Origin of the sequence: Mycobacterium sherrisii, from assembly GCF_002102355.1 — a bacterium.
GTDB classification, from domain to species: Bacteria; Actinomycetota; Actinomycetes; order Mycobacteriales; family Mycobacteriaceae; genus Mycobacterium; species Mycobacterium sherrisii.
Genome location: NZ_LQPT01000108.1, coordinates 1 through 56,942, shown reverse-complemented (window position 1 = coordinate 56,942; position 56,942 = coordinate 1). Strand labels below are relative to the sequence as shown.

Annotated in this window: 55 protein-coding genes, 1 tRNA gene and 1 pseudogene (1 of these 57 running past the window's edge); 25 read left to right on the top strand and 32 right to left on the bottom strand. The window is 67.9% G+C overall.

Features of this window, described 5'->3' with window-relative positions; all coding sequences use genetic code 11:
• Nucleotides 1-513: the 5' portion of a redox-regulated ATPase YchF gene (ychF, locus tag AWC25_RS23505; protein WP_085167889.1), read on the bottom strand. The gene continues 561 nt to the left of window position 1, outside the view; the window shows 513 of its 1,074 coding nt (coding positions 1-513); its start codon is at nt 511-513; its stop codon lies off the left edge, out of view.
• A gap of 133 nt (nt 514-646) precedes the next feature.
• Between ychF and AWC25_RS23500 the strand changes: the two genes are divergently transcribed.
• Nucleotides 647-1,879 carry a DUF6542 domain-containing protein gene (locus AWC25_RS23500; RefSeq protein ID WP_085167887.1) on the top strand — a complete coding sequence of 411 codons (1,233 nt, stop codon included), beginning with the start codon at nt 647-649 and terminating at the stop codon, nt 1,877-1,879.
• A gap of 18 nt (nt 1,880-1,897) precedes the next feature.
• Here AWC25_RS23500 and AWC25_RS23495 read toward each other — a convergent pair whose 3' ends face one another.
• On the bottom strand, nt 1,898-2,896 hold the full coding sequence (locus AWC25_RS23495) for a 4-hydroxy-3-methylbut-2-enyl diphosphate reductase (protein WP_069402030.1): 999 nt from the start codon (nt 2,894-2,896) through the stop codon (nt 1,898-1,900).
• An 89-nt stretch (nt 2,897-2,985) separates the two neighbouring features.
• Here AWC25_RS23495 and AWC25_RS23490 point away from each other — a divergent pair, with 89 nt between their 5' ends.
• From AWC25_RS23490 to AWC25_RS23470, 5 genes are all read left to right on the top strand, one after another.
• Nucleotides 2,986-3,597, top strand: a complete 612-nt coding sequence (locus tag AWC25_RS23490) for a lipid droplet-associated protein (protein WP_069402031.1) — start codon at nt 2,986-2,988, stop codon at nt 3,595-3,597.
• Nucleotides 3,594-4,853: an exodeoxyribonuclease VII large subunit gene (gene xseA, locus AWC25_RS23485; RefSeq protein ID WP_069402032.1), complete on the top strand. Its 1,260-nt coding sequence runs from the start codon at nt 3,594-3,596 to the stop codon at nt 4,851-4,853. The genes AWC25_RS23490 and xseA overlap by 4 nt, the downstream gene beginning before the upstream one ends.
• A complete protein-coding gene (locus AWC25_RS23480) occupies nt 4,843-5,091 on the top strand; it encodes an exodeoxyribonuclease VII small subunit (RefSeq protein ID WP_085167885.1) in 249 nt (82 codons plus the stop codon). The genes xseA and AWC25_RS23480 overlap by 11 nt, the downstream gene beginning before the upstream one ends.
• Nucleotides 5,092-5,153: 62 nt before the next feature.
• Entirely contained in the window at nt 5,154-6,263 is a 1,110-nt protein-coding gene (locus tag AWC25_RS23475) for a 3-beta-hydroxysteroid dehydrogenase (protein ID WP_085167895.1), read from the top strand.
• 73 nt (nt 6,264-6,336) lie between these two features.
• Nucleotides 6,337-7,491 carry an AI-2E family transporter gene (locus tag AWC25_RS23470; protein WP_069402034.1) on the top strand — a complete coding sequence of 385 codons (1,155 nt, stop codon included), beginning with the start codon at nt 6,337-6,339 and terminating at the stop codon, nt 7,489-7,491.
• On the opposite strand, the gene AWC25_RS23465 is transcribed toward AWC25_RS23470, so the two are convergent.
• Entirely contained in the window at nt 7,472-8,269 is a 798-nt protein-coding gene (locus AWC25_RS23465) for a dienelactone hydrolase family protein (protein WP_069402035.1), read from the bottom strand. The genes AWC25_RS23470 and AWC25_RS23465 overlap by 20 nt on opposite strands.
• Nucleotides 8,270-8,292: 23 nt before the next feature.
• Complete coding sequence (locus AWC25_RS23460; protein WP_198166707.1) at nt 8,293-8,934, bottom strand: DUF4245 domain-containing protein; 642 nt, start codon at nt 8,932-8,934, stop codon at nt 8,293-8,295.
• 116 nt (nt 8,935-9,050) lie between these two features.
• Here AWC25_RS23460 and glpX point away from each other — a divergent pair, with 116 nt between their 5' ends.
• The 3 genes from glpX to AWC25_RS23445 are packed head-to-tail and all read left to right on the top strand — an operon-like array spanning nt 9,051 to nt 12,624.
• Nucleotides 9,051-10,136 (top strand): class II fructose-bisphosphatase, encoded by a 1,086-nt coding sequence (gene glpX, locus AWC25_RS23455; protein ID WP_069402037.1) that lies wholly within the window; start codon nt 9,051-9,053, stop codon nt 10,134-10,136.
• 35 nt (nt 10,137-10,171) lie between these two features.
• Nucleotides 10,172-11,575, top strand: coding sequence for a class II fumarate hydratase (locus AWC25_RS23450; RefSeq protein WP_085167883.1), 1,404 nt, complete (start codon nt 10,172-10,174; stop codon nt 11,573-11,575).
• Nucleotides 11,576-11,592: 17 nt separating this feature from the next.
• A complete protein-coding gene (locus AWC25_RS23445) occupies nt 11,593-12,624 on the top strand; it encodes a RodZ family helix-turn-helix domain-containing protein (protein ID WP_085167881.1) in 1,032 nt (343 codons plus the stop codon).
• A gap of 4 nt (nt 12,625-12,628) precedes the next feature.
• Here the strand turns inward: AWC25_RS23445 and AWC25_RS23440 are convergent, their stop codons facing one another.
• From AWC25_RS23440 to glyA, 5 genes are all read right to left on the bottom strand, one after another.
• On the bottom strand, nt 12,629-14,092 hold the full coding sequence (locus AWC25_RS23440; protein WP_085167893.1) for an adenylate/guanylate cyclase domain-containing protein: 1,464 nt from the start codon (nt 14,090-14,092) through the stop codon (nt 12,629-12,631).
• 120 nt (nt 14,093-14,212) lie between these two features.
• The gene (locus AWC25_RS23435; RefSeq protein ID WP_069402040.1) at nt 14,213-15,097 is read right to left on the bottom strand and encodes a polysaccharide deacetylase family protein; all 885 of its coding nucleotides are present in this window, start codon (nt 15,095-15,097) and stop codon (nt 14,213-14,215) included.
• Between the two features lie 92 nt (nt 15,098-15,189).
• On the bottom strand, nt 15,190-16,491 hold the full coding sequence (phoH2, locus tag AWC25_RS23430) for an RNA 5'-3' helicase PhoH2 (protein ID WP_069402041.1): 1,302 nt from the start codon (nt 16,489-16,491) through the stop codon (nt 15,190-15,192).
• Nucleotides 16,492-16,717: 226 nt separating this feature from the next.
• A complete protein-coding gene (locus AWC25_RS23425) occupies nt 16,718-17,545 on the bottom strand; it encodes an acyl-ACP desaturase (RefSeq protein WP_085167878.1) in 828 nt (275 codons plus the stop codon).
• A 69-nt stretch (nt 17,546-17,614) separates the two neighbouring features.
• Entirely contained in the window at nt 17,615-18,904 is a 1,290-nt protein-coding gene (glyA, locus tag AWC25_RS23420; protein WP_069402043.1) for a serine hydroxymethyltransferase, read from the bottom strand.
• Nucleotides 18,905-19,021: 117 nt separating this feature from the next.
• Here glyA and coaA point away from each other — a divergent pair, with 117 nt between their 5' ends.
• The gene (coaA, locus tag AWC25_RS23415; RefSeq protein WP_069402044.1) at nt 19,022-19,960 is read left to right on the top strand and encodes a type I pantothenate kinase; all 939 of its coding nucleotides are present in this window, start codon (nt 19,022-19,024) and stop codon (nt 19,958-19,960) included.
• Between the two features lie 120 nt (nt 19,961-20,080).
• On the opposite strand, the gene AWC25_RS23410 is transcribed toward coaA, so the two are convergent.
• From AWC25_RS23410 to AWC25_RS23395, 4 genes are all read right to left on the bottom strand, one after another.
• Complete coding sequence (locus AWC25_RS23410; protein WP_069402045.1) at nt 20,081-20,494, bottom strand: hypothetical protein; 414 nt, start codon at nt 20,492-20,494, stop codon at nt 20,081-20,083.
• Nucleotides 20,495-20,651: 157 nt separating this feature from the next.
• Entirely contained in the window at nt 20,652-21,755 is a 1,104-nt protein-coding gene (locus AWC25_RS23405; protein WP_232327243.1) for an acetylserotonin O-methyltransferase, read from the bottom strand.
• A 157-nt stretch (nt 21,756-21,912) separates the two neighbouring features.
• Nucleotides 21,913-23,304: a hypothetical protein gene (locus AWC25_RS23400; RefSeq protein ID WP_069402047.1), complete on the bottom strand. Its 1,392-nt coding sequence runs from the start codon at nt 23,302-23,304 to the stop codon at nt 21,913-21,915.
• A gap of 69 nt (nt 23,305-23,373) precedes the next feature.
• Complete coding sequence (locus tag AWC25_RS23395) at nt 23,374-24,162, bottom strand: (2Z,6E)-farnesyl diphosphate synthase (RefSeq protein WP_069402048.1); 789 nt, start codon at nt 24,160-24,162, stop codon at nt 23,374-23,376.
• 155 nt (nt 24,163-24,317) lie between these two features.
• Here AWC25_RS23395 and trhA point away from each other — a divergent pair, with 155 nt between their 5' ends.
• Entirely contained in the window at nt 24,318-25,043 is a 726-nt protein-coding gene (gene trhA / locus AWC25_RS23390) for a PAQR family membrane homeostasis protein TrhA (protein WP_085167876.1), read from the top strand.
• A gap of 76 nt (nt 25,044-25,119) precedes the next feature.
• Here the strand turns inward: trhA and AWC25_RS23385 are convergent, their stop codons facing one another.
• The 3 genes from AWC25_RS23385 to mca are packed head-to-tail and all read right to left on the bottom strand — an operon-like array spanning nt 25,120 to nt 28,299.
• Nucleotides 25,120-27,141, bottom strand: coding sequence for a thioredoxin domain-containing protein (locus tag AWC25_RS23385; RefSeq protein WP_069402050.1), 2,022 nt, complete (start codon nt 27,139-27,141; stop codon nt 25,120-25,122).
• Nucleotides 27,128-27,430: a hypothetical protein gene (locus tag AWC25_RS23380; RefSeq protein WP_069402051.1), complete on the bottom strand. Its 303-nt coding sequence runs from the start codon at nt 27,428-27,430 to the stop codon at nt 27,128-27,130. Before AWC25_RS23380 ends, AWC25_RS23385 begins: the two co-directional genes overlap by 14 nt.
• Complete coding sequence (mca, locus tag AWC25_RS23375; RefSeq protein WP_069402052.1) at nt 27,427-28,299, bottom strand: mycothiol conjugate amidase Mca; 873 nt, start codon at nt 28,297-28,299, stop codon at nt 27,427-27,429. The genes AWC25_RS23380 and mca overlap by 4 nt, the downstream gene beginning before the upstream one ends.
• A 123-nt stretch (nt 28,300-28,422) precedes the next feature.
• Between mca and AWC25_RS23370 the strand changes: the two genes are divergently transcribed.
• Together AWC25_RS23370 and greA are read left to right on the top strand one after the other, a co-directional pair.
• Nucleotides 28,423-28,857: a DUF4307 domain-containing protein gene (locus AWC25_RS23370; RefSeq protein ID WP_069402053.1), complete on the top strand. Its 435-nt coding sequence runs from the start codon at nt 28,423-28,425 to the stop codon at nt 28,855-28,857.
• Nucleotides 28,858-29,071: 214 nt separating this feature from the next.
• Nucleotides 29,072-29,566: a transcription elongation factor GreA gene (gene greA / locus AWC25_RS23365; protein ID WP_069402054.1), complete on the top strand. Its 495-nt coding sequence runs from the start codon at nt 29,072-29,074 to the stop codon at nt 29,564-29,566.
• Nucleotides 29,567-29,578: 12 nt separating this feature from the next.
• Here the strand turns inward: greA and AWC25_RS23360 are convergent, their stop codons facing one another.
• From AWC25_RS23360 to AWC25_RS23345, 4 genes are all read right to left on the bottom strand, one after another.
• Nucleotides 29,579-30,745 (bottom strand): cystathionine gamma-synthase, encoded by a 1,167-nt coding sequence (locus AWC25_RS23360; RefSeq protein WP_069402055.1) that lies wholly within the window; start codon nt 30,743-30,745, stop codon nt 29,579-29,581.
• Nucleotides 30,746-30,775: 30 nt separating this feature from the next.
• A complete protein-coding gene (locus tag AWC25_RS23355) occupies nt 30,776-31,471 on the bottom strand; it encodes an RDD family protein (protein ID WP_085167874.1) in 696 nt (231 codons plus the stop codon).
• A 79-nt stretch (nt 31,472-31,550) separates the two neighbouring features.
• Nucleotides 31,551-32,957, bottom strand: coding sequence for a cystathionine beta-synthase (locus tag AWC25_RS23350; protein ID WP_069402057.1), 1,407 nt, complete (start codon nt 32,955-32,957; stop codon nt 31,551-31,553).
• A 67-nt stretch (nt 32,958-33,024) separates the two neighbouring features.
• Nucleotides 33,025-34,092: an alpha/beta hydrolase gene (locus AWC25_RS23345; protein WP_069402058.1), complete on the bottom strand. Its 1,068-nt coding sequence runs from the start codon at nt 34,090-34,092 to the stop codon at nt 33,025-33,027.
• 245 nt (nt 34,093-34,337) lie between these two features.
• Between AWC25_RS23345 and AWC25_RS23340 the strand changes: the two genes are divergently transcribed.
• Together AWC25_RS23340 and AWC25_RS23335 are read left to right on the top strand one after the other, a co-directional pair.
• On the top strand, nt 34,338-35,285 hold the full coding sequence (locus AWC25_RS23340) for an SGNH/GDSL hydrolase family protein (protein ID WP_142279018.1): 948 nt from the start codon (nt 34,338-34,340) through the stop codon (nt 35,283-35,285).
• 90 nt (nt 35,286-35,375) lie between these two features.
• A complete protein-coding gene (locus AWC25_RS23335) occupies nt 35,376-36,593 on the top strand; it encodes an acetyl-CoA C-acetyltransferase (protein ID WP_069402078.1) in 1,218 nt (405 codons plus the stop codon).
• Between the two features lie 163 nt (nt 36,594-36,756).
• Here AWC25_RS23335 and AWC25_RS23330 read toward each other — a convergent pair whose 3' ends face one another.
• Complete coding sequence (locus tag AWC25_RS23330) at nt 36,757-37,620, bottom strand: Bax inhibitor-1/YccA family protein (protein WP_069402060.1); 864 nt, start codon at nt 37,618-37,620, stop codon at nt 36,757-36,759.
• 256 nt (nt 37,621-37,876) lie between these two features.
• Here AWC25_RS23330 and AWC25_RS23325 point away from each other — a divergent pair, with 256 nt between their 5' ends.
• From AWC25_RS23325 to AWC25_RS23315, 3 genes are read left to right on the top strand one after another with little or no spacing between them, the layout of a single operon-like run.
• On the top strand, nt 37,877-38,926 hold the full coding sequence (locus AWC25_RS23325; protein ID WP_069402079.1) for an enoyl-CoA hydratase/isomerase family protein: 1,050 nt from the start codon (nt 37,877-37,879) through the stop codon (nt 38,924-38,926).
• Nucleotides 38,927-38,938: 12 nt separating this feature from the next.
• Nucleotides 38,939-39,742, top strand: coding sequence for an enoyl-CoA hydratase (locus AWC25_RS23320; RefSeq protein WP_069402061.1), 804 nt, complete (start codon nt 38,939-38,941; stop codon nt 39,740-39,742).
• 9 nt (nt 39,743-39,751) lie between these two features.
• On the top strand, nt 39,752-41,509 hold the full coding sequence (locus AWC25_RS23315; RefSeq protein ID WP_069402062.1) for an alpha/beta hydrolase: 1,758 nt from the start codon (nt 39,752-39,754) through the stop codon (nt 41,507-41,509).
• Here the strand turns inward: AWC25_RS23315 and AWC25_RS23310 are convergent.
• Nucleotides 41,404-41,895 carry a rhodanese-like domain-containing protein gene (locus tag AWC25_RS23310; protein ID WP_142279016.1) on the bottom strand — a complete coding sequence of 164 codons (492 nt, stop codon included), beginning with the start codon at nt 41,893-41,895 and terminating at the stop codon, nt 41,404-41,406. The two genes, AWC25_RS23315 and AWC25_RS23310, sit on opposite strands and share 106 nt — an antisense overlap.
• Nucleotides 41,892-42,491, bottom strand: a complete 600-nt coding sequence (locus tag AWC25_RS23305) for a cysteine dioxygenase (protein ID WP_069402063.1) — start codon at nt 42,489-42,491, stop codon at nt 41,892-41,894. The genes AWC25_RS23310 and AWC25_RS23305 overlap by 4 nt, the downstream gene beginning before the upstream one ends.
• Before the next feature lie 159 nt (nt 42,492-42,650).
• Between AWC25_RS23305 and AWC25_RS23300 the strand changes: the two genes are divergently transcribed.
• Both AWC25_RS23300 and AWC25_RS23295 read left to right on the top strand, forming a co-directional pair.
• Nucleotides 42,651-43,061 (top strand): lipoprotein LpqV, encoded by a 411-nt coding sequence (locus tag AWC25_RS23300; RefSeq protein WP_085167870.1) that lies wholly within the window; start codon nt 42,651-42,653, stop codon nt 43,059-43,061.
• Nucleotides 43,062-43,201: 140 nt separating this feature from the next.
• On the top strand, nt 43,202-44,218 hold the full coding sequence (locus AWC25_RS23295; RefSeq protein ID WP_085167868.1) for a patatin-like phospholipase family protein: 1,017 nt from the start codon (nt 43,202-43,204) through the stop codon (nt 44,216-44,218).
• Here AWC25_RS23295 and AWC25_RS23290 read toward each other — a convergent pair whose 3' ends face one another.
• The 8 genes from AWC25_RS23290 to AWC25_RS23255 form a co-directional block, all read right to left on the bottom strand.
• Nucleotides 44,219-45,088, bottom strand: a complete 870-nt coding sequence (locus AWC25_RS23290; protein ID WP_142279015.1) for a patatin-like phospholipase family protein — start codon at nt 45,086-45,088, stop codon at nt 44,219-44,221. It lies immediately after the preceding gene.
• Between the two features lies 1 nt (nt 45,089).
• Entirely contained in the window at nt 45,090-45,971 is an 882-nt protein-coding gene (locus tag AWC25_RS23285) for a class II glutamine amidotransferase (RefSeq protein ID WP_069402067.1), read from the bottom strand.
• A 47-nt stretch (nt 45,972-46,018) separates the two neighbouring features.
• A complete protein-coding gene (locus AWC25_RS23280) occupies nt 46,019-47,650 on the bottom strand; it encodes a long-chain fatty acid--CoA ligase (RefSeq protein ID WP_069402068.1) in 1,632 nt (543 codons plus the stop codon).
• 124 nt (nt 47,651-47,774) lie between these two features.
• Nucleotides 47,775-48,875 carry a YncE family protein gene (locus AWC25_RS23275; protein WP_069402069.1) on the bottom strand — a complete coding sequence of 367 codons (1,101 nt, stop codon included), beginning with the start codon at nt 48,873-48,875 and terminating at the stop codon, nt 47,775-47,777.
• 382 nt (nt 48,876-49,257) lie between these two features.
• A complete protein-coding gene (locus AWC25_RS23270; protein WP_069402070.1) occupies nt 49,258-50,028 on the bottom strand; it encodes a DUF427 domain-containing protein in 771 nt (256 codons plus the stop codon).
• Between the two features lie 3 nt (nt 50,029-50,031).
• Nucleotides 50,032-50,298 carry a DUF6295 family protein gene (locus AWC25_RS23265; protein WP_232327248.1) on the bottom strand — a complete coding sequence of 89 codons (267 nt, stop codon included), beginning with the start codon at nt 50,296-50,298 and terminating at the stop codon, nt 50,032-50,034.
• A 24-nt stretch (nt 50,299-50,322) separates the two neighbouring features.
• The gene (locus AWC25_RS23260; protein ID WP_069402080.1) at nt 50,323-51,078 is read right to left on the bottom strand and encodes a dienelactone hydrolase family protein; all 756 of its coding nucleotides are present in this window, start codon (nt 51,076-51,078) and stop codon (nt 50,323-50,325) included.
• 289 nt (nt 51,079-51,367) lie between these two features.
• Nucleotides 51,368-52,162, bottom strand: coding sequence for a hypothetical protein (locus AWC25_RS23255; protein ID WP_069402072.1), 795 nt, complete (start codon nt 52,160-52,162; stop codon nt 51,368-51,370).
• 105 nt (nt 52,163-52,267) lie between these two features.
• On the opposite strand from AWC25_RS23255, the gene AWC25_RS23250 reads away from it, so the two are divergent.
• Together AWC25_RS23250 and AWC25_RS23245 are read left to right on the top strand one after the other, a co-directional pair.
• A complete protein-coding gene (locus AWC25_RS23250; RefSeq protein ID WP_069402073.1) occupies nt 52,268-53,491 on the top strand; it encodes a class I SAM-dependent methyltransferase in 1,224 nt (407 codons plus the stop codon).
• 97 nt (nt 53,492-53,588) lie between these two features.
• A complete protein-coding gene (locus AWC25_RS23245) occupies nt 53,589-53,930 on the top strand; it encodes a DUF732 domain-containing protein (protein WP_084229496.1) in 342 nt (113 codons plus the stop codon).
• Between the two features lie 162 nt (nt 53,931-54,092).
• Here the strand turns inward: AWC25_RS23245 and AWC25_RS23240 are convergent.
• Nucleotides 54,093-54,166: transfer RNA gene (locus tag AWC25_RS23240), tRNA-Leu, on the bottom strand.
• 361 nt (nt 54,167-54,527) lie between these two features.
• On the opposite strand from AWC25_RS23240, the gene AWC25_RS23235 reads away from it, so the two are divergent.
• From AWC25_RS23235 to AWC25_RS23225, 3 genes and pseudogenes are all read left to right on the top strand, one after another.
• The gene (locus AWC25_RS23235; RefSeq protein ID WP_069402074.1) at nt 54,528-55,448 is read left to right on the top strand and encodes a PPE family protein, SVP subgroup; all 921 of its coding nucleotides are present in this window, start codon (nt 54,528-54,530) and stop codon (nt 55,446-55,448) included.
• An 88-nt stretch (nt 55,449-55,536) separates the two neighbouring features.
• A complete protein-coding gene (locus AWC25_RS23230) occupies nt 55,537-56,688 on the top strand; it encodes a PPE family protein (protein ID WP_085167866.1) in 1,152 nt (383 codons plus the stop codon).
• 150 nt (nt 56,689-56,838) lie between these two features.
• Nucleotides 56,839-56,942 (top strand): annotated as a pseudogene (locus AWC25_RS23225) (WXG100 family type VII secretion target); the annotation flags it as partial.

Sequence of the window (56,942 nt, the reverse complement as noted above, 5' to 3'; positions counted from 1 at the left end):
CAGGACCGTCTGGGCGGCCACGGCCGCCTCGTGCACGGGTTTGCGTTCCTTGTTGTTGCGGGCTTCCTTCTCCAGCCGCGGGATCGCCTTCTCCAGGGTCTGCATGTCGGCGAGGATCAGCTCGGTCTCGATCACCTCGATGTCCGACCGCGGGTCGACCTTGCCGTCGACGTGCACCACGTCGTCGTCGGCGAACACCCGCACCACCTGGCAGATCGCGTCGCACTCGCGGATGTTGGCCAAGAATTTGTTGCCGAGCCCGGCCCCCTCGGAGGCGCCCTTCACGATTCCGGCGATGTCGACGAACGTCACCGGCGCCGGCACGATCCGCTCCGACCCGAACAGCTCTGCCAACTTGTCCAGGCGCGGGTCGGGCAGCGCGACGACCCCTTCGTTCGGTTCGATCGTGGCAAACGGATAGTTTGCCGCCACCACGTCGTTACGGGTCAGGGCGTTGAACAGAGTCGACTTGCCGACGTTGGGCAGGCCCACGATTCCCAGGCTCAGGCTCACGGGGAACCAAGTTTAGGGCTCCGCGCCGGGCCCGGGGCGCGGCGGACCGGTTCGTGCGCGCCGCCATGGCACGCCCGGCATACCTAACAAGCTATTTACGGGTGTTTGGGGTCATTCCCGGTACGGTCTACATGTGTCAGCGCAGCGGGGAACCTCGGCAGTAGAAGCTGCCCATCGCTCGGCCCATCCCAACATTCCAGGCGTGCCGTGGTGGATAGCCTTGCTCATCGCCGTGACCGGCACTGCCGTCGGCTATGGGATCGACTCGGGGGCGGGACACAAGGAGCTGACCGGTGTCTTCGCCTGCCTCTATATAGCGGGTTGCGTGGCGGCGGTGTTGGCCGTGCGTCAAGACGGCCTGTTCACCGCGGTCATTCAACCCCCCCTGATCCTCTTCTGCGCTGTCCCCGGCGCCTACTGGCTGTTCCACGGCGCCAAGATCGGCAGCCTCAAGGACCTGCTGATCAACTGCGGCTACCCCCTGATCGAGCGATTCCCGCTGATGCTGGGGACCGCGGGCGGAGTGCTGCTGATCGGCCTGATCCGGTGGTATTTCGCCGCGGCACAGCGGACGGCCGCCAAAAACCCCCTGGACACCACAAACACCGAGGGCACCGAGAAGGCGACCGAGCGCGCCACCGTGACCGGTTCGTCGCTCCTGCAGGCCATCAGCGCCAAATTGAACTCGCTGCTGGGGGTCGCGTCGCCCGAAGAAACGGACGACGACGCCGAGGACGGCGACTCCGGCCGCCGCCCTGCGCGTGGCGGCGCCAAATCCGGCCGCCCGGCACGCGGCAGCCGGTCCGGCACCGCCCGAAGCCGATCCCGCCACGTCCGCCCGTCACCGCAGGACGACCACGACCCCGCGGCTGAGCGGCCGCGCCGGCGGCGCCAGCCACCGCCACGCGACCTCGATCCGGCCGACCCGCCGCGCCGGTCGGCGCGGCGCCGTCCGAGACCACTGGACGAGCCGGACCCGCGCGGGCAATCGCCGCGGGACAGCCGGCGCGACCCTCGCGACCCTCGCGGTAGGCGCAGCCCCTACGACCGCCCCGCTCCCCGGACCAGCCGTTTCGACGACCCCGACCGGTATGAACCGCCCCTCTCGCGGGATTCCTACCGCCGCCACCAGTCCTACGACCCGTACGACTCCTACCAGCGCACCCCGGAACCCCGACGCCGGCCGGCCGCCAGCGGCACGAACGGCGCAGATTCGACGCATCACCCGATCTCGCAGGTTCGCTACCGCGCGGCCGGTGCGTCCGGCCCGCCTGAAGAGCACCGGGTCGAGCGTCGCGGTCGGCCGCGGGCCAACCCCCGGTCACCGGGACGCCCGCCCGCGGACTCCTGGGAGTATGACGTCTAACCCGGGCCGATCTGCCGCCTAGAGCAACGAGCGGATCTCCCGCGGCAGGGCGAACACCAGCGTCTCCTGCGCGGTCGTCACCGGTTGCACCACGTCGAAACCGAATTCGGCCAGCCGCTCCAGCACGCCGCGCACCAACACCTCGGGGACGGACGCTCCGGAGGTGACCCCGACCGTCCGCACCCCGTCCAACCAGGCCGGATCGATATCGTCGGCCCAATCGACCAGGTGGGCGGCCGCCGCGCCACCGCCCTTAGCCACCTCGACCAGCCGCACCGAATTCGAGGAATTGCGCGATCCGACGACGATCACCAACTCGCATTCCGGCGCCATCGCCTTGACCGCGACCTGCCGGTTCTGGGTCGCGTAGCAGATGTCGTCACTCGGGGGATCCTGCAGCTTGGGGAACCGTTGCCGAAGCCGCTCGACGATCTCCATCGTCTCGTCGACCGACAGCGTGGTCTGCGATAACCACACGACCTTGTCCTCGTCACGGACCGTCACGTTGTCGACCGAGGACACGCCGTCGACCAGTTGCACGTGCTCGGGCGCCTCGCCGGCCGTCCCGATGACTTCCTCGTGGCCCTCGTGGCCGATCAGCAGGATGTCGTAGTCGTTGCGGGCGAATCGCCGCGCCTCGTTGTGAACCTTGGTCACCAGCGGGCAGGTCGCGTCGATGGTGTGCAGGTTGCGCGCGGCGGCCGCCTCGTGCACCGTGGGCGCCACGCCGTGCGCAGAGAACACCACGATGGCGCCCTCCGGCACCTGATCGGTCTCCTCCACGAACACCGCACCGGCCTTTTCCAGGGTGTCGACGACGTGCCGGTTGTGCACGATCTCGTGCCGCACGTAGACGGGAGCGCCGTGCTTTTGCAGCGCACGCTCGACCGTCTCGACGGCCCGGTCCACACCCGCGCAATAGCCACGGGGCTCCGCCAGCAGCACTCGCTTGCGGGCCGGATCGGTGGCTACCGAGCTGGATGCGCCGGGAATCCCCATGTCAACAGTCGGCGGCATGGCACCCAGGGTACGTTCTGCCGACACGGCGTTGCCAGCTCGCGGCGCTGGGCTTGGCGTTCGCCGGTGCTTAGGGCAATCTGGGACGCATGGCTACGGCACCGTATGGAGTTCGGCTATTGGTCGGTGCGGCGACAGTCGCCGTCGAGGAAACGCTGAGACTGCCGAAGACGATTTTGATGTATCCGATGACGGTAGCCAGTCAGGCGGCACACCTGGTGATGCGGTTTCAGCAAAACCTGGCGGAGCTGGTGATCAAGGGCGATTCGACGCTGGAGTCGATTTTCCCGCCCAAGGACGAGAAGCCGGAGTGGGCGACGTTCGACGAGGACACCGAAGTCGCGATCGACGGCGCCTTCGATGCCCTCGACGGGCCCGGCGGGAATGCCGAATTGCCCGACGGCGCCGGGGGCGATCGCCGCGCCGAGGGGCGGTTCGCCTTGTACTCGGTCGCCGATGCCGCGGTGGACGCGGGTGCGCCGGCCACCACGCGGCGGCCCGACAAACCGGCGGTTCCCGAGCCGTCGGTCGCGGCCGAACTCGACTACCCCGAACTGACCCTGGCCCAGCTGCGGGCGCGCGTGCAGTCGCTGGGCGTCGACGACCTCGAAGCCTTGCTGGCCTACGAGCAGGCCACCAGGGCCCGTGCTCCGTTTCAGACGTTGCTGGCCAACAGGATCACCCGCGCGACCGCCAAGTGACGCGAGCGGCGAATTCGGAGCCGAACTCGGCTGAGAACCCGTTCCCGGTTCGTGCCGTCGCGATCCGGGTCGCGGGCTGGATCGACCGGCTGGGCACGGTGTGGGTCGAAGGACAGTTGGCCCAGATCAACATTCGCGCCGACTCCAAAACCGTGTTCATGGTGCTGCGCGACCCGGCCGCCGACATGTCGCTCACCGTGACGTGCCCGCGCGACCTGGTGCACAATGCGCCGGTGAAGTTGGTGGAGGGCACGCAGGTGGTGGTCTGCGGGAAGCCGTCGTTCTACACCGGGCGCGGCACATTCTCGTTGCGGCTGTCCGAGATTCGCGCCGTTGGTGTCGGCGAGCTGCTGGCCCGCATCGACCGGTTACGCCGACTGCTGGACGCCGAAGGCCTGTTCGACCCGCGGCTCAAACGGCCAATCCCCTTCCTGCCGAACATGATTGGGCTGATCACGGGTCGCGCCAGCGCTGCCGAGCGCGACGTGACCACGGTGGCCGGCGCCCGCTGGCCCGCCGTACGCTTCGCCATCCGCAACACCGCCGTTCAAGGACCCAACGCCGTCGCCCAAATCGTCGAGGCGCTAAGGGAACTCGACCGCGACCCGGTCGTCGATGTGATCGTGCTGGCCCGCGGGGGCGGCAGCGTCGAGGATCTGCTGCCGTTCTCCGACGAGACGCTGTGCCGGGCGATCGCGGCCTGCCGCACCCCGGTGGTCAGCGCGGTGGGCCACGAGCCGGACAATCCGCTCTGCGATTTGGTGGCCGACCTGCGCGCGGCCACCCCCACCGACGCGGCCAAGAAGATGGTCCCCGACACCGCCGCGGAGCAACAGCTCCTGCACGATCTGCGCCGGCGCAGCGCACAGGCGTTGCGCAACTGGGTGTCCCGCGAACAGCGCGCCCTGGCCCAGCTGCGCAGCCGGCCGGTGCTGGCCGAACCGCTGACGGCGTTGAGCGCGCGAGCCGACGAAATTCACCGCGCCCGCGCGGCGGTCCGCCGCGACATCACCCGGCTGGTCGCCGCCGAATCCGAACGGGTCGGCCACCTGGCCGCGCGGCTGGCCACCCTGGGTCCGGCGGCCACGCTGGCCCGCGGCTACGCGGTGGTGCAGACGGTGCCCGCGGCCGGCTCCGCCGAGCCGATGCGCGTGCTGCGCTCCGTGGCAGACGCACCCGCGGGCACCCGGTTGCGGGTGCGGGTTTCCGACGGCGCGGTGGCGGCGACGAGTGAAGGGCTGACCGATGGTCACTGACAACAGCGGCGGGACGGACGATGCGGCTACACCCATTAGTCAGCTCGGCTACGAAGCTTGCCGGGACGAACTGATCGAGGTGGTGCGCGCGTTGGAGCAGGGCGGACTGGACCTCGACGCGTCGCTCAAACTTTGGGAGCGCGGCGAGGAACTGGCGAAACGGTGCGAAGAGCACTTAGCTGGAGCGCGCAAGCGGGTCGCGGACGTGCTGGCGGCCGGCCACGACGACGACGGCTGACCGGGGGGTATCCACAAAACGAATTACCCCTCGTTGTTGGAAAACTGGAACGTGTTTCAGTTATCCTCTCCTGCATGGGTGATGCATCACTGACGGCCGAACTCGGGCGTGTCCTGGTTACCGGTGGCTCCGGGTTCGTCGGCGCCAACCTGGTGACCACCCTGCTGGACCGCGGTTACTCGGTACGCTCCTTCGACCGCGCCCCCTCGCCGCTGCCCGCGCACCCGCAACTGGAGGTGCTGCAGGGCGACATCACCGACCAGGCCATCTGCACGCAGGCAGTGGCCGGGATCGACACCGTGTTCCACACCGCCGCGATCATCGATCTGATGGGCGGCGCGTCGGTGACCGACGAGTACCGTCAACGCAGCTTCGCCATCAACGTCGGCGGTACCCAGAACCTGGTGGCAGCCGGCCGCGCGGCGGGCGTGCAGCGATTCGTCTATACCTCCTCCAACAGCGTGGTGATGGGCGGCCAAAACATCGCGGGCGGCGACGAGACCCTGCCCTACACCACGCGTTTCAACGACCTCTACACCGAAACCAAGGTGGTTGCCGAGCGATACGTGTTGTCCCAGAACGGTGTTGACGGCATGATGACGTGCGCGATCCGGCCCAGCGGCATCTGGGGCCGCGGCGACCAAACCATGTTCCGCAAGCTGTTCGAAAGCGTGATCGCCCGACATGTCAAGGTCCTCATCGGCCGCAAGTCGGCCCGGCTGGATAACTCCTACGTGCACAACCTGATTCACGGATTTCTACTCGCCGCCCACCACCTGGTGCCGGGCGGCACCGCCCCCGGTCAGGCCTACTTCATCAACGATGCCGAACCGATCAACATGTTCGAGTTCGCCCGGCCAGTGATAGAAGCCTGCGGGCAGACCTGGCCGCGAATTCGAGTGAACGGCCCCGTCGTCCGGGCGGCCATGACCGGATGGCAGCGCCTGCACTTCCGGTTCGGCATCCCGGCGCCGCTGCTCGAACCCCTGGCGGTCGAGCGGTTGTACCTGGACAACTTCTTCTCCGTCGCCAAGGCCACCCGCGATCTCGGTTACCAGCCCCTGTTCACCACCGAGAAGGCCCTCACCGAGTGCCTGTCGTATTACGTGGAGATGTATCACCAGATGGAACGCGAAGCTCTGGCCGCCAAGACCGCGCGGCGTTCCCGCTAGCCCCGCGCGGTCGCTGCCGAAAACCGCCGCCGCGGGCTAAGGTTCAGCTCAACGGCGACGCGGAGGGCGGCGGATGAACACCGAATTCACGCTCACACAAAAGCGCGCGCTTGCGGTTTTCACGATGATCGCGTTGCTGTTCGGCGCCTACTTCCTGCGGGACTTCTTCGTGCTGATCGTGGTGGCCGCCGTCGGGGCATACCTGTTCACGCCGCTGTTCAACAGGTTCAACCGACGCCTGGGCACCGGGCTGGCGGCGGCCTGCACCCTGTTGTCGGCCCTGGCGATGGTCATCGTGCCGGTCGGCCTCTTGGTGGTCTTGGCCGTCATTCAGATTTCCCGGATGCTGGGTAGCATTTCCGACTGGGTGAAGACCACCGATCCCAGCGAGCTCGGCGGCAAAGTGCTGCAACTGGCCAATGACGTGCTCGCCCGAATCCCATTCCTGCACATCACCGTAACCCCCGAGATGCTGCGCAAGGCGATGGTCAACGTGGCGCAGCACGCCGGTCAATGGCTGCTGCAATTCCTGCAGGGCGCCGCCGGCGGACTCGCCGCAGCGGTCACCTACGGGATCATTTTCGTGTACGTGTTCCTGGCCTTGCTGGTGCACCGGGAGAAGTTACGCACGCTATTGGGTCAACTCAACCCGCTCGGCGCCGAAGTCACCGACCTGTACCTGCGCAAGACTGGAGCCATGGTGCGCGGCACCGTGTTCGGCCAGTTCGTCATCGCATTGTGCCAGGGTGTGGCCGGCGCCGCCTCGATCTACATCGCCGGGTTTCACCACGGCTTCTTCATTTTCGCGATTCTGCTCACCGCGCTATCGATCATCCCGTTGGGCGGTGGCATCGTGACGATTCCATTCGGCATCGGAATGATCTTCTACGGCAACATCTTCGGTGGCCTGTTCGTCGTCGCGTGGCATCTGCTGGTGGTGACCAACATCGACAACTTCCTGCGTCCGGTGCTGGTGCCGCGCGACGCCCGGCTGAATTCCGCGCTGATGCTGCTGTCGGTGTTCGCCGGTATCGCCATGTTCGGTCCGTGGGGCATCGTCATCGGGCCGGTGCTGATGATCCTGATCGTCACCACCATCGACGTCTATCTCGCGGTCTATCAGGGTGTCGAGCTGGTCGACCCGGACACCGAACCGCCCGCGCGGCGCGGCTGGCTGCCGCGCCGCAAATCGAAGTCCGACGTCGACGTTAAGTCAAGCGTGCAGTGAGGAATTCGACGACACGCTTGCGAGCCTCGTAGGCGGGGTGACCGTCGATCTCGCGAACCTCGTCGGTCAGCACCGAGTGGGCCGCCTTGGCGAAACCGTGTTCGTTTCCTGGGCGTGAATCGATCTCGATCACCTCGAACGCGTCGCCGAGCCGCTCCTTGAGCGCGGTGAAACGCTCGCGTGGCGACATCCAGTCCTCGCTGAATCGCAAGCCCATGGCGCACAGCCCGTCATTGGTGGTCCGGTCGACGATCGTGGACATCTCGGACGCACTCAGCCCGGTGTCGCTGCGGCGAGTCCGGCCCAGCGGCAGCGGCACCGACGGTTGGCTGAGCACCGGCGCCAGCACGCTGTCGTCGACCGCGGCGGCCAACGCGAAACCGCCGGTGAAGCACTGGCCGATCACGCCGACCCCCTTGCCGGGCGTCGACGCGTTCAGGTCGCGGGCCAGCGCCCGCAGGAACAACGACACCGGCCGTGCCTTGTTTGTCGCGAATGCGGCGAACTCTCGTGCCACGCAAGCCCGCGCGATCGTCGCCGCCGTGTAGCCGACCGTCACGTCCTTGCCGGGCACCCCGAACAGCGACGGCATGGCAACCGTAAACCCGTTGTCCACCAAGTGGTTACCCAAGGCCAGCACGCCGGGATGAATCCCCGGTATCTCAGGAATCAGCACCACGCCGGGGCCGGTCCCCCTGCGGTAGACGTCGTGGGTGTGCCCACCAGCGGTGAACGGCGCCGCCGCCCATCCGGTGAGATCCGCTGCGGGTGCCGTCACGACTCGCTCCTATCAGCCGTCAGCTAGTGGCTTGCCAGGGGTGGCTGCGACTGTGTCGCTGCCGCCAGCGTACGAAACTGCTCGGTGGTTCCGGCACCGGTGATCGCGATCTGGGTGGCCCCGCCGGGGCTGCTCAGCCTGGTCGTCCACACGGGTTCGGTGTCGGCGCCGTGGTCCCCGGCGCCGCGGTAGGTGATCCAGTTCGTGCCCGCGACGTCTACGGTTCCGGTGGGGTACGCCGACGGATGGATCGATCCGACCAGCTTGTCCTCATCGGCATTGCTCTGGGTCAGGCTCAGATACCTCCCGGTCGGGCTGATGTAGCCCACCGTCGAGGTCGCCGCGTGGACGCGCTGCCCACCCATGGTTCGCCCGCCCTCGATGCCGCCACGGCTGCCCGAGTTGGGCTGCCAGCCCGCCGGCAACTGCGGCAGCCGGATCGGGAATCCCAGCGTCTGCGCGTCCGCCCGTAGGGCCGCGGCCGCGTCGTACGACGGAATCGTTCCCTTGTGCGCCCCGGTCGGCTGGAATGAGCACATTCCCACCACGCCAGCCAGCAGAATGCACCCGACGACCAGTGGGGCCAGCGACCAGAACATGTCCCGACCGTCCTGCAACAGCCGCGCTTTTGCCGGCCGGGCGGCGGGCGCGGGCTCCCCGGCCAGGTCGGCTGGGGCACTGCAGGGCTGTTCCTCGGTCACCCCACGAGTATCCCAGCCCGCCGCCACCAGCTACAGCCCAGCTCCAGTCGACCGATCTGCTTCTGGGAGAATCAGCAACCATGACAGCATCGGGCGGATCTGGTTCGTCGTCGGCCGCGACCGCGGGCCTGGACGCGCAGGGACGTGCGCGTCGCGAAGCCCCGGACCGCAACCTGGCCCTCGAGCTGGTACGCGTCACCGAAGCGGGCGCGATGGCGGCCGGCCGCTGGGTGGGCCGGGGCGACAAGGAGGGCGGCGACGGCGCGGCGGTCGACGCCATCCGTGAACTGGTCAACTCCGTGTCCATGCGCGGGGTCGTCGTCATCGGCGAGGGCGAGAAGGACGAAGCGCCCATGCTCTACAACGGCGAGGAAGTCGGCAACGGTGACGGTCCGGACTGCGACTTCGCCGTCGACCCCGTCGACGGCACCACGTTGATGAGCAAGGGCATGCCCAATGCCATCTCGGTGCTGGCGGTCGCCGATCGGGGTGCGATGTTCGACCCGTCGGCGGTGTTCTACATGAACAAGATCGCCGTTGGGCCCGAGGCCGCGCACGTGCTGGACATCACCGCGCCCATCGCCGACAACATTCGCGCCGTCGCCAAGGTCAAGGGCCTCTCGGTGCGGGACATGACCGTCTGCATCCTGGACCGTCCGCGGCACGCCCAGCTGATCGAAGAAACCCGCGCCACCGGGGCGCGCATCCGGCTGATCACCGACGGCGACGTCGCCGGGGCGATCTCCGCGTGCCGGCCCGACTCGGGCACCGACATGCTGGCCGGCATCGGTGGCACCCCGGAGGGCATCATCGCCGCCGCGGCGATCCGCTGCATGGGCGGGGCGATTCAGGCCCAGCTGGCACCCAAGGACGAGGCCGAGCGCCGCAAGGCACTCGACGCGGGCTATGACCTGGACCAGATCCTGACCACCGAAGATCTGGTGTCCGGCGACAACGTCTTCTTCTGCGCGACCGGGGTCACCAACGGTGACCTGCTCAAGGGCGTGCAGTACTACCCCGGCGGCTGCACCACCCAATCGATCGTGATGCGCTCCAAGTCCGGCACCGTGCGGATGATCGACGCCTATCACCGGCTTTCGAAACTCAACGAATACTCCGCGATTGACTTCACCGGCGACAGCAGCGCCGCCTACCCCCTGCCGTAACCGCGACAGCAACCCCGACGAAGAGGAACTGATTGATGGCCGACAGCGCCGAATATCGCATTGAACACGACACCATGGGCGAGGTCAAGGTGCCGGTAAAAGCGTTGTGGCGAGCACAAACTCAGCGTGCCGTGGAGAACTTCCCGATCTCGGGCCGGGGGCTCGAGCGCGCCCAGATTCGCGCGCTGGGCTTGCTGAAAGGCGCCTGCGCGCAGGTGAATAAGGACCTCGGGCTGCTGGCGCCGGAGAAGGCGGAGGCCATCATCGCCGCGGCCGCCGAGATCGCCGACGGCGCCCATGACGACCAATTCCCGATCGATGTCTTTCAGACCGGATCGGGCACCAGCTCCAACATGAACACCAACGAGGTGATCGCCTCCATTGCCGCCAAGAACGGCGTCACGGTGCACCCCAATGACGACGTCAACATGTCGCAGTCGTCCAACGACACCTTCCCCACCGCCACCCACATCGCGGCCACCGAAGCCGCCGTGCGCCACCTCATCCCGGCACTCGAGGTGCTGCACGAGGCTCTGGCCGCCAAGGCCGGCGAGTGGCGCACCGTGGTCAAGTCCGGCCGCACCCACCTGATGGACGCTGTTCCGGTCACTCTCGGACAGGAGTTCAGCGGGTACGCCCGCCAGATCGAGGCCGGGATCGAGCGGGTGCGCGCCACGCTGCCCAGGCTGGGCGAGCTGGCGATCGGCGGAACCGCGGTGGGCACCGGGCTCAACGCCCCCGACGGCTTCGGCGCCAAGGTAGTCGAGGCGCTGGTCGCGTCGACCGGGCTGTCCGAACTACGCACGGCGACAAACTCTTTCGAGGCGCAGGCGGCCCGTGACGGCCTGGTGGAGGCATCCGGCGCGCTGCGCACCATCGCGGTGTCGCTGACCAAGATCGCCAACGACATCCGCTGGATGGGCTCCGGCCCGCTGACCGGTTTGGCCGAAATCCGGCTGCCCGACCTGCAGCCCGGTAGCTCGATCATGCCGGGCAAGGTCAATCCCGTTCTGCCGGAAGCCGTCACGCAGGTCGCCGCGCAGGTGATCGGCAACGACGCCGCCGTTGCCGTCGGCGGCCTGTCGGGCACGTTCGAACTGAACGTCTACATCCCGATGATGGCCCGCAACATCCTGGAGTCGTTCAAACTGCTGACCAACGTGTCGCGGTTGTTCGCCGAGCGCTGCATCGTCGGGCTTTCGGCCAACGTCGAACACCTGCGTGAGCTGGCCGAGTCGTCGCCGTCCATCGTGACCCCGCTGAACTCCGCGATCGGTTACGAGGAGGCCGCCGCCGTGGCCAAGCAGGCGCTCAAGGAAAAGAAGACGATTCGCCAGACCGTCATCGACCGCGGCCTGATCGGTGACAAGCTGTCGATCGAGGAGCTGGATCGCCGGCTCGACGTGCTGGCCATGGCCCGCGTAGACGAGGCCAACTAGGTGGGGGTGGTTCGCCAATGACGGTTCCTCCGAGCGGACCGTACGGTCAGGATCCGTACGGAGCGAATCCGTATGGGCAGAACCCCTATTGGGGTGGGCAGCCGCAAAGCGGCCCGCAGCCAGGCCCACCCCCGTACCCGCCGGTCGGCTCCTATCCGGGGTCAGCCAGCGGCGGGTACCCGTATCCGCCGACGGGTCCGTTCGCCAACCCCACGGGCGGGATGGATCCGGCCGCGCCCGGCTACCCGGGTCAGCCGTACGGTCAACCGGGACAAGGGTTTCCGCCCGGCTGGCCGCCCGGGTCGTATCCGCCGGGTCCACCGCCGAACGGGCCACGTTCGAACATGCCGTGGTTGATCGTCGCCGGCATCGCCGTGCTGGGCGTCATCGCGCTGGTGGTGATCTTGGTGGTCAGCCTGAACAGCGGCCCTTCGTCGCCCAACGCTGCTCCCAGCGGCTCCCCGTCGTCGACGCTGGCGCCGACGTCGGATCCGACTGGGTCGGGGCAGACCGCCACCGACTGCACGCCCAACGTGTCCGGTGGCGAGACACCTGCGGGCGGCGCTCCGATCACGGCGGGCAAGTTGTCGTTTCCGGCCAACGCCGCCCCCGGCTGGGCGCCGTTCTCCGACGACCAGACGCCCAATCTCATTGGCGCCGTGGGTCTAGCGCAAGAAGTTCCGGGCGCCAACCAATGGGTGATGCAGGCCGAGGTCGCCGTGACGAACTTCGTCCCGAGCATGGACGTCGCCGCACAGGCGTCGAAGTTGATGAACTGCGTGGCGGTGGGTCCAGGGTACTCCAACGCCTCACCCACGCTGGGCCCGCTCAAGAAGTCCTCGACGACGGTTGACGGCGTCAAGGCCGCCCGGGTGGAAGCCGACGTCACGATCGCCGACCCGGCGCGAAATGTGAAGGGCGACTCGGTGGTCATCATCGCGGTCGACACCAAGCCGGTCACCATCTTCCTGGGCGCGACGCCGATTGGCGACGCCGCCTCGGCTGGACTGCTCAACCAGGTGATCGGCTCGCTGAAGGTCTCGAGATAACAGGCTAAGTCGTGGCGGGTGCCGAAACGTGTGTGGTTTCGGAGCGCCCGCGCAGCACGGTGGAATAACACTCGGCCCAGTGCGTGGCCTCGACGGCGTCGGCCCGCTCAATGGCCGCCGCCGAGCACAGGATGCGGCCATCGGAGGTCTTGGCCAGGTCGGCCAGCCGCGCGGCCTCATTGACGGCGTCGCCGATGACCGTATATTCACACCGGTTTTCGGCGCCGATGTTGCCGGCGAAGACACGGCCCGCCGACACCCCGATACCGAAATCGACCACCGGCAGCCGGCGCAGTTCGGTGCCCAGCGTGCGCGCCGTGGCCAGGGCCGCCGAGGCCGGCTCGCTGGTCCGTAGCGGGGCCCCGAAAATGGCCAACGCGGCGTCGCCGGCGAATTTGTTGATCAGGCCGCCGTGTTCGTCGACAGCGTCGACCACGATCCGGAAGAAATCATTGAGAACGCTCGCAACCTCTTGCGGCGGAAGGCTTTCCGCGAGCTGCGTCGAGCCAACCAGATCGATGAACAGCACCGCGGCCTCGACCACATCCCCCGACAGCGAGGCGCCCTCTTCGATGGCGCGTTGGGCGACGTCGGCGCCGACGTATCGTCCGAACAGGTCGCGGAGCCGGTCGCGTTCGGCCAGGCCCGCCACCATCCGATTGAATCCTGTTTGCAGACGCCCGATTTGAGACCGCTCGTAGGCACCGACCGACGCGTCGATATGGCCGCGTTCGACCTGAGCCATCGCGTCGACCACTTCGCCGATCGGATCGGAGATGGAGCGTGACGTCAGGATCATCGTGGGCAGCCCGAGCAGCAGCGCGGCCAGCGACACCACCAGGATCGGCACGTCCAGCGAAACGGACTTGTCGATCAGCCAGCCGTAGGAGCGCAGCACCACCAGGGTGGCGATGCCGCCAATGGGCAGCGCGCTGACCAAGAACCACAGCATGACCAGCCGCGCGAACACCCCGGGCACCGCCAGCCGGGGCTCCTGGCCGCGTGTCGCGGCGCCCATGACCGGTCGCAGGGTCCGCTGCGCGAGCAGCATTGCGGTGCCCGCGGCCGCCGGTCCGCCCAGCAGCACCCCGAGCACCATCGGCAACAGCAGCGCCGCGCCGCCGCGGAGATTGACCAGCACGAAGATCCCGCCGGCCAGGCCCCAGGCCGTCAGCAGGATGCCCGTCTGCCGGCCGGCCAGCCGCATCGCGGCTTCCCGTTGCGCGGTGCTGGGCTCCTGACCGGCGGCATACCACCGCAGTGTCGGTGCGAGGCTGAACACGCCGGCGACCGCGACGCCGACGACCCCGGCCACGACCAGCACCACCACGACGGCCGTGTCCTTGGCCCCGAAGACCACGCTGGTGGCGGCCGAGGTGTGACCGCGCAGCGGAATGAGGATGGCGGCGACGTCGATGACGGCGATGATGTAGGACAGCGCGAGGTCGATCCCGTATTCGATCGACAGCCTGCGGGCCGACTTGCGCTGCGGCTCGCCGGATGTCGGGTCCGGGTCCCGCGGACGTCGCGGGGCCCGAGCCCGCAGCCAGTCCGCCCTGATCACGTTCTCAAGGTAGCCGCGCCCGCGCTAGGCGCCATTGTTTGGTCCGCCGGAGTTCTGGCCCGGGATGTCGGTGATCGGGAAGTTCGGCATCGGCTTGGGCGAGGGCGTGTTGGGCAGCGTCGGGATATCGGCGGGCGGGATGTCGTGGAGTTGGTTGGCCGGTGGCCCGTTCTCCCGGCTGCCATAGCTGCTGCCCGGTGCCCGCGGGCCGAGGAGTTCGCTGACCGTCACCAGCCGGTAGCCGTTGGCCTTGAGCACCGGAATGAATTGGTACACCAGGTCGACGGTGCTCGAGTAGGTGTCGTGGAACAACACCACCGACCCGGGTTTGATGTAGGTCATCAGCATGTACCGGGTGGCCGCGGTGTTCGAATCGTTCGCCCAGTCAAAAGGAATTACGTCCCAAAGGATTTCGGCCAGGCCGTAGCGAGCCGCGGTCTGGCGCACCTCGGGTGTGGACAGCCCGCCGGCCGGTCGGTACAGCGTCGGGGTCCGCCCGGTGGCGGCGTAGATCGCATCGTCGGCCTTGGTGAACTGCGCGGCGATGTCCTCGGGCGGGATCGTCGCCATGTTGGGGTGTTCCCAGGTGTGGCTGCCGATCTCCATGCCGGCGTCGGCGATGCGTTTGGCGCCGGCCGGGTTGGCGGCCACCTTGTTGCCGATCAGGAAGAAGGTGGCCTTGGCGTCTGGGATGCCACAGTCCTTGAAGATCTGCAGCAGCCGCTCGTCGAACGGGCCCGGCCCGTCGTCGAACGTCAGCGCGACACACTTGACCACCGAGCAACTCAGGTTGTCCGCCCGCGTCACATGCCCGGTCAGGCCGCCGATCACCAGCACCGCACCGGCGGCCACGACGCCGAACACGGTCCGCCAGTAGCGCCAAGCCTGGTTGTCGGGTCGTTTCGGCACGGGAAAAGCCTACCCACCGCGAGACTGCAACCAGCGACGCATTTCGCGAGTAGGACCGTCGCGGAATACGGTTTCGCGGCGCAGCCAACCGGTCAGTGTGGACCGGCGATCTCCTCAAGCATCTCGGTGACCAGCGCCGCAATCGGCGACCGCTCGCTGCGCAGCAGCGTGATGTGCGCGAACAGCGGGTGGCCCTTGAGCTTCTCGATCACCGCCGCGACGCCGTCGTGCCGGCCGACACGCAGGTTGTCGCGCTGCGCGATGTCGTGGGTGAGCACCACTCGCGATCCGGTACCCAGCCGTGACAACACGGTGAGCAACACGTTGCGCTCCAGCGACTGCGCCTCGTCGACGATGACGAACGAGTCGTGCAGGGAGCGTCCCCGGATGTGGGTCAACGGCAGCACCTCGAGCATGCCGCGGGACAGTACCTCTTCCAGCACGGCGGGGCTGGCCAGACCTTCGAGGGTGTCGAAGACCGCCTGCGCCCAAGGCCCCATCTTTTCGCTCTCGCTGCCGGGCAGATAACCCAGCTCCTGGCCGCCGACGGCATACAGCGGGCGAAACACCACGACCTTGCGCTGCGTGCGCCGTTCCAGCACCGCCTCGAGACCGGCGCACAGGGCCAGCGCCGACTTACCCGTCCCGGCCTTGCCGCCCAGCGACACGATGCCCACCGACTCGTCGAGCAGCAAATCCAGCGCCACCCGTTGCTCGGCTGAGCGGCCGCGCAGCCCGAACACCTCGCGGTCTCCGCGGACCAGCTGCACACGCTTGGCCGCGGTCACCCGGCCCAGGGCATGCGAGCTGCCACCCAGCAGCCGAATTCCGGTGTGGCAGGGCAGGTCTCGGGCTTCGGCCAGATCGATCTCGCCGTCGGCGAACAGCGCGTCGATGTCCTCGGCGGCCGTCTCGATCTCCTGCATGCCCGACCAGCCGGAAGCCACCACATCCTGCGCGTGGTACTCGTCGGCAGCCAGGCCCACCGCGGCGGCCTTGACGCGCAACGGAATGTCCTTGCTCACCAACGTGACTCGCTTGCCCTCGGCGGCCAGGTTGGCCGCACAGCTCAGGATCCGGGAGTCGTTACTGTCGGTGCGGAACCCGGCGGGCAGTACGGCCGGGTCGGTGTGGTTGAGCTCGACGTGCAGCGAACCACCTTGAGTCCCAACGGGAATGGGCTGATCCAGGCGACCGTGCTCCAGACGCAGATCATCGAACAGTCGTAGCGCCTGACGGGCGAACCAGCCCAGCTCATGATGATGACGTTTGGCCTCCAGCTCGCTGATCACCACCAACGGGACCACCACCTCGTGCTCGGCGAACCTGCTGCAAGCCCAGGGGTCGGACAGCAGCACGGAGGTGTCGATCACGTAGGTCCGGATATCGGTCACGAAGCGCTCCTCGTGCGGGATGAGCCCGCGCGGACCCGCACAGGCATGTCGGCGGGAACTGCGACACCAGGACCGGGGCCGGCCCTTCCGTTAGATGACGGGAAGTGCCGCCCTGGCAGCTGAACATGACGCTGGCCATCGAGGACGACGCTACTCTCCGCGGCGCCGCACCGCCGGGCAAGACGCGCCGACGCCGGGGTACCGACGAGCTGTGAAAACGGCCCGCTCAGTCGATGACGAACTGCCGCAGCTGCGGCTCGTCCGCGACGCCCCAGGCCTTGATCCGGTCGGAGATCGCCCGGCGCAGGTCGTCGGTGCCGAAAATTCCGGCGGCAGCGACGTTTTGCACCTTGTCCTGGTACTCCTCGATGTCGGCGCCGACCACCTGAAGTTCGGCGGCCCGGGCCGCGATCGCGGCGATCGTCTTGTCGCGCCGGTACTCGAGGCAGTGCGCGACGAGGTTGGCGAAGAACTCCTCGTGGCGCGCCTCGTCACGCGAGATCCGGTCGACCAGCCCGGCCAGGATGGGCTCCTCGAGCTTGGCGGCGAGGTTGCGGGTGAAGACCGCGTGGGTGCGCTCGGTGAGCGCCATGTAGATCAAAGTCTCGATCTGCGAGTAGTGGTCGGCGCGGTAACCCTGCATCACGTACCGGACGCGGGCCTCCTCGTTGGCGGTGGGGTCGACCTCGCGGGTGACCACCAGGTATTCGCGCAGCGCGATGGCGTGTAGGTGCTCCTCGGCGGTCCAGCGACCGATCCAGCGGCCCCACCAGTCCTCGAGGATGAAGTGCTCGACGAACTCGCGGTGATGAGCGGCCAGGTCATCCTTGATCAGCAGGAGAATTTCGCAGGCGTCGGTGAGGGGGCGGGGCAGCGTCATGCTGGACGGATCCCAGTCCCGTCCGCCGAGGAAGGCGTAGTTCTCGCCGCGGTCGAACGGGACGTAGTCGTGGGCGAACCAGATGTCCTCGGTGTTGAGGTGGCGGTCCATGTTGGCCTCGACGACCGGCTCGAGTTCCAGGGTCAGCGCATTAGCTACAGGTTTCTGTGCCATGCAGTAACTGTAACCCGTAGACACAGGTGAAATAAACCCGGGCCGCGTCGTGTCGGGCCAGTCGCGGCCTCAGCGACCGACCAGGGCCCAGTCCTCGAGACCGTCGTACAGCGGGAAGTCCTGCGCCAGCCTGGTGACCCGCTGCCGCAGTCCCGCCACTTGACCTTCGGAGGCCGCGGTGCCGGCCGCCAGCGCGGTGGCGATGATGTCGGCGACCTCGGCAAACTCCGCGTCGCCAAAACCGCGGGTGGCCAGGGCGGGCGTCCCGATCCGCAGACCCGAGGTGACCATCGGCGGGCGCGGGTCGTTGGGGACGGCGTTGCGGTTGACCGTGATGCCGACCTCGTGCAGCAGGTCCTCGGCGGCCTGCCCGTCCAGCGGCGAGTTGCGCAGATCGACCAGCACCAGATGCACGTCGGTGCCGCCGCTGACCACCGAGACGCCGGCCTTGGCCACATCGGCGGCCAGCAGCCGGTCGGCCAGGATCCGGGCGCCGGACAGCGTGCGCTGCTGGCGCTCGACGAACTCCGGGGTGCCGGCGATCTTCAGTGCGACCGCCTTGCCCGCGATCACGTGCATCAGCGGGCCGCCCTGCTGGCCGGGGAACACCGCCGAATTGACGGCCTTGGCGTACTCCTGCTTGCCCAGGATCATTCCAGAGCGGCCGCCGCCCAGCGTCTTGTGGATTGTGGTCGACACCACGTCGGCGTGCGGCACCGGCGAGGGGTGCAGCCCGGCGGCGACCAGCCCCGCGAAGTGCGCCATGTCGACCCAGAGTTTGGCGCCGACCTCGTCGGCGATCGACCGGAACGCCGGGAAGTCCAGGATCCGCGGGTAGGCCGACCAGCCGGCGATGATGACCTTTGGGCGGAACTCGAGCGCCTTGGCGCGCACCACGTCCATGTCGACCAGATGCGACGTCGGGTCCACGCCGTAGAAGCCGTTCTCGTACAGCTTGCCGGAGAAGTTGAGCTTCATGCCGTGGGTCAGATGCCCGCCGTTGGCCAGGTCCAGACCCAGCAGCCGCTCCCCGGGCGACATCAGCGCGTGCAGCACCGCGGCGTTGGCCTGCGCGCCGGAGTGCGGCTGTACGTTGGCGAAGTCGGCGCCGAACAGCGCCTTGGCCCGGTCGCGGGCGATGTTCTCCACGACGTCGACGTGCTCGCAACCGCCGTAGTAGCGCCGCCCGGGCAGCCCCTCGGCGTACTTGTTGGTCAGCACGCTGCCCTGCGCCTGCAGCACCGAGCGCGGCACGAAGTTCTCCGACGCGATCATTTCCAGGGTGTCGCGCTGACGGCCCAGCTCTTTGCCGAGCAGCTCGGCGATGTCCGGATCGACCTCGGCGAGCGGTGCGGACATCACGGACGTGGATACGCGGGCGTCGGGTGCAGCAGTCACAGCCGTCAGTCTATTCCAGCGGTCGTTTTACCCAGCCCAGCCGTGTGGCCTGCACTCGTCCCTGCCACACTGGCACTTATGCCCCGGCTGAGCGAGCCGAGCCCTTACGTGGAGTTCGACCGAAAGCAGTGGCGCGCGTTGCGCATGTCGACGCCGCTGGCCCTCACTGAAGAGGAACTCGTCGGCCTGCGCGGGCTGGGCGAGCAGATCGACCTGCTCGAGGTCGAGGAGGTCTATCTGCCGCTGGCCCGGCTCATTCATCTGCAGGTCGCGGCCCGGCAACGATTGTTCGCCGCCACCGCGGAGTTCCTCGGCGAGCCGCAGCAAAATCCCGACCGGCCGGTTCCGTTCATCATCGGGGTGGCCGGCAGCGTCGCGGTCGGGAAGTCCACCACCGCGCGTGTGTTGCAGGCATTGCTGGCGCGCTGGGATCACCATCCACGCGTCGACTTGGTCACCACCGACGGGTTCCTGTACCCGAACGCGGAGTTGGATCGGCGAAACCTGATGCACCGCAAAGGCTTTCCGGAAAGCTATAACCGCCGGGCGCTGATGCGATTCGTCACGTCGGTCAAATCGGGTTCCGACTACGCGTGCGCACCGGTGTATTCGCACCTGCGCTACGACATCATCCCCGGCGCCAAACACGTCGTCCGGCACCCCGACATCCTGATCTTGGAGGGTCTGAACGTCTTGCAGACCGGCCCGACGCTGATGGTGTCGGACCTGTTCGACTTCTCCTTGTACGTCGACGCCCGAATCGAAGACATCGAACAGTGGTACATCTCGCGGTTTCTGGCCATGCGCGGCACCGCCTTTGCCGATCCGCAATCGCACTTCCACCACTACTCGGCGCTCAACGACACCAAAGCCGTTGCCGCGGCCCGCGAGATCTGGCGGTCCATCAACCGGCCGAACCTGGTCGAGAACATCCTGCCCACCCGTCCGCGCGCGACACTGGTGCTGCGCAAGGACGCCGACCACTCCATCAACCGCCTGCGACTGCGCAAGCTGTGATCGCCGGGGCTCTGTCTAGGGTCCTTACCGGCCCCCGCATGCACTTGACGAGCCGAAGCGGGGCGGTCCGCCGCGGCACCGTGCCGAGCCCGGCGGCGCCCCGCTCCGGCGGGACTGGGATTACGCGGGCAACCTGCGTAATCCCCGGTACTGCAGCCAGGCGAGGGCAGCAGTCACCAAGCCGAGAGCCACGGCCATGCCCACCCCTGTCGCCGTCATGGGCAGGGCCTCCACCGCGCCAAAGGCCAGCAGCGTCAACACGATGTTGGCCACCACGACGCCGACGCCCACGCTGCGCAGGTCCTGCAGGCCGGTCAGACCGTAAACCGTCAGACCGTAGAACACGAAGACCGCGCCGACGGCGAAGTGCAGGTTGGAGCTCAGCCCGGTCAGCTCGGCGAGCGGATCGGCGAACAGGGCGGCGGCCAGACCGCACAGCCCCGTCAGCGTCGCGTCCACTCGCATGGCGAACCGCAGCAACGAGTCGGTCGCGTCGTACAGGCGCATCTTCGGGATGCCGGTTACAGCGGACATGTGGTTACTCCTTGCGATGACGGATGGTGTCGAACTGCGTCTCAGCGTGCTGCCGGTGCACTGCCGGATCGACGCATGGCGCTGCCAGTTGCTGCCACGATATGGATGACCAGGCATTTTGTCCGCCTATTCCCCGTCGCCTGTGATCAACTTCGCATCAGACGGCGATCGCCTCGACGATGCTGATCGGCGACACGGTTTCGACCACCCGGGTCATCCGGAAACCAGCGCGATCGAGCAACCGGCCGTATTGCCCCGCCGTGCGCTCGCGGGCGTCGACGTTTACGTGCATCTCCAGATCCAACCAATGCCCGGCGAACTCGCGGTTGTGCTCCGGGACGACGAATTCGACGATCAGGACGTGCTTCCCAACCCCGGCGGCCTTGCGGACGTTGCCGAGGATCTGCACCGCCTCGTCGTCGGGCCAGTCGTGAATGATGTGTTTGAGGACGTAGCCGTCGCCACCGTCAGGCACGCTCTCGAAGAACGAACCCTCGACCAGCTTGACCCGGTCGGCCACCCGCTGTTGCTCGAGCAGCGCCGAGGCGCCGGCGATCACGTGCGGTTGGTCGAACAGAATCCCGCGCGCTTTGGGCGTGGCGGTCAGGATGGCGGCGAGTAGCCCCCCGTACCCACCGGCCACGTCGACGACCGTCGGGAAACGGCTGAAGTCGTAGGCGGCGATCACCGGCGGGATCGCCAAGGCGGACATGCTGGTCATCGCGTCGTTGAAAACCTCGTCGAGGTCCGGCTGCTCCGTGAGGTACTCGAAGTACGACTTGCCGCGCAGCTCGGGAACCACCGCTCGTCCGGTACGGATGGACCGCGTCAGGTAACTCCAGTGCTCCCGGTCCTGGGGGGAGCCCACAAAACGGGCCAACGCCCGCAGTGATGCCTCGCCCTCGCTGCGCAGCGTGTCCCCCACCGGCGTGAGCTCGTAGCGTCCGTCGCGGCGGCGACGGAAAATGCCACGCGAGATCAGGCCCCGCATCAGACGACTCAGGGTGTCGGCATCGGCATCGACCGCGGCGGCCAGTTCGTCCACCGTCATCGGCGACTTGGCCAACGCGTCGGCGATACCGAGGTCAGCTGCGGCGGTAATCGCCTGCGAGGCCCACGCGTTCATGATCATTTCCATCATGACCACCCGCGGCGGAACCATGCGCTGATGTAATTGAAAGACGCGATGACGCAGCCGTTCGACGACTCGCGACAGCTGCACGGGTGAAATGGCCGACGACAGCATAAGTCCCCCTGGCATATCGGGATCACACGACGCGAACCGGTTGCCCGCGCATTCCGTATTCGTTGCCAGCTCAACCGAAAATCGGCCGCATTGCCATTACAACCGGAGTTGTCAGCCAAATAACGCCGCTGCATGTACACAAAAGGCAGGTTTTGCGCACCGCGCGGCGACGCTAGTCGCTGGGGACGGTCACTCGTCCGCGCAGATCGGCGGCGATCAGCCGGGCCGCCGCGTTCTGCCAGTTGTGCAGCGAGCGTTGCGGGACCTCGGTGACGAACCACTGCCAGGCCCGACGCGCGGTGGGATCCAGACCCGACGCCGTCGCGTTCTGGGCGTATGCACGCACCCCGACGACGTAGGGGAAATACAGCGAGTTGTAGTACCGCCATTCCTCGGTGGTGCCGAAGTCGCCGCCGTCACGCGGTTTGAGCCGCGAAATACCTTCGGCGAGTAGGGCTTTGAGTTCGTTGGCCCGCTCGACCGGCTGATCGGGCGCGCCGCGAGCCGCCAGCCGCTCGTCGATCGCCGGCAGCGCGGTCAACGGGCTGGCCACCAGTTTGGTCAGGTCGCCGTAGTGGCCCAGGGCCCGACGGGTGAGTCTGGCGAAGGTTTCGTCGTCGACGTCGTCCAGCGGATATTCCGATCGAAGCGGCAGCGCCGCGCCCGTGTGTCGCAGTGCGGCCCGATCTGCTTGCAGCGCAGGCGATTTCGCAAATGCCAACCGGTCGAGTACACCGGCCAGCGGGTCGGCCAGCACCTGCACCGCCAGCGCGATCGCCACGATGGTGAACAGCAGCACCGTCAGCGCGGTCTGCGCCGACGGTGTATCGCGCGTCAGCCCCAGACCGATCAGCACCTGACCGGCGAACAGTACGGTGACCACCGCCGAGCCGGCGAACGAGCGCCGCATGTCCGCCCGCAGCGCCTGGCCCTCGTCGAACGCATCCCACACCGCCACCGCCACGCCCAGCAGCAGCACGTCGAATCCCGTCGACGCCAGGGCCAGCCAGCTCGGCACCAAACCCAGCGGAATGATCAGGATGGCGTTGCCCAGCGCGAAGAACAGCGTCGCGATCACGGCCATCCCCAGCCCGCTGCGACCGACGGGCATCGGCTGGGCCGACCGGCGCATCAGCAGGGCCGCCATCGCGGCGAGGGTGGACACCGAGATCACCGCGAACATCAGCAGATGGCCGGGCCGCAACGGACCGTCGACGCTGCCGGCGATCGCGGCCGCCAGCAAAGTGAGCGCCGCGACGCCGGCGATCAGCAGCAGCTCCCGGGTGCGGGCCCGCCACCGGTCACCGGGCCCGGACAGCTCGACCAGTACCGCGAACCAGGCCACGCTGGGGACGGCCACCAGGTAGATCTCGACGCGGCTGAGCAACCCGGCATGGGTTTGCACCGAGGTGGCGGTGCGCACCGCATCCAGCGCCACCACCAGTGCGAAGCCACACAGCCCCGTCGCCGCCAGGACCAGCACCGGTTTACGCGGGTCACGGGACAGCAGATACAACCCGAGCCAACCGCTCAACGCGAACACCACAGCCGACAGCGCAGCCATCTACTCAGTGTGGCACGCAACCGACCTGGCGCTTAACGGCGTTCGCCGGGCGGTCGGGCACAACCGCGGCTACTTGCCGTGCCGGCGATCCCGCTGGCTGTAGTCACGCAACGCACGCAGGAAATCGACGCGGCGGAACGCGGGCCAATGCGTCTCACAGAACCACATCTCCGAATACGCGCTCTGCCACAGCAAGAACCCGGACAGTCGTTGCTCACCCGAGGTGCGGATAACGAGATCGGGGTCGGGTTGCCCGGAGGTGTACAGGTTTTCGGAGATGGCCTCGACCGTCACCGACTCGACCAGTTCCTCCGCGGTCGCGCCGTTGGCGAGTTCCTTGCTCAACAGCGCGCGCACCGCCCCGACGATCTCCTGACGGCCGCCGTAGCCGACCGCCACGTTGACGTGGAAGGGCGCGGCGCTGGGTGTGGACTCGACCGCCTCGCGCAACCGGCGGGCCGGCCCATCGCCGAGCAGTTCCAAGTCGCCGACCGTGCGCACGCTCCAGCGGTTGGCCGGGGCGCAGATCTCCTCGACGACGTCGGTGATGATTTCGATCAGGCCGGCCAGCTCGTCGGGATCGCGCTGCAGGTTTTCGGTGGACAGCAAATACACGGTGGTCATCTCGACGCCGGCTTCGGAACACCAGCGCAGCATCTCGGCGATCTTGGCCGCGCCCATCCGGTAGCCGTAGCTGACGTCGTCGTATCCGGCGTCGCGGGCCCAGCGCCGGTTCCCGTCACACAACACCGCGATATGCCGCGGCAGCTGCGACTTCGAAGCGGCCAGGCCCTGCCTCAGCCGTAGCTCGTAGACGCGATACAACGGCTCTTTGAGCCGCGGCGGGATGATCTCCACGAACGTCCACCCTACTGTGAGCCGACGCCTGTTCTCGGGGAATTCCGCAGCATGTCACCGCGCTCGACGCCGCGGCGAGCCCGCCGGCGCGAGCTACTGTTTATCGATGTAGGCATCGGCAATTCGACCGTCATCGGACGAAGGCAGCAGGAGAGATGAGTCAGACCACGACGGAGCAGTCCGAACCGCAGGGACTCACCGCCAACGCGACCCAACACCTGGTCGAGGGTGTGGCCCGGGTATTGACCAAGCCGCGGTTCCGGGGCTGGATCCACGTCTATTCCGCGGCGACCGCCGTATTCGCGGGCGCTTCGCTGGTCGCGGTGTCGTGGGCAGTGGGGTCGACCCGCGCCGGCCTGGCGACGCTGCTGTACACCGCCGCCACCATCGTGATGTTCTCCGTCAGCGCCACCTATCATCGGGTGCACTGGAAATCGGCGACCGCCCAGAAATGGATGAAGCGGGCCGACCACTCGATGATCTTCGTTTTCATCGCGGGCAGCTACACGCCCTTTGCGCTGCTCGCCCTCTCCCCGCAGGACGGGCGCGTGGTGCTGTCAATCGTGTGGGGCGGCGCGGCGGCCGGGATTTTGCTGAAGATGCTGTGGCCGACGGCGCCGCGGTGGGTCGGCGTGCCGCTGTACATCCTGCTGGGGTGGGTCGCGGTTTGGTACACCGGCGAAATCCTGCACAACGCGGGGGTGGCTGCCATGGTGCTGCTGTTCGTCGGCGGCGCGCTGTACAGCATCGGCGGCATTCTCTACGCACTGCGCTGGCCCGACCCCTGGCCGACGACGTTCGGCTACCACGAGTTCTTCCATGCCTGCACCGCGATCGCGGCAATCTGCCATTACATCGCGATGTGGTTTGTGGTCTTCTGACCCCGACTCGCGGGACTGCTCGCAACCAGCGAGCCATTACTCGCGAAATGCGTCGCGGAATACAGTTTCGCGGCGGTTACGGGTGTACGCCCAACGCGGCGGCCAGGTCGGTCGGGCGGGTCACCGGCAGGTCGCAGAGCCGGCCGCGGCACACGTAGGCGGCGTCGGCGCCGTTGACCCGATCGCGGCCGACCAGCAGCGCCGACGAGTCCATCTTGCCGCCCACCACGATCGCGCCGCCGGGAGCCAGCCGGCGCGCGTCGGCCAATAGCGCCGACCGCGCGGAGTCGCAGGCGACCGCGACCTGCAGCGGGCCGCGCACCGCGGCCTCGGCCACGGCCAGCCAATGCCCGGCCGAGGCCGGCGCCCGCGCCAACAACACGGCGTGCGCGCCCAACGTCTGCAGCGCCGCCGTCAGATAGCGCGGCGCCGTGGCGCTGTCGACCAGGTGTGCGGCGGTCAGCAGCGCCTCGGTGATGGTCGCTGCGCCCGACGGTGTGGCCCCGTCCAGCGGGTCGGCGGGGCGCAGCATCAGCTGCTCGGCGTCGTCGGAGGTGTCGTACCAGCGGCCGGGCTGCTGCGGATCGGCGAAATGCTCGCAGGCGGTGTCAAGCAGCTCGCGCGCCGCGGACAGCCAGCTGTCCTCGACGGTCAGCTGGTAGAGCGCCAGCAGCCCGGTGGCCAGCATCGCGTAGTCCTCGAGGATGGCGGCGCTGTCGCCGACCACCCCACCCAGGCTGGCCCGCCGCAGCCGACCATCCACCCGGTGCAAGTCGAGCACCGCCGTCGCACAGCGCCGCGCCGCGCGTGCCAGCTCGGGGTCCTCGAGCGCCACACTCGCCTCGGCTAGCGCGGTGATCGCCAGACCGTTCCAGGCCGTGACGACCTTGTCGTCGCGGCCCGGCTGGGTTCGGGTCAGCCGCGCGGCCAGCAGCGCGGCCCGAACACCTTCCAGCCGATCTTGATCGGCTGGGTCGTTGGGCAGTTGCAGCACCGACGTCCCGTGCTCGAAGGTGCCGGACGGTGTGACCGCGAAAACCTCTGCGGCCCAAGGACCGTCGTCGGGCCCGAGCACCCCGGTCAGCTGCTCGGGCGTCCAGACATAACTGGCGCCTTCGCGCCCGCCCGCGTCCGCGTCCAGCGACGAGGTGAACAGCGCGCCGTCGGCTAGCTCGTCGAGTAGAAACCGCGCGGTCTGTCCGGTGACCCGGCGCGCCAGCGGGTCTCCGGTACGCCGGGCCCAGTGCGCATAGGCGCGCAGCAGCAAGGCGTTGTCGTACAACATTTTCTCGAAATGCGGTATGACCCAAGCATTATCGACGCTGTAACGGGCAAATCCGCCGGCGAGTTGGTCGTAGATGCCGCCGCGCGCCATGGCAGCGCAGGTGCGTGCGACGGCCTGCAGCGACGCCGCCGAGCCGGTGCGCTCGTAGTGGCGCTGCAGTGCTTCGAGCATCGCCGACGGCGGAAATTTGGGCGCCCCGCCGAAGCCGCCGTGCACTGTGTCCAAGCCGGCGAGCACGGTGGCAACGGCGTGGTCGCACAGGCCCGGATCGATGTCGGGGCCGCCCCCGCCCGCGTTGGACAGCACCCCGGCCATCTTGCGCAGCTCGCCGACGATCTGGTCGGACGCCTCCTCGACTTGGCCGCGGCGATCCCGCCAGGTGTCGGTGACCGCCGAAAGCAGTTGCAGGAATCCGTCTTTCGGATAGTAGGTGCCGCAGAAGAAGGGCCGGCCATCCGGCGTCAGAAAGCACGTCATCGGCCAGCCGCCGTGCCCGGTGAGAGCGACTGTGGCATTCATGTAAACCGCGTCGATGTCGGGGCGTTCCTCGCGGTCGACCTTGACGCAGACGAAGTTCGCGTTCATTGCGGCGGCCACCTCGTCGTCGGAGAACGATTCGTGAGCCATCACGTGACACCAGTGACACGCCGCGTAGCCGATCGAGAGCAGGATCGGGACGTCGCGCGCGGCCGCCTCGGCCATCGCCTGCGGAGTCCACTGCTGCCAGTGCACCGGATTGTCGGCGTGCTGACGCAGATAGGGACTGGCGGCCAGCCCCAAGGTGTTCGCCCCGGCGGATTCAGCCGGACTCATCACCGGATCCCGACGGCCGACTCGATCCGTTCGCCGGCCCCGGGGTTTCGTCGGGCGGGGGGACGACCGGGTCGGTGCCCTCGTCGGCGGCTTGATCGGGCTCGGGGTGGGTGGGGTCGAAGGACTCGGGCACCTTTTTCAGCTGCCGGTTCATCGAGCGCAGCAGGAACAAGGTGGCGATCAACAGCAGCACGACGACCAGCAACCCGATCGGGCTGGCTTTGCCGAAATCGGGCCCGGTGTTGCGCGGGGTGCCGTCGGCGATCACCGCCAGTAGCAGGTGCCTCACGGGTGGTTCTCGATCCCGGCGAACAGGTCGTCCTCGGGCAACCGCACCGGCACCCGCGAGCGGGCCAACTCGAACTCCTCGGTCGGCCACAGCCGCTGCTGCCAGGCGATCGGCGCGGCGAAGAACTCCGCGTTGGGATCGATCTGGGTGGCGTGGGCGCGCAGCGCGTCATCGCGCTGGCTGAAGTACTCCGAACACTCCACCCGGGTGGTCACCCGCTTGTCGAACGGGTCGTGCTCCGGCTTCCAGTACTCCAGCCACCGGCCGAACGGGCCCTCCTGGCCACGCTTGGCGAATTCGTCCTGGAGCAACTGCATCCGTTGACGCAAAAACCCGTGCACGTAGTACAGCTTGGACACCGCCCACGGCTCGCCGGCATCCGGGAAGCGGGCATAGTCGGCGGCCGCTTCGTACGCTCCGACCGAAACCTGGTGGCAGCGAATGTGATCCGGATGTGGGTAGCCGCCGTTCTCGTCGTAGGTGATGAGCACGTGCGGGCGGAACTCTCGAACCACCCGCACCAGGGCCTCGACGGGCTGCTCGAGCGGCACCAGCGCGAAGCATCCGTCGGGCAGCGGTGGCGGCGGATCGCCCTTGGGCAGGCCCGAGTCGATGAAGCCGAGCCAGGTGTGCTCGACGCCGAGGATTTCGGCGGCCTTGGCCATCTCGTCCCGGCGAATCTCGGCGATGTGCTCTTTGACGTCGGGCAGGTCCATCGCCGGATTGAGGATGTCGCCGCGCTCGCCCCCGGTGAGCGTGACAACCAGCACGCGATGCCCCTGGTCGGCGTAGCGGGCCAGGGTGGCCGCGCCCTTGCTGGACTCGTCGTCGGGGTGGGCGTGCACCGCCATCAATCGCAGTTCGCTCACGTGTCCCCTTGTCGGATCCGCTGGTCTCCCCCGAGCCTATAAGGACCCTATAATTCCAGTTCTTCGATGTTGCACGCTGTCGCCCAACCGGCCCGGCAGCAGACCAGTCCCCGGTGAAGCCCCATGACCCCGCCTTCCGTCCCCCGCCCGGAATCCCGCTACGGGCGTTCCCGACTGTCCCGCGTGTCGCGCCGCCGGCTGGCCATCGGGCTCGGGGTGCTGGTGCTCGCGGCCGGCACCGGCATCGCGATCGTCGGCTACCAGCGGCTGGGCACCAGCGCCGTCTCGGGGTCGCTGGCCGGCTACGCGGTCCTCGACGCGGAAACGGCGTCAATAACGATCAGCGTGACGCGATCTGACCCGTCCCGGCCGGTGGACTGCATCGTGCGGGTGCGATCCAAAGACGGCCGCGAGACGGGGCGGCGCGAAGTGCTGGTCCCACCGTCCGCGCAGACAACAGTGCAGGTCACGACCACCGTGAAGTCGTCGGCGCCGCCGGCGATGGCGGATATCTACGGGTGCGGCACCGACGTCCCCGACTATCTGCGCCCGGCCTGATCGTCCACAAAAGTGAACGCCAAATGTCGTCATCGGCAGTTTCCACGGTGGTAACATGGGTGAATGCACGGTTCCAGCTGGGACCGTGTATTGCTGCATTAGCGGCCGTGAGCAAAACGGAGCGGCAGCACGGGGCGGAACCCAGACACTCCCATCGGCGGAGTTCAGAGACTTACGCAGATACGCGGAGCAACAGGACGAGGAGCACGACGCGATGACGGACACTCAGGTGACCTGGCTGACCCAGGAATCACATGACCGGCTCAAGGCCGAGCTCGATCAGCTCATTGCGAACCGCCCGGTGATCGCGGCGGAGATCAACGACCGCCGTGAGGAGGGCGACCTGCGCGAGAACGGCGGCTATCACGCCGCTCGCGAGGAGCAGGGCCAGCAGGAGGCCCGCATCCGCCAGCTGCAGGACCTGCTCAACAACGCGAAGGTCGGCGAGGCGCCGAAGCAGTCCGGCGTCGCGCTGCCCGGCTCGGTGGTGAAGGTCTACTACAACGGCGACAAGAACGACACCGAGACCTTCCTGATCGCCACCCGCCAGGAGGGTGTCAAGGACGGCAAGCTCGAGGTGTATTCGCCGAACTCACCGCTGGGCGGTGCGTTGATCGACGCCAAGGAGGGCGAGACGCGCACCTACACCGTGCCCAACGGCAACACCGTCGAGGTCACGCTGGTGAGCGCGGAGCCGTACCACGAGTAGTTCCTCCTCGAACTAGCCCAAGGCTTGCTCGAGGTCGGCCAGCAGGTCGGCGACGTCCTCGATGCCGACCGACAGCCGCACCAGGTCGTCGGGAACTTCCAACTGCGACCCGGCCGTCGACGCGTGCGTCATGGCGCTGGGATGTTCGATCAGCGATTCGACCCCGCCGAGCGATTCGGCCAGGATGAACACTTTGGTGGCCGCGCAAAGCTTTTCGGCGGCGGCGCGCCCGCCGCGCATGCGCACCGAGACCATGCCGCCGAAACCGCTCATCTGCCGCGCGGCCACCTCGTGCCCGAGATGACTCGGCAGACCCGGATACAGGACGGTGCCGACCGCGGGGTGCCCGGCCAGGAATTCCGCTACGGCCAAGGCGTTTTCGCTGTGCCGCTGCATCCGCAGCACCAGCGTCTTGAGTCCGCGCATGGTCAGGTAGGCGTCGAACGGGCCCGGCACCCCGCCGGCGCCGTTCTGTAGGAAGCCGAACGCGTCGTCGAGCGCCTTGTCGTTGGTGACCAGCGCGCCGCCCACCACATCGGAGTGCCCGCCGATGTATTTGGTGGTGGAGTGCAGTACCACGTCGGCACCCAGCGCCAACGCCTGCTGCAGCGCGGGTGAAGCAAAAGTGCTGTCCACCAATACTTTTGCCGAATGCTGTTTGGCCATCTCGGCGATGGCGGCGATGTCGGCGATGGACAGCAGCGGATTTGTCGGTGTCTCCACCCAGATCAGCCGGGTCTGCGGGGTGATCGCGGTCCGCACCGCGTCGAGGTCCGACAGCGCCGCCGGTGTGTAGGCGACGTTCCACTTACTGAAGACCTTGTCGATCAACCGGAATGTGCCGCCGTAGGCGTCATTGGGAATCACCAGGTGATCGCCGGGGCGCAGCATCGCGCGCAGTGCACAGTCCGTGGCCGCCATCCCTGAGCTGAACGCGCGGGCGAAGGCGCCGCCCTCCACCGCTGCTAGCGACGCCTCCAGCGCGGCGCGGGTGGGGTTGCCGGTGCGCGCGTACTCGAATCCGCCGCGCAAGCCGCCGACACCGTCCTGGGCAAACGTGCTGCTGGCGTAAATCGGGGCGTTGACGGCCCCGGTGGCCGGGTCGGGGTGGTAGCCGGCGTGGATGGCCTTGGTGGCCAATCCCTTGATTCCGTCGCGTCCGTCAGGGTTTTCGGTCATCGACGACCAGCCTAGACAGCGGCGAGCCGATCAGATCGGCAGGACCACCGTCGTCAGGATCTTGTCGGCCAGGGTCTGGCGTTTGGCGTCCCACAGTGGGAACAGAAACCCGACGAAGCAGATGATCGCGTCGACGAAGTGGGCCAGGTCGCGTACGACGGACAACCCGAATCCGATCGGCTGGCCGGTGGTCTCGCTGACCACCTTGATCTTCATCACCGTCTTGCCCAGGCTCGAACCCGTGGTGCCCTGTCGGTAGCCACGGTTCCAGACCCAATACGCCAAACCCACCAGCGTCGCCAGCCATTGGGCCAACTGACCGATTAGCGAGGGTTGGGTGTCGCAGAACTGGCTCACGTCGTACTGGCTGATGTTGGTGACACACGTGGACTCCGGCGTGAGGTACATGATGCCGCCGGCGATGCCCTGCAGGACCAGGTAGGGCAGGTAGTCGATGAGCAGGGCCAGCACTCGGGTGGCCCAGGGGGTGTAAGACTGCGTCGGCAGGGTCCGGATCGCCGGTCCCGGCGGCGGCGGTGCATATCCCCCAGACGGCGGCGGCGGTGGCGGGTAGGAGCCGCCGCCCGGCGGCGGCGGTGGCGGCGGGTAGGAGCCGCCGGGCGTCGCAGCGGAGGGCTCGTACCCGCCTGCGGGCGGCTGGTGGCCGCCAGACGGTTCGGGCGGGGTCGAAAGCGGCGGTTGATCGGTCGGTGGTTGATCGGTCACGTGCAACCCTCCACAGCGGTTCGAACTAGCCGCATCACAGTACCTGAGCGGCGCACCCGCAGCGACGCCGAACGGGCCGTCAGCGCCGCCCGGATTGCGGGCGCGGCCCGTCCGACAGGAAGCCCAAAAGGTCGTACCGGGTGATGACCCCGACGGGTTTTCCTTCCTCGACAACCATCAGCGCGTCCTTGTCCCGCAGCGCCTTTCCGGCGACCCCCACCAGTTCGCCGGCGCCGATCATCGGCAGCGACGGGCTCATGTGCTCGGCGACGGCGTCGGCCAGCTTGGCCCGGCCCTCGAACACCGCCGAGAGCAGCTCGCGCTCGGACACACTGCCGGCGACCTCGCCCGCCATCACCGGCGGCTCGGCGCCCACCACCGGCATCTGCGAGACGCCGTACTCCCGCAGAATGCCGATGGCGTCGCGCACCGTCTCCGAGGGATGGGTGTGCACCAGGTCAGGCAGGGCGCCCGACTTGCCGCGCAACACGTCCCCGACCGTCGGCTCCTCGGTCGAGCCGTCCAGCCGAGTCCGCAGGAAGCCATACGACGACATCCACGCGTCATTGAAGATCTTCGACATGTAGCCGCGGCCGCCGTCGGGCAACAACACCACGACCAGGGCATCCGGACCGGCTTCCTCGGCCACCTTCGCCGCGGCGACGACGGCCATCCCGCACGAGCCGCCGACCAGCATCGCCTCCTCGCGGGCCAGCCGCCTGGTCATGTCGAACGAGTCGGAGTCGGACACCGCGATGATCTGATCGGGCACCGCCGGGTCGTAAGCCGCGGGCCAGAAATCCTCGCCGACGCCCTCGACCAGATAGGGCCGGCCGCTGCCCCCGGAGTACACCGAGCCCTCCGGGTCCGCGCCGATGATGCGGACGCGGCCATTCGACGCCTCCTTGAGGTAGCGGCCCGCGCCGGTGATCGTCCCGCCGGTGCCGATGCCCGCGACGAAGTGGGTGATCTTGCCGTCGGTGTCGGCCCAGATCTCCGGGCCGGTGGTCGCGTAGTGGCTGGCGGGGCCTTCGGGGTTGGCGTACTGGTCGGGCTTCCAGGCGCCGTCGATCTCCCGAACCAGCCGGTCGGAGACGCTGTAGTAGCTGTTCGGGTGTTCCGGCGGGACTGCGGTCGGGCACACCACCACTTCGGCGCCATAGGCGATCAGCACGTTGCGCTTGTCCTCGCTGACCTTGTCCGGGCAGACGAAGACGCACTTGTAGCCACGATGCTGGGCCACCAGCGCCAAGCCGACGCCGGTATTGCCGGAAGTGGGTTCGACGATGGTGCCGCCCGGCTTGAGCAGCCCGGCGGATTCGGCGGCATCGATCATCTTGACCGCGATGCGGTCCTTGGAGCTGCCGCCCGGATTGAGGTACTCGATCTTTGCCGCAACAGTGCCGGCGCCGGCGGGAATGACGGAGTTCAAGCGGACCAGCGGGGTGCCGCCGATGAGCTCACTGATGTGTTGCGCAATTCGCATGTATTCATGGTCTCAGGCGTTTTCGGCGCGCGCACACCGCCTCACGCTGCCGGGCGAACGGCCGGGGTTAGCCGGTGGCTTCGCGGATGTACTCACCGATCTGGCGCAGCGAGCGCACCGCCTCGGGCACCAGCGGCGCCGCCAACTGGAAGTCGTGCACCTGGCCGGGCCACACCCGCACCTCGGCCGGCACCCCGACCGCGGCCAGCCTGCTCGCCGCCAACTGGGCGTCGTGCAGCAGCACCTCGGACCCGGAAACGTGAATCAGCGTGCGCGGAAGGCCGGGCTTGATGTGCTCGAGCGGTTCGTAGATCTCCTCGGCCTTGCCGTCGACGATGTTCTTGCGCGCCGCGCTGGCAACCAGTTCGCCCAGCGCGTCAAAAGCCTTGGCAGTAAACATCGCATCGGTCTTGATGTTGGGATGCGTCTGCTTGTATTGCTTTGCCAGTTGCAGCAGCGGCGAGATCGCCACCAGCGCCGCCGGCTCCTCGCCCTCCTCCTGCAGTCGCTGCGCGAGGGACAGCGCGAGATACCCGCCGGCGGAATCGCCGGCAAGCACGATCTGATCCGGCTGGTAGCCACGCCGACGCAACCAGCGGTAGCCGTCGTGGCAGTCCTGCAGCGCCATGCCGATCGAATGCTTGGGCAGCAATCGGTAGTTGACGATCAGAACGGGCGCGTCGGCAAACGTGGAGATCGCTTCGACCACGCGCCCGTGCGAGTTCGCTCCGCACGTCAGGAACGCGCCGCCGTGAAAGTACAGGACTACGCGCCGAGTGCCGTCAGCGGGCAGCACGCCGGGGGCGCGGACCAGTTGGGCGCCGGCGTGCGGCAGCTTCACCGTCTGGCGCACGGTTGCCGAGGCCGGCAACAGGGCCCGGGCCGCGAGGTCGATCAGCCCCCACGGCCACGGCAAGGTAGGCACGTGGCTGCCGGCAGCCAATATCGGCCGGATGGTCGCGCGAGACGCCAGCGCGGCCACTCGGCCCTGCACGCTGGGGCCGGACTCGACGACCTCGACCGGCGCGCCGTCGCTCACCGCAAACTTACGCGCGGCGGCTCTGCGAGACTTGAGCACGTCTCTTAGGTAGGTGGTGTTCCGGGGCGAGCCGGAAACCTCGCTCGGTGCGGTCATGCTCGACACTCCTACGCCCTTGTAGTGCGATTCAGCATGTGTACGAGCAAGCCGAGCGCTCAGTTCATTTCGATGCGCCGAGTCGTTCAGCCAACCCGTCGAAAATCAGCTTCGCAGCCAATACTGAGCACAACGTTTAAAGAGTCTGATTTGATACCACATCTGGTTCACACCGTGACCAGATTGTTTGCCGGGCGACCGCGCAAACATGACAGCCGATCTAAACTGATTTCGTGAGCATCAGGGTGCCACGTCGTTCGACCATCGCCCTGGCCACGGCGGGGGCACTCGCGTCGACCGGGACTGCCTATCTGGGCGCGCGGAACCTGCTGGTCGGCCAGGCCACGCACGCGCGCACCGTCATCCCGAAGGCCTGGGACATCCCGCCCCGCGCCGACGGCGTGTACGGCCCGGGCGGCGGCGAAGTTCAGCGGTGGCAGCGCGGTATGTCCGCGGATCTGCACTTCATGATCTTCGGCGACTCGACCGCCACCGGGTACGGCTGCGCGAGCGCCGAAGAGGTGCCCGGAGTGCTCATTGCACGCGGCCTAGCCGAACAGACCGGCAAGCGAATTCGGTTGAGCACCAAGGCAATTGTCGGCGCCACCTCAAAGGGCGTGCGCGGGCAGGTCGACGCGATGTTCGTGGCGGGCCCGCCGCCGGACGCCGCGGTGGTCATGATCGGCGCCAACGACGTCACCGCTTTGAACGGCATCAGCCAGTCCGCGCGGCGCCTCGGCACGACCGTGCGCAAGCTGACGTCGCGCGGGGCCGTCGTGGTCGTGGGCACCTGCCCGGACCTCGGGGTGATCACCGCGATCCCGCAGCCGCTGCGTTCGCTGGCGCACGCCCGCACCACCCAGCTGGCGCGGGCCCAGGCCGCGGCGGTGCGCGCCGCCGGCGGTGTGCCGGTGCCGCTGGCTCAGCTGCTGGCGCCCCAGTTCCGGGCTACCCCCGAGCTGATGTTCTCCGCCGACGGCTTTCACCCGTCCCCGACGGCCTACGGCCTGGCCGCGGCCCAGTTGCTGGTGGCGCTGTGCGATGCGCTCGGTGTCGAGGTACAAAGCCCGGTGCTCAACCTGGCGGCACGCGCCGCCACACCGACGGTCAGCGGCGGCCACACCCCGCTGAACGCGATGTCGCGGCTGTGGCGGCGCCCGGCGCCCAGTTCGGTCGCCCCGTCGTCCAACTGACCGGTTGGCAGACTAGATTTGCGGTAGCCGTCGCGGTTGGGTGTGCCACCCCGCCCGTCACGCGTGCCATCTCGTATGAAGGGAATCGTCATGCCCGAAGCAGTCATCGTCTCCGCCACCCGTTCGCCGATCGGACGCGCCATGAAGGGTTCGCTGGTCAACATGCGCCCCGACGACCTGACCGTCCAGATCGTGCGCGCCGCGTTGGACAAGGTGCCCGCCCTGAACCCGCATCAGATCGACGACCTGATCCTGGGCTGCGGCCAGCCGGGCGGCGAGTCCGGATTCAACCTGGCGCGTGTCATCGCCGTCGAGCTCGGCTACGACTTCCTGCCCGGCACCACCGTCAACCGGTACTGCTCGTCGTCGCTGCAAACATCTCGGATGGCGTTCCACGCGATCAAGGCGGGCGAGGGTGACGTGTTCATCTCCGCCGGCGTGGAAACCGTGTCCCGCTTCGCCAAGGGCAGCGCCGACTCGTGGCCGGACACCAAAAACCCGCTGTTCGACGAGGCGCAGGAGCGGTCCGCGGGCGCGGCCGGCGGCGCCGACGAGTGGCACGACCCGCGCGCCGAGGGGAACCTGCCCGACGTATACATCGCCATGGGCCAAACGGCCGAGAACGTCGCCTTGCTGACCGGCATCAGCCGTGAAGACCAGGACCGTTGGGGCGTGCGCAGCCAGAACCGCGCCGAGGAGGCGATCAAGACCGGGTTCTTCGAGCGCGAGATCACCCCGGTGACGCTGCCCGACGGAACCACGGTCAGCACCGACGACGGGCCGCGTCCCGGCACCACGTACGAGAAGATCAGCGAGCTCAAGCCGGTGTTCCGGCCGAACGGCACCGTGACCGCGGGCAACGCCTGCCCGCTCAACGACGGCGCGGCGGCGCTGGTGATCATGAGCGACACCAAGGCCAAGGAGCTAGGCCTCACGCCGCTGGCCCGCATCGTGTCCACCGGCGTCAGCGGCCTGTCGCCGGAAATCATGGGGCTGGGCCCGATCGAGGCGTCCAAAAAGGCGCTGGCCCAGGCGGGCATGTCGATCAACGACATCGACCTGTTCGAGATCAACGAGGCGTTCGCCGTGCAGGTGCTGGGCTCGGCGCGCGAGCTGGGGCTCGACGAGGAGAAGCTGAACGTCTCCGGTGGCGCGATCGCCCTGGGCCACCCGTTCGGGATGACCGGTGCCCGCATCGCCACCACGCTGATCAACAATTTGCAAACCCACGACAAGACGTTCGGTCTGGAGACCATGTGCGTCGGCGGCGGCCAGGGCATGGCCATGATCTTCGAACGGCTCAGCTAGCGGGTATTGCGTGTGCGTTCCGGGCGTGCGGCGTGCGCCCGGGGCGCCGACGCGCCGGGCGCACCCACCGCAGCCGCACACTGTCCGCACGCCATCCGGTATTGCCTAAGCGCACGAAAAAGCCGGCGGGCCCGTGGGCCCGCCGGCTTTCGCGACGAGTGGGTTAGCGTTCGCCCTGGAAGTAGCTGAGCAGACGCAGGATCTCGAGGTACAACCAGACCAGGGTCACGGTCAGGCCCAACGCGATGCCCCAGGCCGCCTTCTCCGGCGCACCCGCCCGAATCATCTGGTCGGCCGCGTCGAAGTCGATCAGGAAGCTGAACGCCGCGATCCCGATCATGACCAGCGAGAAGATGATCGCAACGGTGCCGCCGCTGCGCAGGCCCAGGCCCTCACCGCCGCCGACACCGAACATGGCCAGCACGAAGTTGCCGAGCATCAAAAACACCGCGCCGAACAGCGCCGCGACCACCATGCGGGTGAACTTCGGGGTCACCCGGATGGCGCCGGTCTTGTAGACCACGAGCATGCCGAAGAACACCCCCAGCGTGCCGAGGATGGCCTCGCCGATCATCGCCCCGGCGTTGACCGCGCGGCCACTGCCGACCGAGACCTGGAACGTAAGCAGCAGAGAGATGGCACCGAGCGCCAGCCCTTCCAGGACGGCGTAGCTCAGCACGATCCCCGGGTTGTCCTGCTTACGGCCGAACGTGGCGATCAACACCAACACCAAGCCGCCGATCGCGCCGATAAAGGTCAGCGGCGCGGCCAGCGCGGGGTTGTTGGCCGCCAGGAAAAACGAGACGACCGCGGACGTCATCAGCACGGCCAGCGTGATGCCGGTCTTGGTGACGACGTCGTCGATGGTCAGCGGACGGGAGGCCTTGGCCTCCTGATATGGAGCCGTGTAAGGGCTGTTGGCCTGGTAGTAGCCCTGCTGCAGCGGGGCCGCGCCAGTGCCGAACTGCGCATATCCGTCGCCCTGCTTGGGCAGCGAACGAAATACCGGGTTGCTGGTCTCCCGCACCGTCGGATCCTCTCCTAAGACTGTGGCTTCGAGCTGTGCGAACACCTACTCAACGATCAGCCGTTTTCCCGAGTTCCCAGCGGAACTGGTGTTGTTCAGCGTATCGCCAGGTGCGGCCGCTGTCGCCGGCTCATACACAATCCTTACCCACACAATCCTTACCCACGCGGGTTGCTCCGGCGGTCACGCTCTAGATTGCTGGTCAGGGATTTCGGCAAAGGGAGGCTCCGGCGTGGCAGGAGGAGTGACGGCAGGCGTGACCGACGAGACCGGCGACGACACCGCAGAGATTTTGACCCGTGTCGACAACGGCATCGGCCTGATCACCCTCAACCGCCCCAAGGCCATCAACTCGCTCACCCATTCGATGGTCGACACGCTGCGCCCCCTGCTCGCCCGCTGGCACGATGACGACGCGGTGCGCGCGGTCGTGCTCGCCGGAGCCGGCGAACGCGGACTGTGCGCCGGCGGCGACGTGGTCGCGGTCTACCACAGTGCCCGCACGGACGGCGTCGAGGTCCGCAAGTTCTGGCGGGACGAATACCTGCTCAACGCCCAAATCGGCAGGTTCGCCAAGCCGTACGTGGCGCTGATGGACGGCATCGTGATGGGCGGCGGCGTCGGCGTCAGCGCGCATGCCAACGTCCGGGTGGTGACCGATACCTCCAAGATCGCGATGCCCGAGGTCGGCATCGGGTTCGTCCCCGACGTCGGCGGGGCCTATCTGCTGTCCCGGACACCGGGTGCGCTGGGCCTCTACGCCGCCTTGACCGGGGCGCCGTTCTCCGGGGCCGACGCCATCGCGCTGGGGTTCGCCGACCACTTCGTCCCGCACGACCGACTCGGCGCCTTCACCCAGACGATCATCGACGACGGCGTCGACGGCGCAGTGGCCACCCACGGCGTCAAACCGCCGCCCAGCGAGCTTGCTGCACAACGGCATTGGATCGACGAATGCTTTGCTGGCGACACCGTCGGTGACATCGTCGCCGCGCTGCGCGCACACGACGCGAGTGCGGCACACGCCGCCGCCGACCTGATCGCCACCCGGTCCCCCATCGCCGTGTCGGTGACGCTGCAGGCGGTGCGCCGGGCCGCGAAAATGGACACGCTGGAAGACGTTCTGGTGCAGGACTATCGGGTGTCCTCGGCCGCGGCACGCTCACACGATCTGGTAGAAGGAATTCGGGCGCAGATCATCGACAAGGATCGCAATCCGAAGTGGTCGCCACCGAACCTCGACGCGGTCACCGCGGCAGACGTCGACGCGTACTTTGCGCCGGTCGACGACGACTTGAGTTTCTAGAAAGGCGGTTCGGTGAGCCAGACAAGCAGCGAGACAAGCTCCGAAAGCTACGAAACCATTCTGGTCGAGCGCCATGCGCGGGTCGGCATCATCACCCTTAACCGACCGCAGGCGCTCAACGCACTCAACAGCCAGGTGATGGACGAAGTCACCAGTGCGGCGACAAAATTCGATCGGGACCCGGGAATCGGGGCGATCATCATCACCGGCTCGGCCAAGGCATTTGCCGCCGGGGCCGACATCAAGGAGATGGCGGGACTGACGTTTGCCGATGCGTTCGCCGCCGACTTCTTCGGCGCCTGGAACAAGTTGGCGCAGGTCCGCACCCCGACCATCGCCGCCGTCGCCGGCTACGCGCTCGGCGGGGGCTGCGAGCTCGCGATGATGTGCGACCTGCTGATCGCGGCCGACACCGCGAAGTTCGGCCAGCCCGAGATCAAACTCGGGGTGCTGCCGGGAATGGGCGGTTCGCAGCGGCTCACCCGGGCGATCGGCAAGGCCAAAGCGATGGACCTGATTTTGACCGGTCGCACCATCGGCGCCGAGGAAGCCGAACGCAGCGGCCTGGTTTCGCGAGTGGTGCCCGCCGACGACCTGCTGACCGAGGCGAAAGCCGTCGCCACCACGATTTCGCAGATGTCGCTGTCGGCGGCCCGGATGGCCAAAGAAGCCGTCAACCGCGCCTTCGAATCGACCCTGGCCGAAGGGCTGCTCTACGAACGTCGGCTGTTCCATTCGACTTTCGCGACCGCCGACCAGTCCGAGGGCATGGCGGCATTCATCGAGAAGCGCGCCCCCGATTTCACCCACCGCTAAACTACTTCCGTGACCGAGGCGGGTTCGGCGACCGGCACGCACGACGACGCAGACGTCGGCGTGGCGACCAGAGCCGAAGCGGCCCCGGACATCCTCACCGCCGATCAGGCCGCGGACGCGAATGACATTGCCACCAAGCCGTTTTGGGTTCGCCACTACACGTTCACCGGCACCACGGTCGGCCTGATCTTCATCTGGTTTTCGCTGACGCCGTCACTGCTGCCGCGCGGCGCGCTGTTTCAGGGCCTGGTCAGCGGGATCTCCGGTGCCATCGGCTACGGGCTGGGCGTTTTCGCCGTCTGGCTGGTCCGGTACATGCGCTCCAAGGAGTCCAGCCCGCCGCCGCCGCGCTGGGCGTGGAAGGTGCTGGTGCCGGTCGGGGCGATCGGCATGGTGCTGATGGCGATCTGGTTCCACGTCTGGCAGGACGACGTACGCGACCTGATGGGCGTCGAACACCTGAAGTGGTACGACTACCCGATCGCCGCGGGGCTGTCGATCATCGTGCTGTTCACCATCGTCGAGATCGGCCAGGCCATCCGCATCCTGTTCAGTTTCCTTGTGCGGCAACTGGATCGGATCGCACCGTTCCGGGTCTCGGCCACCGTCGTGGTGGTCCTGCTGGTCGTGCTGACCATCACCCTGCTCAACGGTGTGGTCATCAAGTTCGCGATGCGCACGATGAACAGCACGTTCGCCGCGGTCAACAACGAGATGAACCCGGATACCCGCCCGCCGACGACGCCGCTGCAATCCGGCGGCCCGCAATCGCTGGTGTCGTGGGAATCCCTGGGCCACCAGGGCCGCATCTTCGTCAACGGCGGCCCAAAAATCGGGGACCTCACGCGCTTCAACGGCGTGCCCGCCACCCAACCGATCCGCGCCTACGCCGGACTGAATTCCGCGGACGGCATCACCGCGACCGCCGAGCTGGCCGCGCGCGAACTGCAGCGGGCCGGCGGACTGCAGCGCGCCGTCGTGGCGGTGGCCACCACCACCGGAACCGGCTGGATCAACGAAGCCGAAGCCTCGGCGCTGGAATACATGTACAACGGCAACACCGCGATCGTGAGCATGCAGTACTCGTTCCTGCCGAGTTGGCTGTCCTTCCTGGTGGACAAGGAGAACGCTCGGCACGCGGGGCAGGCGCTGTTCGAGGCCGTCGACAGCTTGATCCGGCAACTGCCCGAGGCGCAGCGGCCCAAGCTCGTCGTGTTCGGCGAAAGCCTGGGGTCCTTCGGCGGCGAGGCGCCGTTCATGAGCCTGAACAACGTGTTGGCCCGCACCGACGGGGCGCTGTTCAGCGGACCGACGTTCAACAACACGATCTGGAAGGACCTGACCTCCACCCGCGACGCCGGGTCACCGGAGTGGCTGCCCATCTACAACGACGGCCGCAATGCCCGATTCGTCGCTCGCCCAAGCAATTTGGATCGCCCCAATAAGCCGTGGGGGACACCGCGGGTGGTGTATCTGCAGCACGCCTCCGACCCCATTGCCTGGTGGACGCCGGATCTGCTGTTCGCCAAGCCGGACTGGCTGCGCGAACGGCGCGGCTATGACGTACTGCCGCAGACGCGGTGGATTCCGGTGGTGACGTTCTTGCAAGTGTCCGCGGACATGGCCGTGGCCGTGGATGTGCCCGACGGGCACGGCCACCGCTATGTCGCCGACGTGGCCGACGGCTGGGCCGCGGTGTTGTCGCCGCCGGGCTGGACGCCGGACAAGACCGCGCGGCTGCGGCCGCTGCTCCATGCCAATGACTGACTGAGCCCGGCCAGCTCGGTGAGCACGCCGGCATCGGCCAGCGCCCGATAGCCGCCGACGACGTCGGTGGCGCGGTACAGCCCGATGTCCAACAGCGCCGCGGCGGCCAGGCTCGAGGTATAGCCCTCCGAGCACAGGATCACCCATTCGACGTCGTCGCCGACGGCCTGCGGCAGCCGCGCATCGCTGGTCGGGTCGCAGCGCCATTCCAGGACGTTGCGCTCGATGACCAGCGCGCCCGGCACCTCGCCCGCGCTGGTTCGCTGGGCTTGCGGCCGAATGTCGACGAGCACCGCCCCGCGCCGCAGCGCGTCGGGTACCTCGGTGGCCGGCAGCCGACGCAGACGGCGCCGGGCCGACCGCAAGACGACGTCGATACGGCTCATCGTGACCCCTCCGGTTGGTCGGTCAGCTCGGTGCGCCGGCGGCGCAGCCGGTTGCGGTCGGTGACTTCGTAATACGACATCGCGCTCAGCGGCGGCGAGTAGGCGTGCACGCTCAGCGTCGGCGTCACCGGCGCCGCGATCGTCGGCGCGGATCCGGGCAGCGCCCTGGGGACGGGCCGGGGCGCCCACACCACGTCGTGCACCCAGCCCAGCGGAAACCCGGCCTGGTCCCCGGCGTCAAGCCGACGGCGCCGCAATTTGCTTCCGTCCCAACGGAATTCGTTGAGCGATCCGGACACGACGGTCAGCGCACCCAGCGAGCCGCCGTGGTCGTGCAGCTCGGTGGCGTGGCCGGGCACCCAGCTGATCAACCAAACGTCCAGCTCGTCGTCGCCGTGGATGCGGGTGAACCAGCGCCGCGACTGCGGTACGCCGCCGGCGGGCAGCAGTTGGTCGCAGCGGCCGCTGAGCACGTCGTCGGCGGCCTGGTCGGTGGCATGGAGCAGGTCCGGGACGCGCAACGCCGTGGGACCGGCCGGGGGCGACCCGGACGTGGGTGGGCGCAACACGACCGAGCGGGCGACTGGGAAAGACATGTGGAAAAGCTCCAAGGAAACGGGTCGGACAAGCAGCGGCGCGTCAGGGCCGACAACACTCGCAAAATCCGAAGAGCTCCGTCACGGCCGCCAGTGTTGCATAGATTGAGGGCTGTGTGGTGGCGCGGTGATCGCCCCCTGCGGTGGGGCTGGGTGGTAATGGCGGCAGCTTTTGCGGTGTCGCCCGGGATCGCGGGCTGTGCGTCCGGCGGCGAGCCCGGCGGCAAAACCAGCTCGTCACCGGCGCGTACGTCGACGGTCCCGACCGGCCGCGCCGCGCCCCCGTCGGGCGCGATCGGCCTGTCCCCGGCCGGCGTCACCACCCGGGTCGACGTCCCCGCGGAGTCGACCGAGGAGGAGTACTACCAGGCCTGCCACGCCGCGAAGGTGTGGATGGACGCTCATCCCCGGCCGGGTGAATCGCTGTTCGAGCCGTACCTGGCGATGCTGCAGACCACGACGACGAGCACGACGGGCACCTGGAACATCCGGTGGCCGGACCTGACGCCGGCGCGGCAGGCGGCGGTCATCACCGCCGTACGCGCGGCCGCTGACAACGAGTGCGATTAACGTCCGCACCGGTTTCTCAGCCCGCCGCAATTGCGATCACGGGTGAAAAAACTGCCACCCCGGCGGCGCGGACCCGGGTCGCCCCGCAAAATGTAGGGGTGTCCGGCGAACCCGTTGCGCGTCGCTCCGCACCGACCCGGGTGGCGCTGGCACTCGGGAGCGGCGGCGCCCGGGGCTACGCGCACATCGGCGTGATCGAGGCGCTGCGCGCCCACGGTTTCGAGATCGTGGGGATCACCGGCTCGTCGATGGGGGCGATGATCGGGGGCCTGCAGGCGGCCGGACGGCTCGACGAGTTCGCCGACTGGGCCAAGTCGCTGACGCAACGGACCATCCTGCGGCTGCTTGACCCGTCGATCACCGCGGCGGGGGTGATGCGCGCCGAGAAGATCCTGGAGGCGGTGCGCGACATCCTCGGCGAGGTCACCATCGAGGAACTGCCCATCCCCTACACCGCAGTGGCAACCGATCTGCTGGCCGGTAAGTCGGTGTGGTTTCAGCACGGCCCCCTGGACGAGGCGATCCGGGCGTCCATCGCGATTCCCGGGGTGATCGCCCCGCACGAGATCGGTGGCCGCCTGCTCGCCGACGGCGGCATCCTGGACCCGTTGCCGATGGCCCCGCTCGCCGCGGTACCCGCCGATCTGACGATCGCCGTGGGAGTCAGCGGGAGCGAGGTGATCGCCAAGCGCGAGCCGGAACCCGGCGCCACCGCCGACTTCCTCAACCGCATGGTGCGCAGCACGTCCGCGCTGCTCGACACCTCGGCGGTGCGCTCGCTTCTCGACCGGCCGACCGCGCGCGCGGTGTTGACCAGGTTCGGCGCCGACACCTGGTCTGACACCTGGTCGGAGGAGCAGTCGGGGCAAGACGGTGCGGTCGACGAGGCGCTGGGGGTTCCCAAGCTGGGCAGCTTCGAGGTGATGTACCGGGCATTCGACATCGCCCAGTCCGCCCTCACGCGTCACATGCTGTCCGCCTACCCGCCGGATCTGTTGATCGAAGTGCCGCGCTCGACGTGCCGGAGCCTGGATTTCCACCGGGCGGCAGAGGTGATCGAGATCGGGCGGGTGCTGGCCGACCGGGCGCTGGCCGCACTAGAGGCCCCGACCCAGGATCCGACCGAGCATTCCGTGTCGCCGGCGGTCGAAGGCTGATCAGACGCCCAAGAACCGGGCCACGGCCGGTGCCTCGCGGCGGCCTTGCTCGCGGCCGGCTTCGGCCGAGCCGATCCGGCAGCTCGGGTCTAACGGGTTGGGGCCGAACGCCTTCAGCGAACCGCTGTCGGCGAACACGGCCAATGCCGGGCCCTGAAACGCCGCGATCTCGGCGGCCGGCCCGTCCCCGAAGGGCGACGGAGCGTCGGGCGCCGAGGGCACCAGCACGACGGCCGCGTCGCAGTCCCGCGCGACCGCCAGGTTGACCGAGCTGGCCACCCCGCCGTCCATGTACCGCCGGCCGCCGATCGTCACCGGCGGCCACGCACCCGGCACCGCGCAACTGGCCGCCACCGCATCGACAAGCGAAACCCCGGATGCGGCATCGAAGACCACCAATTCCCCGGTGTCCGTGTCGACTGCGGTGACGCGCAAGGCGCGCGTCGGCCAGTCGTGGGACGGCAACCGGTCCTCGATCACCCGTCGGCGCACCGCCTCCGGGACGGTGTGGGCGCCCAGTGCGACCGCCCCGATGCGCTGCAATTGCTGGCGCGTCCGGGGTTGCGAGTCGTCGTACGGTTCGCCCAGGGCGGCCAGAAACAGTTCGGTGATGGTCTCGACGTCGCCGCCGGAATCGATTTCACTCGAGGTCTTCCCCACCTGCGCATCGAAGAGCGCCGCCAGGGTGCTGCCGCTGCCGAGCTGTGCGGCGACCGCCGAACCCGCCGACGTTCCGATCAGCACGTCGGAGTCCAGCAGCAGCCGTGCCGCGACGGGCGACTCGTCCGCGATTCCCCGCAAAATGCCTGTCTCCCAGGCAATTCCGGCTATTCCCCCGCCGGCCAACACGAGCGCGCGATTGGTTGGCACGTCACAGCTTCCGGGTGTTCGGCAGCGCGTGCTGCGCATCTTCGACGGGGACGCTCAAATCCTCGCGGCGCAACAGGTGCCGGGGCGGGTCCGGCAGGATCATGGTGCGGTTGATCTGCAGGTCACCGTCGATGTGCACCAGTTCACCGGGGTGCAGCAACCGCCAGCGTGGGTCGTCGTTCATCGGTTCGGTGGCCAACACCACCGACGGGCGGTCGCACAGCGCGTCGGACTGCGCGTGAATTCGCTTGGTACGCAGATCGAATTGCGGGTCGGACCCGGCGGTGCTCCGATCCAGCAGACACAGCTGATGGGTGGCGGGATAGCGCAGCGCCCAGATGTCCGTGGCGGTGCTCAGCAACACGTTGACCGCATAGATCGGCACGTTGGCCGCCAGCCAGGTCATCGCCTCGGTGATGCCCACCGAGACGTCACCACCCGCGGCGCGAATCGAACCGGTGATCAATGCGAACACCCGCTCGGAGTCCGTCTGCCCCAAAACCAAGTCGTCGGTGCCGATTTCGCGCAGCCGCGCGTCGAGGACATCGAGTCCCTCGAGCACGCCGTTGTGCGCGAAGATCCGGCTGTCCTGCAGAAACGGGTGGGTGTTGCGGATGTCGAGCGCCCCTGTCGTCGCGTAGCGCACGTGGGCCACGAACGTCGTGCCGGTGGTGCGGTGCGCCTCGGTCGCGAAGTCGCCGTCCTGCCACGCGGCGATCGGTTCCTTGTACAGCTGCGGCCGGCCGTCGGCGTCGAATACCCCCAGACCGGTGCCGTCCGGGTTGCGCCGACTCTGTTCGGACAGGCTGTCGGGCGCGTCCAGCAGCCAGAAAGTCGCGGTGCAGGCGTGCGTCCCGGCGTGCAGGCCAAAGAGTCGACACATGGGCTCGACCGTACCGAATGCGCCGACCGCTCAGCGCCCCCCCCTTTTCAGTCGCGCGCTTCGATGACCTGGTAGGCGTTGTCGGCATACCGGGCGCGGATGGTTTTCTTGTCGTACTTGCCCACGCTGGTCAGCGGAACCTCGTCGGCGAAGGCCCACCGTTCGGGAAGCCACCATCGAACGACTTTGTCGGACAGGAATTTTCGTAGTTCGGCGGCGCTGACCGTGGCACCTTCGTTGCGGACGACGACGGCCAGTGGTCGTTCCTGCCAGCGCTCGTCGGGCACGCCGACCACCGCCGCCTTGAGGACCTCGGGGTGGCCGATCAGGCAGTTCTCCAGCTCGACCGACGAGATCCACTCGCCACCGGATTTGATGACGTCCTTGGCTCGGTCGGTCAACGTGACGAACCCCTGCTCGTCGATGCGGCCCACGTCGCCGGTGCGTAACCAGCCGGAATCGAACTTCGCGGCATCGTGCCCGCGGTAGTACGCGCCGGTGATCCACGGCCCGCGGACCTCCACCTCGCCGACGGCCTGACCGTCGTTGGGCAGCACGGTGCCGTCGTCGGCGACGATGCGCATCTCCACACCGCAGATCGGTTGGCCCTGCGTCCCGCGGATCGCCCAGTGCCGATCCTGCGGTGTGTCCACCGGTGGCCAGGCCAGGGTGGCCAACGGCGACGTCTCGGTCATGCCCCACAGCTGCCGGATCTGGACGTCGTACTTGTCCTCGAAGGTCTGCATCATCGACACCGGAACGGCCGACCCACCGCAGGCGACCAGGCGCAGCGACGAAATGTCGTGATCGGGATCCCTTTCCAGGTAGTGCATTACGTCGTTCCAGATGGTCGGCACGGCGCCGGCCAGGGTGGGCCGCCACTTCTCGATCATGTCGACCAGCGATCTCGCATCGAGGTGGCAATCGGGTAGCACCTGGGCGGCGCCGGCCATCGCCGCGGCGTAGGGCAACCCCCAGGCGTTGGCGTGGAACATCGGCACGATCGACAGCACCCGGTCGCAGGCCCCGATCCCGATGCCGTTGCTGCTGCACGCGGCCATGGCATGGAGGTAGGTCGAACGATGGCTGTAGACAACACCTTTGGGGTTGCCGGTGGTTCCACTGGTGTAACACATGGCGGCAGCGGAGGTTTCGTCGATGCGTGGCCAGTCGAAGTCGGTCGGCTGGCCCTCGAGGAACTCGCGGTAGCGCAGGACCGTCTTGCCCGATTCCTGCAGCGCCGCCGTGTCGCCCTCGCCGACGGCAATCACCGTGTGCACCGTCTTCAGCTCGGCCAGAACCGGCGCCAGCAGCTGGGCCAATGACGTGTCGACCAGCACGACCTGGTCCTCGGCCTCGTTGGCGATGAAGGCGATCTGCTCGGGGAACAACCGGATGTTGAGGGTGTGCAGCACCGCGCCCATCGAGGGCACCGCGAGGTAGGCCGCCAGGTGTTCGGCGTTGTTCCACATGAACGTCGCGACCCGCTCGTCGCCGGTGACGCCGAGGCCGCGCAGCGCGTTCGCCAGTTGCGCGGCCCGCTGCCCGAGTTCGCGGTAGGTGGTGTGCCGGTAGCCGTCGGCGGTAGCGGTGGTGATGGTCCGGGCGCCGTGCACGCCGCAGCCGTGCCGCATGATCGCGGTGATCGTCAGCGGAAAGTCCTGCATCGTGCTGTCCATCGATCTACCGCCTCACCGTCTCGGCGCCGAGCATCCCTTGGTCGGTCGGGGCGAATGGTATCGCCGCACTACCGCATGGGAACCGGATTCCCCCGACAAGGCGCGTTGTACCACCCAAACGGCGTCAGGCGAACGCCGGCTCCGGCGACACCAGGTCGGGCACCAGCCAGGCAGCGCTCAGCACGTCGGTGTCGGAGGTGGCGCCGGCCAGCGCCAACGGAGCCTTCGGAGTCAGCGGCGTGACGGTGACAACGCCGGAGTAGTCGGCGATGTAGAGCCGGGTCCCGTCCGGGCTCTCCACCGCGCACGACGGCTGCGTCCCGGCGCCGAGGGTGGCCAGGATGTCGTAGCTCAGCGTGCACAGCACGGTGACGTTGTCATCGCTGACCAGATAGGCACGGTCGCCATCGGCCGACAACGCCATGCGGGTCAAGAAGCCGCCGGTCTCGCCGATCTTGCGGGTGCAGCTGATCGTGTTGGTCCGGGTGTCGACGACGTCGATCACCACCCCCACGGCGGGCGCGGAACTGGTGACGTAGGCCAGGGCACCGCTGGGGCTCAGCGCCACATCGCGCACCGGCAATCCGACCTCAACCGTGTCGATCACCCGGAGGCCCGCCCGGGTCGACCCGATCACCACGAGCCGGCCGCCGGCGGGCCCGTTGGTTGCGACGTAGGCCCGGGTTCCGTCCGGGCTGACGCGCACGCACTCGGTGGTGGTCCCCGGAGCCCGGCCCGCGACGTCGACGGTCTGGAGCTGACCGGTCGCGGTGTCCAGCACGGCCACGTCGGCGGCGGGTACGCCGTTGCGGGTGACGTATACGTGGCGCCCCGCGGCGTCGGCGGCCAGGTCGCTGACGCTCATCGTCAGCGGGTGCGTCGCGATCACGGCGCCGGTGCCGGTGTCGATGACCCGGATGGAGTCGTAGGCCGCAGAGGTCGTCTCCACCCCGCTGACGTATGCCCGGCCGGGACGTGCACCGTCCACCGCGATGGCGGCCGGCTCGGAAACCCCCTCCACCGTGTCGAGGACGCGGAAGGTGTCGGTGTCGACGATGGAGACGCTGTCGTCGGCATAGTTGGTCACCAGCAGCCGGCGCCCGTCGGGGCGCAGGGCCATGTCGCTGATCGGTCCGTGGTGGACCGCGATGCCCACCGCCACCGGTGTCGTGCCATTCGTCGTAACGATGTCGCGGTCGGCCTGCCGGCCGTTCAATTCGCTCACGTTCGCACCGCCTTAGCTGTCGTCGGGGTCATCGCCGGTCATGCCGGTGCACGCTCATTGCGACGCCGTCGGCTGGGATAACCGCATTTCAGCACCCGAATACGCTGATCTGCACAAATTTTACCGGCCGAATTCGGTTGAAAATGCTGGGAATTCGGCGCCGTCGGCTAAATCACCGTGCGGCCTCAGGATCCGCTCAGGTGCCCGTCGTCGAGTATATACACACTGCCCACCTGGCAAACACCCTCAGCTGATTTAACAAGGTGTTATGCGGTTTACAGCTACTCGCCTGGGTTCCCACATTCGGAACGTTGGATAAGAATTTATGAGAAATGAACCCCGAAAGAGGCAAATGTCACATTTGCCACATCCGGCGCGCCCATTAGCTGAACTGCGTGTTGGGCCGCTGCAGCAGTTGCCCGTCGACGGTGATGTCAAGTTTCTCGTTGTAGAACGCCACCAGGCCCGCGATCTGGCTGACCGCCGGCAACGGGTAGTGATAGGTCCAGGCGAGGTCGGTGTGCAGCCTGTCGCCGACCCGCACCGACCAGTAGCCCGACGTCACTCCCTTGTACGGGCATTGGGTCTGGGTATCGCTGGGCTCCAGGTGCTCGAAGACGACGTCGGTGGGGTCGATGTAATACCTTGTGGGCAAGCCGGTTTCGAAGAGCAGCACCGGTGATCGGGTGTCGGCGAGCACGACGCCGTCGCAGTCCACCCGGACATGGCGGCGCGAGCGCAGCGCGTCGACCCGCGAATAGGGGTTACGCGGGTGCACGTAGATGGGCTCGTCCTCCTCGAACCAGCGCAGCGCGCCCCAGTCGAACCGCACGGTGCCCGCCACCGGGCTGTCGCCGTCCGCGTCGAACACCCGCGCCGCGCCGGGGTGTGTCTGGCCCGCCCCGATCAGCGCGTGCAACCGCGACGGCCCGAATTGCACTGTCTGCGCGTGGTTTTCGTCGTGCAGGTACTCGATCCGCACGTCGTGCAGCGGGATGTAATACGCGGGATAGTAAGGGATCTCCCACACGTAGCGGGCCGCGGTCGTGTCGAAGACGAGCTCGTCGCCGAGAAAGCCCCGCACCCGGCGCGGCGCGGGCTCGACCCTGCCCCGGGCCGCGGCCGGCTGCGGGTAGTCAATCTCGGAGGTCATCGCTTAGACCAACTGGTTTTTCGACGTGATGCCGGCGGGAGAACGCGAAATCGCTTCGTGGATGGCGTCGGCCAGCGCGAGCGCGCTTTCCTCGGTGAGTTCGAGGGCCACCCGCGCCGCCGGGCCCAGCTTCGGATTGATCACGTCGATGTTGACGGTGTGGGCGTAGGGCGCATGGACGGGATGGTCGACGTAGACCGTTGCCCGGTCCGCGCCGAACCAGCCCGCCGGGCCCTTGCCGCTGCCGTCGATGTCTACGTGTGCGGTCAAATGCGTGCACATGGCTTGGCAGACCTAACCTTTCAGGTGGGTGGCAAAGAAATCGTCGATCCGGGCCCAGCCGTCCAGGGCGGCCTCCACCCGGTACACCGGCCGGTCGACCGAGAAGAAGGCGTGGCCCGCGCCGTCGTAGGAATGGAACTCGTGTTCCTTGCCCAGCTTGGTCAGCTCCTGGTCCAGCGTAGCCACCGCGGACGGGTTGGGGAACTTGTCGTCGACCCCGAACAGGCCCAGCAGCGGGCAGCTCAACGTCGGCGCCAGGTGCAGAATCGGCTTGATGGCCGCCGGCACGCCCTCCGGCGGGTTTTCGACGATGAATCCGCCGTAGCAGTCCACCGCGGCGTCCAGCTCCAGCGAGCACGCCGCCAGGAACGCGTGCCGGCCACCCGAGCAGTGCCCGATGACGCCGAACTTGCCGTTGGCACCCGGCAGCGACCGCAGGTGCTCGATCGCGCCCGCGACGTCACCGACCAGTCGCTCGTCCGGCACCCCGCCCGCAGCGCGGGCCGCCGCGGCGGCGTCGTCGGGTGCGGCACCCGGCGCCTCGCGGGAGTACAGGTTGGGCGCCACGGCGTGAAAACCGTTGACCGCGAACCGGCGGACGAACTCCTTCGTTTCACGGTCGTAGCCCGGCATGTGATGGATGAAGACGACGCCGCCGCGCGACCCTTCGGCGAGCGGCTGCGCGAGGTAGGCCTCGATCTCGTCGCCACCGTGACCGGTGATGGTAACCGTCTCCGCGCGAATGGCATCTGGGCTGACCGCGTTCATCGGCATGCTCCTTGCTTGTTGGGTGGGCTTGTTGGGTGGCTTGTGGGGTGGGGCTTGTGGTGGGCCCGACTGCACCAACGTAGTCAAAACTTTTCGTGCGTGACCCGGACCGCGGGGTGGCCAGCGCGACCGCGGCGCGGCCGAAATCGGGTCGGCCGAACCGCAATCCGCGTCGCGGCGAGGCAGAACGCCGCCGTGCCGTCTCAGGTGATGAGACCACCGACGCGCCGGCGTGGCGACGCACCGGGTCTGACAACGGTGTTTGTCGCACCGCGCGGGATACGGCGGCCTAGCGCCTCTTGTCGCGCACCCTGTAGGTGGACGGCCACGATTTCCGCGACTCGTCACCCGTCAGCGGGGTGCCCTTCCCACCGACCTTGACGTTGTAGGCCTCCTTGCCGGGGCCCACCTCCCGGTTCGCATGTTCCTGGGCCAAAAAGTAGAGCTCGTCGATGGTGGCCTCGTCGTAGGCGACGAACGAGGTTTCCCGCTCCAGGTCGTCGATCCCGGCGAGCATCCGACCGGGCACCCACTTCGATGCCAGCGCCGCCAGCCCCAGCAGCGAATACGGGATGACCCAATAACAGACGAACAGCAGCGGCGTCCTCGTGTCGAGGATCGTGGCCTGTTGGCCGCCGAAGGATTCCAGAATCGGCGGGATCGCCGACGACACCGTCATGCCGGCGAACGCCGCGATCCAGACCCACGACAAGACGTCGGTGATGCGCTTGAACAGCTCGGTCTTGACGACATCGGGGGGCTGCTCGGCGGCGGCGATCTCCCGCACGAACGATCTGCCCGCCAGCTGGCCGCCCAGCGCCACGAGAAAGATGCCGGCGGCGCTGAGCGGCTGGATCCAGCGATGCATGAACGAGTCGCTGAGCGTGAACGTCAGGATCGTCAGCACCGCGAACGTCGCGACGGCCCCGACCTCCAGCGAGCCGCCCGGTTTGCCCACCAGGCGCGCGATCAAAGCCGCGGCGACGGCGATCGCAAACGCCACCACCACCGCCGTCTTGAACGGAACGTTGCCGACCAACACCCAATAGATAAGCCACGGCGCAAACCCAAACAGCATGCCCACGGTGGGCCAGTGTATTTAAGGGGCGATTTTCACCCGGGAAGCCCCGCCGCATTGCCGTGTTGCGATCCTGCGACCACCGGGCAAACCCGCTACATTGCGTCTGTAGTGAACCCCGACGACCCAAGCAGCGACCCAAGCAACGATGTTGTCTCCCGGCAATACGATCGGTGGCAATACCCGCCCCCCATCGTCGATCTCGAAAACTACTCGAAGAACAACTGGGAGTGGTTCGATCCGTACTGGGCGCACCGGGTGCTGTGGCCGGACCGGGACTACCGGCCGGACCTTGACATCCTGATCGCGGGGTGCGGCGCCAACCAGGCGGCGGTGTTCGCGTTCACCAACCGCTCCGCCACCGTGGTGGCGGTCGACGTCAGCCAGTCGGCGCTGGACCATCAGCGCTATTTGAAGGACAAGCACGGGCTGCAGAACCTGGAACTGCATCTGCTTCCGATCGAAAAGGTGGCGGCGCTGGGCCGAGACTTCGACCTGATCGTGTCCACCGGCGTCCTGCATCACATGGCCGATCCGCCCTCCGGGCTGCGCGCGCTGGCACGCTGCCTGCGCCGCGACGGCGTGATCGGGGTGATGCTCTATGCGAAGTACGGCCGGATCGGGGTCGAACTGCTCGAGTCGGCCTTTCGCGACCTGGGGCTCTCGCAGGACGAGGCGTCGGTGCAGGCCGTCAAGGACATCATCGCGATGCTGCCCGCGGATCATCCCGTCCGCAGCTATCTGAAGGTGGCGCGCGACCTGCAGACCGACGGCGCGCTCGTCGACACTTTCTTGCACGGGCGCCAGCGCAGCTACACGGTGTCCGAATGCCTACAGCTGGTCGCCTCGGCCGGGCTCACGTTCCAGGGCTGGTTCCACAAGACGCCCTACTACCCACACGAAATCCTCACGCCGTCAAGCAAATTCGCGTCTTACACGGCGCAACTGACGGACGCCGAACTCTGGTCGGTGATGGAGCGGCTGCAGCCGCTCAATGCCACCCATTTCTTCATGGCCTGCCACCCCGACCGGCCGCAGCAGCAGTACACCATCGACTTCTCGACGGCCGCCGCCCTCGACTACGTGCCGATGTCGCGCACCGCGTGCCAGCTGTCCGGTGTCGACCTGCTCGGACCCGGCGCCCGACTGCGGCTCAGCCCGGCTCAGCTACCCTTCGCACAACTCGTCGACGGCCGTCGTAGCATCCGGGAGATCGCGGCCAACGTGCGCCCCGGCAGCGACACCGGCGACGCGGAGGACTTCGCGCGCAAGCTGTTTCAAGAACTGTGGCGGCTGGACTTTCTCGCCATGGCCATCGGCGCGAGCGCTGCGTGACGGGTTCTGCGCTGGTGCCCTGGCAAGACATACTGTCAAGACGAAGTTAGGATTCGGGTTCCCTGCCGAGCAGGCAGACACACCAAGGAGTCGACGCATGAAGAACACGGCACGCAGCGCGGCATCGATCGCCGCCGTGCTGGCCGGCCTCCTTGGCGCCGTCGCGGCCCACGCCGGCACCCCGGTCGCCAAGGCCGACCCGGCCGACGATAACTACCTGCACATCCTGCAGCAGCGCGGATTGAGCTGGGCCGAGGGCCAGGACCAGACGATGATCAACATCGGGCACGCCGTCTGCGCGGACTTCGCCGGCGGCGACACGATGGAACAGACGGTCGGCGACGTGAAGAAGGCACTCGGGGTGAGCAACAACGGTGCCGGCAGCATCATCGGCGCGGCGGTCACCGCCTACTGCCCCGAAAACCGCAGCAAAATCTGACTCGGCCGCGGGCCAATTTGCTGCCGGAGCGCGCTCAACCCGGTTCCCGCCACCGCCGCTGGACCACCGCGGCGCCGGGTCCGTTCGCAAGTCGAGTGGGGCCATCGCGGTTCTTTGCGGCCTGGCAACCGGCACGGTGACATTGCTGTGCCGCCCTGACGGTGCCCCCAGTCGGACTCGAACCGACACTGGGCGGATTTTAAGTCCGCTGCCTCTGCCAATTGGGCTATGGGGGCCCGGCGGCGAATCTAGCGTGTGGGACCCGGAGCCGGGGCACCGCGTCCCACCCGGAACCCGCCGAATTTCGGAGGTGCGTTGTGCCGCGGCTTGACGTATGATCCGCCGCCCCACGCAATCTAATGCTGGTCGGGCGTTTGCTGGAGATGTCACTTCGATGTCGGCCGACAGGACCGCGTTAAAACTGTCGGCGCTTTCGTTAAGAGGCCGTAAACGGCCGTCACCCTAGCCATTTCGGTCGGGAAGTTAATCACTGCGGAAATTAGCCTTACGCAAACGTACAGGGGCTCGTACGCCAACCCGCAGGGTCGACCCAAACCGCTTGGGCCGACATGTTTCCGAACACCAGAGGAGCAGTGGATGTCATTCCTGACAACGGTGACTGAAGAGTTGCTAGCCGCGCAGGGGCAGCTGGAGGCGATCAACGCCAACTTGGCGGCGCAGAACGCCGGCGCCGCTGCGGCAACGACGGTTGTCGCTCCGGCCGCCCTCGATCCGGTATCGGCCCAGCAGGCCACGATCTTCTCGGCGTTCGGCACCACGTACCAGACGACGGCCGCCGACGCGCAGACCCAGCTGGAGACCTACACGACCAACCTCGGGGTGAGCTCCACCAGCTACAGCGACACCGAGGCCACCAACGCCGCCGCGGCCGCGCTGTCGGAAGGCTCGCAGCAGTTCAGTACGTTGTCGGATCCGGTCTCGCAAATCCAAGCGGCCGGCCCCGGCACCACGATCGTCGACATCCTGCAATGGCTGCTCGGCGGCACCGGCAACAACACCAACCCGGCCATGCTCGGCGGGATCTTCGGCCTGTCGAGCAACAGCGCCAACATTCTCAACATCGGTAGCGGCAACTGGGCGTCGGCCGCTTCCGCCCTGCTCGGTATGGCCGGTGGTGGTCTGCTGCCCGCCGGCAGCGACACCATCGGCGATGCCGCCGCGGCGGCTGCACTCGCCAGCGAGACGACGCCCGTGGAAGCCGGCGTCGGGGGCATGGCCGGAATGGGCGGCATGCCGGTGGCCGCGATGGGCCAGGGCACGCTGGTCGGCAATCTGTCGGCACCGCCGACGTGGGCTGGCGGCCAGGTCACCCCGGTGGTCGGCACCAGCACCACCCCGCTGCAGACCGTGGGCTGGACCGGCGCCGCGCCGCAGACCAGCTCCGTCGTGCCCGGCATGCCCGGCATGGTCGGGGGCACGGGACGCGCCTCCACCGGGTTCGGGGCACCCCGCTACGGCGTCAAGCCGATCGTCATGCCGAAGTCGACCGCCGTCTAAGCCATCCAGAAGCCGTCTGGCCCATCGGGCGCAGCCGCGATCGCGGCTTTCGCACCCAGCCACATTCGAATAAGGAGCGGGAAAAGAAATGGTTTTTGAGTTTGCAGCACTACCCCCGGAGATCACCTCGACGCTCGTGTACAGCGGTCCCGGCTCGGCGCCGCTCATGGCCGCGGCGGGCGCCTACGCCAACCTGGCCGCCGAGGTGAGCACCACGGCGACCTCGTGGGAGTCGATCATCTCGTTGCTGACCACCGAGCAGTGGACCGGTGGCGGCTCGGCCGCCGCGGCAGCCGCCGCCACCCCGATCGTGACGTATCTGACCGAGACGGCCACCGCCCTCGAGCAGGCGAGTGCGGCGGCCACGGCGTCGGCCGCCGCGTTCGAGGCGGCGCACGCCGCGGTGGTGAACCCGGCATTGGTTTACCAGAACCGGGTCGAGTGGGCGGCCGCGCTCGGAGCGATTCCGTTCAGTCTTCCGGTAATCCAGGCGTTGGACATCGAGTACTACGAGATGTGGGTCCAGGACGCCACCGCCATGAGCACCTACCAGGCCGCCTCGGAGGCGGCCGCCGCCAGTCTGCAGCCGGTGACGCCGCTGACCACGACCACCGACCCGGGCGTGCAGGCGCTGGCCGAACCGTTGAGCGCGACCGATTCGATCAGCTCGACGCTCGCCGACCTGTTGGGCTCGACACCCACGTCGAACCCGAACATCATCGCCTCGATTGACGGTCTGCTCGGCACGCCGTCCGTTCTGAACGGCATCAACGGCGCGGTCAACACGGCGGCATGGTTCGTCATGACGGCCATCCCCACCGCGGTATCGCTCGGCCACACGCTGGCCGGTGCCGCGGTGCCGGCGGCCGCCGTCAGCGACGTCGTCCCCGAAGCCGGGGCGGCCGGCATCGTCGAGGGCACCGTGGTCCGGTCGGTTGCACCGCTGGGCGGCATGCCCCTGGGCGCGGGCGCGGCCGGCAGTCTGGGGCAGGCCACCACGGTCGGCAAGCTGTCGGTGCCGGCCACCTGGTCCTCTGTCGCCCCGGCGACGCAAGCCGAGCTCGCGGCGGCCACTTCGCCGTTGCAGGGCTCGGGCTGGAACGTCCCCGCCGAGGAGACGGCCGTCGGTGCACCCGGGATGCCGGGCATGCTGGCCGGCGCCAAGGGTGCCGGGGCCTACGGGTCCGGCCCGCGGTACGGCTTCAAGCCGATCGTCATGCCCAAACAGGTCGTGGTGTAACCCGGCAAAACGGGTTTCGCTTGTCACTCGTTGGAGGCCGGCGGTTAACCGCCGGGCCGTAATCTATCCGCCGCGCGGCAGCTACCGCGCCCAAAGACCAAATGCATTGATTTACAACCCGAAGCAACAACCACAAAGGAGAAAGGCAACATGGCAACACGTTTCATGACCGACCCGCACGCGATGCGGGCGATGGCCGGTCGTTTCGAGATGCACGCCCAGACGGTGTCGGACGAGGCTCGCAAGATGTGGGC

What these genes read in the sequence shown, in the direction of transcription:
- AWC25_RS23495 (WP_069402030.1), bottom strand. Translation starts at nt 2,896, where the DNA reads ATGCCGCCGACTGTTGACATGGGGATTCCCGGCGCATCCAGCTCGGTA.
- AWC25_RS23490 (WP_069402031.1), top strand. Translation starts at nt 2,986, where the DNA reads ATGGCTACGGCACCGTATGGAGTTCGGCTATTGGTCGGTGCGGCGACA.
- AWC25_RS23480 (WP_085167885.1), top strand. Translation starts at nt 4,843, where the DNA reads ATGGTCACTGACAACAGCGGCGGGACGGACGATGCGGCTACACCCATT.
- AWC25_RS23470 (WP_069402034.1), top strand. Translation starts at nt 6,337, where the DNA reads ATGAACACCGAATTCACGCTCACACAAAAGCGCGCGCTTGCGGTTTTC.
- glpX (WP_069402037.1), top strand. Translation starts at nt 9,051, where the DNA reads ATGACAGCATCGGGCGGATCTGGTTCGTCGTCGGCCGCGACCGCGGGC.
- AWC25_RS23450 (WP_085167883.1), top strand. Translation starts at nt 10,172, where the DNA reads ATGGCCGACAGCGCCGAATATCGCATTGAACACGACACCATGGGCGAG.
- AWC25_RS23445 (WP_085167881.1), top strand. Translation starts at nt 11,593, where the DNA reads ATGACGGTTCCTCCGAGCGGACCGTACGGTCAGGATCCGTACGGAGCG.
- AWC25_RS23425 (WP_085167878.1), bottom strand. Translation starts at nt 17,545, where the DNA reads ATGGCACAGAAACCTGTAGCTAATGCGCTGACCCTGGAACTCGAGCCG.
- glyA (WP_069402043.1), bottom strand. Translation starts at nt 18,904, where the DNA reads ATGTCCGCACCGCTCGCCGAGGTCGATCCGGACATCGCCGAGCTGCTC.
- coaA (WP_069402044.1), top strand. Translation starts at nt 19,022, where the DNA reads ATGCCCCGGCTGAGCGAGCCGAGCCCTTACGTGGAGTTCGACCGAAAG.
- AWC25_RS23410 (WP_069402045.1), bottom strand. Translation starts at nt 20,494, where the DNA reads ATGTCCGCTGTAACCGGCATCCCGAAGATGCGCCTGTACGACGCGACC.
- AWC25_RS23405 (WP_232327243.1), bottom strand. Translation starts at nt 21,755, where the DNA reads ATGCCAGGGGGACTTATGCTGTCGTCGGCCATTTCACCCGTGCAGCTG.
- AWC25_RS23400 (WP_069402047.1), bottom strand. Translation starts at nt 23,304, where the DNA reads ATGGCTGCGCTGTCGGCTGTGGTGTTCGCGTTGAGCGGTTGGCTCGGG.
- trhA (WP_085167876.1), top strand. Translation starts at nt 24,318, where the DNA reads ATGAGTCAGACCACGACGGAGCAGTCCGAACCGCAGGGACTCACCGCC.
- AWC25_RS23385 (WP_069402050.1), bottom strand. Translation starts at nt 27,141, where the DNA reads ATGAGTCCGGCTGAATCCGCCGGGGCGAACACCTTGGGGCTGGCCGCC.
- AWC25_RS23370 (WP_069402053.1), top strand. Translation starts at nt 28,423, where the DNA reads ATGACCCCGCCTTCCGTCCCCCGCCCGGAATCCCGCTACGGGCGTTCC.
- greA (WP_069402054.1), top strand. Translation starts at nt 29,072, where the DNA reads ATGACGGACACTCAGGTGACCTGGCTGACCCAGGAATCACATGACCGG.
- AWC25_RS23360 (WP_069402055.1), bottom strand. Translation starts at nt 30,745, where the DNA reads ATGACCGAAAACCCTGACGGACGCGACGGAATCAAGGGATTGGCCACC.
- AWC25_RS23350 (WP_069402057.1), bottom strand. Translation starts at nt 32,957, where the DNA reads ATGCGAATTGCGCAACACATCAGTGAGCTCATCGGCGGCACCCCGCTG.
- AWC25_RS23345 (WP_069402058.1), bottom strand. Translation starts at nt 34,092, where the DNA reads ATGACCGCACCGAGCGAGGTTTCCGGCTCGCCCCGGAACACCACCTAC.
- AWC25_RS23335 (WP_069402078.1), top strand. Translation starts at nt 35,376, where the DNA reads ATGCCCGAAGCAGTCATCGTCTCCGCCACCCGTTCGCCGATCGGACGC.
- AWC25_RS23310 (WP_142279016.1), bottom strand. Translation starts at nt 41,895, where the DNA reads ATGAGCCGTATCGACGTCGTCTTGCGGTCGGCCCGGCGCCGTCTGCGT.
- AWC25_RS23305 (WP_069402063.1), bottom strand. Translation starts at nt 42,491, where the DNA reads ATGTCTTTCCCAGTCGCCCGCTCGGTCGTGTTGCGCCCACCCACGTCC.
- AWC25_RS23300 (WP_085167870.1), top strand. Translation starts at nt 42,651, where the DNA reads ATGGCGGCAGCTTTTGCGGTGTCGCCCGGGATCGCGGGCTGTGCGTCC.
- AWC25_RS23285 (WP_069402067.1), bottom strand. Translation starts at nt 45,971, where the DNA reads ATGTGTCGACTCTTTGGCCTGCACGCCGGGACGCACGCCTGCACCGCG.
- AWC25_RS23280 (WP_069402068.1), bottom strand. Translation starts at nt 47,650, where the DNA reads ATGGACAGCACGATGCAGGACTTTCCGCTGACGATCACCGCGATCATG.
- AWC25_RS23270 (WP_069402070.1), bottom strand. Translation starts at nt 50,028, where the DNA reads ATGACCTCCGAGATTGACTACCCGCAGCCGGCCGCGGCCCGGGGCAGG.
- AWC25_RS23260 (WP_069402080.1), bottom strand. Translation starts at nt 51,078, where the DNA reads ATGAACGCGGTCAGCCCAGATGCCATTCGCGCGGAGACGGTTACCATC.
- AWC25_RS23245 (WP_084229496.1), top strand. Translation starts at nt 53,589, where the DNA reads ATGAAGAACACGGCACGCAGCGCGGCATCGATCGCCGCCGTGCTGGCC.
- AWC25_RS23235 (WP_069402074.1), top strand. Translation starts at nt 54,528, where the DNA reads ATGTCATTCCTGACAACGGTGACTGAAGAGTTGCTAGCCGCGCAGGGG.
- AWC25_RS23230 (WP_085167866.1), top strand. Translation starts at nt 55,537, where the DNA reads ATGGTTTTTGAGTTTGCAGCACTACCCCCGGAGATCACCTCGACGCTC.